This window comes from Kribbella sp. NPDC059898 (assembly GCF_042730855.1).
GTDB lineage: Bacteria > Actinomycetota > Actinomycetes > Propionibacteriales > Kribbellaceae > Kribbella.
In genome coordinates, this window is record NZ_JBHWKR010000013.1 from 56,169 (window position 1) to 112,100 (window position 55,932).

Below are 55,932 nucleotides of genomic sequence, written 5' to 3' on the forward strand. Positions count from 1 at the left end.
GGATCATTTGTTGAACCGTGATGAGGAGTTGCGGCGTCTGCGCGGGAATGATCCGGCGGAAGCGATGGGGGCGGGTATTCGGTTGTCTGCGGAGTCCGCAGACAGCGCGGTCCTGCTGAACCGATGCCGTGACGTCATGGTGGCGGTCCTTCAGCACCCAGCAGCAGACTGGCCCGACCTTCCGACGTGGCGGAGCGAGATGCCTGCCTGGTTCGTTCTTGCCTGCGCACCGGAGAAGACGCCAGAGCAGGAGCAGGCGGACCTGATCTGGTGGCAAAGCCTGTCGTCGGACGAGCAGGCGACGGCGGACGAAGCGTCGCAGTGGTCGCTCTCGGACTGGTTATGGTGGCTCGAACCGGAGAATCGGACCTGGTACTGGCTGGGGGCAGAAGTAGCCGGTCCGCGTCAACTCCTGGTCTATGTCGAGACCGACGGCGACCCATCGCCGACCGGCGCCCTCCGTTGGCTCCTCACGGCCGCCGGTGCGACGCAGGTCGACGAGAGTTGACGATCCGCGTCGTCGGCTTCTGACCCGTTCAAGTCGGCCGTGACGAGCCGAGTGGGCGAGCTGTGCGGGTAGCTCGGACCGCAGTCAGGAAGCTTCTGGCATTCTTGAGTATGGAGAGCGGTGTGCTTCGGCAGGTTCGGGCCTTGTACGGCGAGGGGGCGGTGGCGGTCTATCAGGCGTATTCGCCGGAGATCGCGGAGCCGGCGTTGCGGGCCGGGACATTTGTGGAGCCGTTCGGGATGGGGCGGATGACGTGGATCAAGCCGTCGTACTTGTGGATGGCTTATCGGTCGGGGTGGGGGACGAAGCCGGGGCAGACGCGGGTGTTGCGGGTTTGGATTCGGCGGAGTGGGTTCGAGTGGGCTTTGGGGCGAGGGGTGCTTTCGCATTACCAGGCGGGGTTTCACGAGTCCGAGGCCGCGTGGAAGCAGTCGTTGACTGGGGCGCCGGTGCGGATCCAGTGGGATCCGGAGCAGACGGTGACGCTGACGCCGCAGCCGCGGGTGCGTTCGATCCAGATCGGGTTGTCGGGGGATGCGGTGCGCCGCTACGTGCACGAGTGGATCGTGGGGATCGAGGAGGTCACCGCGGAGATGCAGCACGTGCGGGATCTCGCCCGTACGTCGGCTGCTGCCGCGGAGGCGGTGTTGCCGGTTGAGCGTCCGTACCCGGTCAGCGACGAGTTGGCCGCGCGGATCGCCGCGACGCCCGGTGCACACTCGGGCGGTCGTACGTGATCGTGAGGATCTGGCCACTTCACGAGTAGCTGGTGGGGAGCGCGGCTTGACGTCGTACTGCTACCGGATGCTCGTTGGCTGGGATCACGCGAATGACGGCGTGCAGGAGACGATGCTGCGGGCGTTCCGGGGGTACGGCGGATGGGAGCCGCGATCCGGTCGAGGACGCGGTACTGCAGGGTGACGCCGGCGGCGATCGAGGACATGTTCGCTGCGTTGGCTGTGGAGGCGCCCGACAACCTCAGATGCAGCGTTTGAGTTGGTGCACATCGCTGCCTCGGGTACGGATGTCGGCGTTCCAGGAGTTCCTGACCGGGCTGCGGACCTTACTTGCGGTCGGGCCGCAGTCCGGGTTGGGCACGGTGATCGGCGCGTGGGGATCGGCTCGTTCTTAGAAGGTCTTGGCTGTGGAGCGGGCGTCGGACAGGGCCGCTTCGCGGGACTGGGTGGCGTCGCCGGTGAGGGTGGGGTGGTGGCGGATTTCGGTGATGTCGGTGATGCCGGTCCAGTGGAGCCAGTCGTTGAAGAAGGTGGACTGGTGGTTGATGCCGAAGGCTGGGCCGAGTGCTGGGCCCCAGACGCCGCTGGTGTAGATCACGGCTGCCTTGCGGCCGGTGCCGGCGAGGAGGGGTTCGTAGCCGGTGTGCGGGTCGAGGCCCCAGATGGTGCCGGGCTGGGAGATGACGTCGATGAACTGTTTGAGGATGTACGGGACGCCCGCGTTCCACATCGGGACGCTGAACAGGAGGCGGTCCGCGGCGAGGAAGCGTTGGACGGTTGCCTGTACGGCGTCCCAGGCCGCGGCTTCCTCGGCCTCGAGGGGTTCGCCCGCGATGAACGTCATCTTGGCGCCGGCCGCGGCGGGGCCGAACTCCGGCAGGGTGCCGTCCCACAGGTTCCAGGTGACGACCTCGTCGTCGGGGTGCGTCTCGCGGTACACGTCGACGAACGTGTCGGCGATCCGCAGCGACTCGGACTTGTCGCCGCGGGGTGACGACGCGATGTGCAGCAGGGTGCTCATGGTGGTGCCTTCCGGTCTTATCGGACTATGGTCCGGTTACGGGTTCGACGATACGGACCTCGGTCCGGTTAGTCAACATCGATGCAAATTGGGTTGACCGGGTCCGCATGATGAGGACATGACGACGACTCTCGGACTGTTGCGGATCGGACCTGTGGCCTCGGCGGCTCGGGTTCAGCAGCAGGCCGTTCTGTGCTGGGGGTCGATGCCCGGTCAGTCGTGATCGGGCTGGTGGTCGCGGGGCTCTTGGCCGGGTACGGCGTGGCCGTGCCGGTCGGGCCTGTCGGGACCTATCTGGTGGCGTTGACGGCGCGGAGTTCGTTGCGGATCGGGGCATTCGCCGCACTCGGGGTCGCCTCGGCTGACGGCGTGTACGCCGCGGTCGCCGCGGGAGCCGGTTCGGTGCTCGCACCGTTGCTCGTGCCGATTGTCGGACCGTTGCGTTGGGCATCGGTTCTCGTGCTGATCGGCCTCGCGGTGATGGGGGCGGCCAAGGCGGTACGGCGGTATCGCGAGCAGCGGATCCTCGCCCTGCAACAGGAAACCCCGGTCGGCGCGTGGACGGCGTACCTCGGGATGCTCGGGATGACGATGCTGAACCCGTGGACGGTGGTCTACTTCGCGGCGCTGGTACTCGGGGGATCAGGAGTCGCGGGTGTCGGCGGGCGGATCGTGTTCGTGGTGGCGGCATTCGTGGCGTCGGCGAGTTGGCAACTGCTGCTGGCGGGCGGCGGTGCGCTGCTCGGACGGGTACTGACCGGTGCCCGCGGCCGGCTCGCGACCGCGCTTGCGTCGAGCGCGCTCATCGTCGTACTTGCCGTGCGACTGGTCGCCTAGTCGAGAATGTGCCCGTGATGATTCGGCGTGGGGATGTGGAGATCGCGGTGACCGATCGCGGCGGGGACGGCCCGGTGGTCGTGCTGCTGCACGGGCTGGCCGGAAGTTCGCGGGAGTTCCTGCCGACGGCGGACGCGCTGACCGACAGTTTCCGGGTGTTGCTGATCGATCAGCGCGGGCACGGGCGCAGTACCCGTCGGCCGGCGGACGTTTCCCGGACGGCGTACGTCGATGATGTGGTGGCGGTTGTCGAGGAGGTTGTTCCGGGGCAGCGGGTCCGGCTGGTCGGGCAGTCGATGGGTGCGCATACCGCGATGCTGACGGCGGCGGCGCGGCCGGATCTCGTTGAGCGGCTGGTGATGCTGGAGGGCATTGCGGCCGGGGACGACCGGCCCGAGGAAGCTCGCAAGATCGGTCAGTACTTCGCGTCCTGGCCGGTGCCGTTCGCCGATGAGAGTGCGGCGCGTGCGTTCCTCGGGGACGGTCCGTTGGCGGTTGCCTGGTGCAACGATCTGGAGCGGGCGGCCGACGGGTTGCGGCCGCGGTTCGACGCGGACGTCATGGAGGCGACGATTGCCGCGGTGCAGGAGGACCGCTCGGCGGATTGGGAGCAGCTCGAACCGCCGACGCTGGCGGTGTTCGCTGAGCACGGCATGTTCACGGTGGAACAGCAGGACGAGTTGATCCGTCGCCGGCCGCAGACGGCGCGGGCTTTGATCGCAGGCGGGAGCCACGACGCGCATCTGGACGCGTTCGACGGATGGATCGACGTGCTGGGCGGTTATCTGAGCAGCTAGCCCGCCGGTACGACGCGCTCGACGGCCGCGCCCGGGTTGAGGAACAGCAGGATCGGCGGACCGGTGTTGGGGAGGATCCGCGCGTACGCCTGGAGTTGCGGGGCGTAGTACGCGACGCGGCTCTCCAACGCGGCCGCCGGGATGGCGTCGGTCTTGTAGTCGACGATCGTCAGGCGGCCGTCGTCCTCGCGGTAGATCAGGTCGACGAACCCTTCGAGGACCGTGCCGTCGGGCTGCACCGTGCCGACGTACGACTCGCGCCAGTGCTCGCGGGCCGCGGCGCGCTGTACGACGTCGGACGCCAGCGCCGAGCGGACGAGCGCGGTGACGACGTCGGTGAACTCGAGGACGCCCTCGGCGAGGCACTGGGTCGCAACGGCGGCGTCGAGGCCGGCGCCGGTGGAGAGGTCGACGACCTGCAGTACGGCGTGCACGGCGCGGCCGATCGCGGTCCCGTACCGGCCCTTCGACCACGGTGGGAGCTCGACGTCGCGGGCGCCCTTCGCCGTACCGGGGTCGACGTCGGTCAAGGTGGCGTCCGGGCCGGTGCCTTCGAGGCCGGACGCGCTCTGGGCGGAGCGGAACCGGCTGGCGGCCTGCGCGGCGGCGGCGCGCGACTCCCACTCGGTGCGGGAGATCGGCGGGGTGACGTCGGGGGCCGCGGCGGGCTCGCGGTCGGGAACCGGTGAGCCGGTGAAGAGGGTCGAGTTCGGGGCTTCGACGCCGCCGGCGGTGGCGAGGAGCTCGGCGTTGCTCGTGTGGCGGCGGTTCCCGGAGCGGTGCAGCGAGACGACCAGGTGGTCGCGGGCGCGGGTCGCGGCGACGTACAGCAGGCGGCGGCGTTCGTAGTCGTCCATCTGCTCGTCGACCGGCTGGACCAGGTCGAAGTCCTCGGTCTGGACGGAGGACTTGAGCTTGACGGCGTACCCGCCGGACTGGGGCCACAGCACCTGGACGCCGCGTTGCCGGTTCGGCGAGGCGGTCATGCCGGACAGGATCACGATCGGGAACTCGAGGCCCTTCGCGGCGTGGATCGTCATCACCCGGACCGCGTCGGCGTCGGTCTCCGGCAGGACGGCCTCGGCGACGCGGGAGGTTTCCTCGCCCTGGTGGGCAGCCCAGGCCAGGTACGAGCGGAGGCCGCCGTGCTCGACCTCGGACCAGGCGCGGGCCTGGTCGACGACGAACCGGATCCGCCGCCAGGCGTCGCGGGCACGCGGGCCGATCGCGGCCACCTCGAGCATGCGGCGGTCGGCGACGATCTTCGCGAGAACCTCGCTGGGGGTCAGCCAGCGGGCCGCGTAGTACGTGCGGCGGAGCCACTCCATCGCGTCGCCGACCGGGTGGGTGAGGAGCTGGTCGGGGACCGGGGCGGTGAGGGTGAAGGTGCCGCCGCTGCGTTTCCAGGTGAACAGGTCGTCGTCGCCGCAGCCAAACAGCGGCGAGCGGAGGGTCGTGACGAGCGCGAGCTGGTCGCTCGGGTCGCCGAGCGCGCGGGCGCAGGCGAGCAGGTCGCGGACCTCGGCGGTCTGGTACACGAGCGAGCTGGCCTCGGCGCGGTACGGGATGTCTGCGCGGTCGAGGGCGTCCTCGAGGAACGGGAGCGAGGTACGGGCCGGGACGAGTACGGCGATGTCGCCGGCCTCGGCGGGGCGCCAGGTCCCGGCGCGGTCGTCGTACACGAGCCAGCCGTCGCGGAGCGCCTCCTCGATGACGGCGGCGACGTCGGTGGCCTCGCGCTCGCGGAGGACGGAGGCTTGCGCGCGGGGGAGGTCGTCGTGCTGGACCGCGCCGAGGATCGTGACGGCGGGACCGGCGGCGGGATTCTCGGCGGTGAGGTCCCCGGCGGTGAGGTCCTCGGTGGTGAGGTCCTCGGTGGTGAGGTCCTCGGTGGTGGAGGCCTCGGAGGTTGGGTCGTCGGGGGGTGGGTCGTTGAGTGGTGCGTCGACGGAGGCGTTCCGTCGGCGGAACGGGAGCACCTCGGCGAGATCGGTGAGCTGGTCGGCGGCGTCCGCTGGGTCCGCCGGCGCCGGGCGTGCTGGCGCCGCTGCCGCTGGGTCCGCTGTGTCGCTCGGGTGCGGTTCGGAGCCCAAGTCGTGCGCGTCGGCCGCGTCCGGTTCGTCGAAGAGGGTGGGCTCGTCGAAGATCGAGAGCTGGTCACCCGCGACCCGCGTGGGGTCGGGCGGCGCACTCGCGCCCGGAGCGCCAGGGCGGGACGGGGCGCCCGGAGCGGTGCGGGGGTGGGATGTGGCGCCGGGGGTCCGGGCGTGCGAGGTGGCACCGGGGGTGCCGGGGTCCGAGGTGGCGCTGAGGGCGCCGGGGTGCGATGTGGCGCCGCGGTGGGATGGGCCGCCTGGGGTGCTGCTGTGGGTTGGCCTGCCCTGGGTGGTGCCGGGGTGGGATGGGGTGTCTGTGTCGGGGAGGGGGCCGGAGTGGGGCCGGGGGTCGGCGGTGGTGGGGGTGCCTGGAGGGGTGGCTGGGGTGGTGGGGGTGCCTGGGTTGGTGCGGTGGGGGGTGAGGGATTGGTAGGCGGGTTGGGCGGATTCTTGGGGCTGGATCAGGGTGGTGAAGACGGTGTTGATCCACTGGAGGATGGGTGGGACCGTGCGGAAGTTGGTGGTCAGGGCGACCGTTTCGCCGAGGAGTTCCTGGGCGGTGAGGTAGGTCGCGATGTTGGCGCGGCGGAAGCGGTAGATCGACTGCTTCGGGTCGCCGACGACGAACAGCCGGCCCTCGGGGACCTCGACGTCGTGCCAGTCGGCCGCGGATGCCTCGGCGCCGCCGGCGATGCGGACGGCGAGCTCGATCTGGATCGGGTCCGTGTCCTGGAACTCGTCCAGCAGCAGCCGTTCGAACCGTTCCTGCAGTTCCTCCCGTACGTCGGCATCGCGCCGCAGCAGGTCCCGCGCGAGCACCAGCAGGTCGTGGAACTCGAGCCGCCCGTCCGCGCGTCGCAGCTCGGCCGACTCCAGCACCCGCTCCGCGATCCAGTGTGAAAGATGCCGAAGGCAAGCATCAAGGAGCAGCTCGACCAGCGAACCGGCGACCTCGACCACCTCGGCGCAGTCCGCGCGCACCTTCGCGATGTCCGGCCAGTTCTCCTTGCGCCCGATCCGGCCGATCTTCAGCCCACGCAGCGCCTGCAGAAACGACAGCTGCGTCTCCTGGTCGGACGCCGCCGCCAGCATCAGCCCGAGCTCGCGGATCTGCACCACCTTCGGCAGCAACCGGTCCTCGGGATCCAGGCAGGTCTCCGCCAACCCACCGATCTGCGCGGCTGCGGCAATCAGCCCGGTGAGATCGGGCATCGCCACCAGCTCCGGCGGCTCGACCAGCACCCGGTCCGCGATCAGGTCCCAGTCGTTCCCGAACAGCCGCGCCAGCGACCGCAAGTGCTTCAGCTCGACACCGACCGCCATCGCGAGCAGCAACGGCTCGGCGATCGTGTCGTCGTCGAGCAGCTGCTGCTGCAGCTCCGCCCACCGCTCCTCGAACGCGACCGACGACCCGACCTCGTCCAGTACGTCGATCAACGGCGGCAGCCCCGCCTCGATCGGATGCGCGAGCAGGATCTGCTGCGCGAACGCGTGCAGCGTACCGATCGACGCCGAGTCCAGGTCGTCCAGCGCCGCGTCCGCGAGCGACCCGGCGTCCGTACGCCGCGCCTTCTCGAACTCGACCCGCAGCCGGTCCCGCAGCTCCGCCCCGGCCTTCTCGGTGAACGTCACGGCCGCGATCGTCCGCAGCGGTACGCCGTCCCGCAGCACCAGCGTCCGCACCCGCTCGACCAGCGCGTGCGTCTTCCCGGACCCGGCGCCGGCCTCGACGAACAGCGTCGCGTCCGTGTCGGTGCGGATCCGTTCCCGGGCAGCTCCGTCGAGCAACTGCCCGCTCATCGGCAGCTCCCGCAGTGGGCGGGGAGGCTAGTCATCCGAGGCCTCCAAGGCGGTCGGATCGATCAGGCGGACCAGGCGTTCGAGCGTCGGATCGTGGCGTTTCCGGTCCCACCTGGCCCGCACCTCGCTGTGCCCCAGTCCGTCCGGGTTGCAGTACGGGCACTGCACCCACAGGAAGTCCGGCACCTCGGGCGCCTTCGGCGGGAAGTACCCGGCCGCGATCGAGGACACGATCACGTCGAGCGTGTCGACGTACCGCTCCTCGACCTCCGGCGTCAGCGGGACCGGGATCCGTTTGCCGCCGCGGCGGACGAACCAGTACGACGCCTCGACCGGGGTGGAGGCCTCGCCGAGCCGCGCGCGGGCGGCGTACGCGTACACCGGCAACTGCAGCTTCGTCCCGCCCGCGACCGGGTCGGACTCGATGCCCTCGTACCGCGAGAAGCCGCCCGTCTTCACGTCGGTGACGTAGATCGTCCCGTCCGCGCCGAGGTCGACCTTGTCCGCGGAACCGCGCAGCAGCACCCGACCCGACGGCACCGGGATCTCCACCGGCGGCTCGCCGTCGAACCCGAACCGCAGCTCGCTGGCCACCACCGAAGCGGACCGCGACGCCCGCCACCGGTCGTCGTCGGTCAGCAGCACCATCAGATCCCCGAGGATCCGCAACCGCTCGCGCTGCCACAACCGCGGATGCCCGGTCAGCCCCTCCGCCTCGAACTGTTCGCCGAGATCCGCGCCGATCGCCAGCAACAGCGCGCGTTGCTCCTCGGTCCACGGCTCGCCGTACCCAGGCAGCGAACCGGCCAGCCGCGACACGAAAGCGTCCAGGCTGTTGTGGATCAGGTTCCCGACCTGGATCGGCGAGATGACGAGCAGGTCCTCGGGCGCCTCGAGCGGCTCCACCTGAAGCAACCGCTCGACGAAGTACGCGTGCGGACAGGTCGCGTACGACTCCAGCGAGGTCGGCGACGCGATCCGCTCCTCGACCGCGAACTCCGGCAGCCCCGAGACCCCCGACAGATCCCCGTCGAACCGTGTGAACGCCATCGACCCCCGCCCGCGCAACAACTCCCGCGCCCGCACGAGCACGCCGTCGTGCACCCACAACCGGGCCGCCGCGGCCCGCGTCTGCCACTCCTGCTCGGTCGCCGGCATCGTTGCCGTCGTCAACGAACCGGCGTACGACGCGGACGTCCGCAGCACCTCGCCGTACCTGTCCCACTGGGTCGCGGGCAGCGCGTGGTCACCGGTCAGCTCACGCAACGAGCCGAGCAGCCAACGCGTCGGCAACCGCCGCGACGACCGGCGCAGGTCGCCGCGCGGGAACGACGCCACCACCCGCGCACCCGCCGAGAACGCGACCAGCAGATGCCGCTGCTTCTCGTCCAGCCGGTCCCGGAACGACGCCAGCTCCGGCGCTGCCGCCTCGCGCACGCGATGGGGGAGCAGCGCGTCCTCGTGCACGCGCCCGGGATACAGGTCCTCCGACAGACCGACGACGTACACGATGTCCGCCGACAACCCGATGCTCGCCGACAACGGCGCCACGAGCACGCCGGTCCCGAATGTCCCGACCCGTGGCAACGACTGCTGCAGCTCGAGATCGAGGACATCACGCAGTACGGCGAGGCTCGCCGGGGTGCCGAGCTCGTCCAGCGTCGACAGGCCCTTCAACGACCCCTCGACCGCGGCCGCGGCGTACTGCTCCTCCATCGGCAAGGACGAGTAGTCGCCGAGCAGATCGTGGAAGAGCTGCAGCACGCCCGCCGACAGGTCGAACCACGTGTCGAGCACGGCAAGATCGGCCAGCCGTCGGCGCAACGTGGACGCGAACGCGTGCAGCCGCTCCGCGGTGGTCGCGTTGTACTGTGCTCGCCGCACCGCGGCCGGTCGTGGATCGTCGGCCGCCTCCTCCTGGTCGGCGGTCCGGCGCTCGGACTCGGCGTACCGCGCCAGCCGGATGTCCCAGTCGTCGCCGCGCACCACCCCGGCGGCCCGCGACATCCGCTCCCACTGCGGCACCGGGATCCGATCGCCGGCGAAGTCCCGCGTCGGCGCGTTCGCCAGCGCCCGGAACACGTCCGCGCGGGGCAGGTCCTGGTCGACGAGCGCCAGGACTTCGAGCAGCGTCCGCGCGATCGCCCGCTCGTGCACCGGTCGCGTCCCGGGACCGTTGACCTCGAGGTCCGCGGCGGACAGATGTTCGTGCAGGAGACGCGCGTACGGCGAGGCCGCGGCGTACAGGACCGCGATCCGGTGCGCGGGCGTCTGCTCCAGCGCCGACACGACGTCGCGGACCACGCATCGCACCTCGTCGTCGGCGTCGGACGCGTTCAGGATCTCTGTGGCGACCGGGTAGTTCTTCGAGATCGACGTCGGCAGGTCGATCCCGATCCGTTCGAGCGAGCGCCGGACGGCGCGGTCGGCACGGCGCACGTCCGTCAGTCCGACGATCACGGTCAGGTCGGCCGCGGCGTTGCCGAGCGCGGCGACGAACGCGGCCTCGGACTGCGTCAGCTCCTGCGGAAGGTAGAGGACGAGAGCACCCAGCTCGCTGACCGTTGCCGAGGTGACAGCGGCCGCGGCGGCGCGCAGCAGGTCGGTCGCGTCGTACCAGTCGGCGCCGAGCTCGGTGGTCACCTGACGGTGCAGGCGGATCAGGTCGGGGCCGAGCGCGGACGCCTCCGCGACCTTGTCGAGCGCGGGATCGCTGAGGTCGCGGAGCTCGTTGTGCGCGGCAGCGAGCGCTTGAATGGTCGACGGGTGCTCCGCGACCTCGGCGAAGACGCCGGGCGCCTTCGCCAGCGCCGTACGCCAGGTGGCCGCAACGATCGGACGGGTCGCCGGCCGTCGCGGCGCCAGCGATCCGGCCGCGATCTGCTCGGCAAGCCGCTCGAGGGTCGCGAGATAGAGGCCGCCGATCGAGGTTCGAGCGAGGTGCCGGCGCGCGATCACGCCGGACAGGTTGTTCGGCAGCAGCAGCGTGACCGGCGTCATCGGGTCGTCGGCCTTGAGCCGCGCGACCACTGCCTGCAGGCGTTCCAGAGCCGCGGCGCCGTACGCCGTGCTCTCGATACGCGTGCTGCTCATGGGCCGAACTCCCGGTCTCTCGACTGTCACCGCAGACGGTAGACCCTGCCACGGACAGAAAGATGAAGGGGCGCGAAACGCCAAGGTTTCTGCGGTGCCGGCGGCGGCCCTCGCACAATGGAGGAATGACGGGCGCCGATAATGCTGCGATGACTGCCGCGGTGCATCACGTCGAGATCTGGGTCCCGGACCTGTCCCGGGCCGTTGCGAGCTGGGGCTGGGTCCTCGGCCGATTGGGCTGGAAGGACGGTGACGGCTGGCCGGGCGGGATGACCTGGATCGCGCCGGACGGAAGCTATGTCGTGGTCGAGCAGAGCCCCGCGATGTCGGCGGCCGAGCACGACCGGATGCGGCCGGGGATGAACCACCTGGCACTGAACGCGGCCGGCCGCGCGGAGGTCGACGCGATCGTGTCCGAGGCGACTGCACACGGCTGGACGCTGATGTTCGCGGACCGGCATCCGTACGCCGGTGGCCCGCAGCATTACGCCGCCTTCCTGCACAACGACGACGGTTACGAGCTGGAGGTCGTCGCGCCGGGTTAGCAGATGAGACGAGTGATACCTGGAGTGACCACTGGGGCCACTGGTGTGACACGATTACCCGAGGCAAGAACGTAGTCGCGGGGCCAGGTGTGGAAGGACGATGCTCGTGACGGAGAAGCCTGACGGGGATCCGGCCGTACCGGAGGTCCTGACGGCCTCATCGGAGGTTCTTGAGGGGCGGATCCGGGGGTTGCAGCACGCGCTCGGGCAGTTGCTGGACAATGCACGGCGGTTGACGTACGGCGAGCACCAGCGCGCCGTACGGCTGCATCGGCAGTTGCAGGAGCAGACCGCGACCGCCCGTCGGGAGTCGCGGTCGCTGGTCGACGCGAAGACCGCCGAGGCGTTGTCCGAGGCCGAACCGAAGGCCCGGCTGCTCGCCGATCGGCTCGCACCCGGGCTGGCCGCGGTCCCGCCGAACGACGCGCGCTGGCGGTCCCGGCAACTCGTCGGCGCGGGCGTTCCGGCGTACGTCCGGGTCGGCGAGCTCGACGCCGGTACGCCGGTGGTCGCGCCGCTGCTCCGCACCAACGGCTGGAAGGTGACCGGCGACCGCAACGAGTCCGCGCGCCGGCTGCTGCAGAGCATCGCGCTCCGGCTGGTCGCCGCCGCGGAACCGTTCCGGCTGCGCGTCGACGCGTTCGACCCGAAGCTCACCGGGATGATGGGCCTGCTCGGCCATCTGACCACGAAATACCCGCAATTGGTGCCGAGGGCAACGCATACCGCGGAGCAGCTGCATACAGTACTGTCCGGCCTCGTCGACGTGTCGTCGCTGCGGGCCAGCCGGCAGGCGCAGCTCGGCCACGAGCGGTTCGAGGACCTGTTGAAGGAGACCGGCCAGGTCACCGATCCGTACCGGGTGGTGATCCTGTTCGACTACCCGTTCGGCATCGACACGCTCGCGCAACGCGACCTGCTCCGGCTGGCCGCGACCGCCGGCAAGCGGGGGCTGTGCTTCCTCGTGCACTACGACGCGTCGACGGCGGCCGAGCTCGACGTCGACTCGAAACAGTTGCTCGAGCTCCTCAATCCGGTTGCCATCGTCAACGATCGGGTCGAGGTCGCACAGCTGCCGCCGGCCCGGCTGGACCCGCCGTTCGACGCGTCCGTGGCGGCCGGCATCTGCGACGTGATCGCCGAGCAGGCCGAGATCGCCGTACTGCCGACCATCGACTTCGAGCGCACGCTGCCGGATCGGCTGACCTGGTGGCAACCGGTCAAGGACGAGGTCGGCACGGTGATCGGGTACGACGACCGGACGCCGGCGCTGGTGCGGTTGCGCAGCGGCAACCCGGCGCTGCCGCACGTACTGGTCGGCGGCGCCGTCGGGCAGGGCAAGTCGAACCTGCTGCTCGTGATGATCCACGGTCTCGCCGCGCGCTACTCGCCGGCCGACCTGGAGATGTACCTGCTCGACTTCAAGCACGGTGTCGAGTTCTCCGCGCTCGGCCCGGGACCTGACCGGCCGCACTGGCTGCCGCAGATCCGGGTGCTCGGCGTGCACAGCGACCGCGCGTTCGGTCTCGCCGTACTGCGGCACCTGTCCGACGAGCTCGCCCGGCGCAGCGAGGTGTTCAAGTCGCACGGGAACGTCGCCGACATCGCGGAGCTCCCACCCGATCCGGACCGGCCGCCGCGGATTCTCGTCGTACTGGACGAGTTCCAGGTGCTGCTCGAGGACGACGACGAGCTGGCCGACGAGGCCGCCAAGCTGCTGGAGCGGTTGGTCCGGCTGGGTCGCGCGTACGGCGTGCACGTGGTGCTCGCGACGCAGACGATCGAGGGCGTGAAGCGGCTGTCGACGCGGCGGGACTCGATCTTCGGGCAGGTGCCGTACCGGATCGCGCTGAAGACCACCCCCGCCGACTCGCAGGCGATCCTGCGCAGCGGGAACACCGCGGCCGCCGAGCTGCAGTTCCGCGGCGAGGCGGTGCTGAACGCGAACTTCGGATCGCCCGACGACAACCAGCACGTGCTGGTGAGCTTCGCCGACAAGCCTGTGCTGGATTCGTTGCGCGCGGAGCTGTGGACGCGCGCGGGATCGTCGATGCATGCGCCGCGCGTGTTCCATCTCGCGGAGCCTGCGCGGTTGACCGACACGGCGACGTCGGTGAAGCCCGAGCTGGGGCGGCCGTGGACCGGGTTGCCGATCGCGGTGACCGAGGAGCCGGTCGCGGTCGAAGTACGGCCTGAGCCTGGCGCGGGCGTGCTCGTGCTGGGGGACGGGCCGGTCGACGCGCTGGGCGTGCTGACCGGGTTGGCTGTGTCGACGGCGGCCGGTGCGGTGGAGCCGCCGCGGTTCGTGTTCGTCGACGGGACGAACTCGGCGCCGGCTGTTGCCGAGGGCAAGGATGCGTTGGTGCAGGTGCTGCGGGAGCTCGGCTGCGAGGTCGAGACGGTGGACAAGCACGACGACATCGCGCCACGGCTGTTCGCGCTGCGGGACACGATGCGCAGCGGGCAGGCGGGCGCGACGTACCTGCTCGGGTTCGGGTTCCACGGCGTACCGCGGATGCAGGTGCACGCCGAGGGGTACTTCGAGAGTCCGGCGAACGCGCTGCAGGAGATCGTGCGGGACGGGCCCGCGCAGGGGCTGATCACGTACGGGTGGTGGAACCGGCTGCACGTGTGCACCGAGCAGCTCGGGTACGGGCGGGGCAACGTCGCGACGCACCTGTTCCTCCGGCACCCGCAGGACGGCGTACGCGCGGTCGCGGGACCGCTGGTGCGGTGGGCGTCCGAGCCGCATCGGGCGTTGCTGTGGGACGGGCTGCATCCCGAGGCGCAGGTCGTCGTACCGTTCGCGGCTTTGCGTGCGGACGAGGTGGAGCGTGCGGTGGAGTTGGTACGGCGATGAAGACTGACGAGCAGGTGTGGTCCGAGTACGTACGGGCGGTGCGCACCGTCGCGATGGCGCGGACCGACGCGCAGCAGGCGCAGGACCGGGTCACGGCGCACAAGTCGAAGGCCGAGGCGACGGCCGCGGCCGAGGCCGACGCGATGGCCGAGCGCGGGCGGAAGCTGCAGACGCGGCTGAACGCGCTCGCCGACAAGGCCGCCGAGAGCCTGCAACGCGCCGGGCTGCCGGTCGACGGCAAGCGGGCCAACCACACGCTCCCCGAGATCCGCGCGCTGAACGACATCGAGACCGTCGCCGAACGGATCACCGAACAGCTTGCCGAGTCCGTCGACCAGCTCGAGGAACTGCGCACGTCGGCCCGGCGGCTCCAGGAGCTCCGGCGGCGGCGTACCATCAGCGCGGTCCTGGCGCTGGCCGGGTTCGTGCTGGTGTGGGTGTTCAGCCGCTCGTTCCTGGCCGGGGTCTTGGCCGCCGCGATCGCTGCCCTGACGATGCTGGCCGCGTCCCGTGTGCTCGGCCTGCCGCGGCTGCCCGTCGCGCGCTGGTGGGGCTGGGGCGGCGCCGCGCTGGTGTTCGTCCTGATGGCGGCCGGTCTGCCCTGGTGGCTCGGGATCCTGGTACCGGTCGTGGTGGCCGGTACGGCGATCGTGCTGCCGAAGAAGCGCAACTAGTTTGGGAGTGGGTTGAGGTGTCCGACGTACTGCGGCTCAAGGAACAGCTGCACCAGGTCTCGATGGAGGCCAAGCAGGCAGCCGGGGGACTGGCCGGGTTCAAACTCCGGTTCACCCAGCACAGCCAGCTGGTGGAGAGCCTGATCGCCGGCACCGCCACCGGTATCGACCGCGACATCACCGAGATCCTGGAGGCCGCGAGCAAGGCCGTCGAACAGGCCGCCGAGGCCCTCGAGATCGCGTCCGCTGGCTGCAAGAACTACGCCGACCAGATCTGACTCCCCGGTGCCCTCCGAGCTGCAGCGGGTCGCCCGCGGCCTGGTCGACTGCTTCGACGAGATCCCGCGCGTCGTCGACCAGCTACTGCGTACGGCGGCCCGCTGCCGGGAGAACGCCCAGGTCGCACTGATCGCGTCCCGGGGCCAGGCCACCGTCGCCGCCCAGCAACTCGACGCCGCCGCCCACGCCTGCGAGGCCGCCGCCCACTACCTCTCGATGGCACCCCCCAAGGCCCGCACCTGGGCCGAGGGCCTGATCGGCGCCGCCGGCCCGTCGACGAACCGCCCGTCCTCGGACTCCGCCAACCGCAACAAGGCGACGAGCGGCGTCCGGAAGTATGAGCCCCCACTGGTAGCGGTCGCCCGCAAAGCCTTCGAAAAGTACCGCCCCACACAGACGGACCCTCTCGAGCTCGAAATCACCGTCACCGAAACCGGCGACCTGATCCTCGAAGAACGCGACAAGAAGGAAGAGGCGAAACGCGAGGAACGCCTGACCCGCGACTTCGAGTTCGTCCCGGACCGTGACGAGGAGGACGAGCCTCCCGAGTACGAGGAGCCCGACAAGAAGGAAGAGGCGAAACGCGAGGAACGCCTGACCCGCGACTTCGAGTTCGTCCCGGACCGCGACGACGAGGACGAGCCCCTCGAGTACGAGGAACGCGACGAGAAGGAAGAGGCCAAGCGGGAGGAACGCCTCACCGCCGACCACGAGATCGACGTCGACCTCACCGAAGAGGTGAAGCTCCTTCTCGCCACCATGGCCGAATCCGAGGGCCAAGAATGGCAACACGCCACCCTCACCATCACCACCGACAAAGTCGAAGCCACCTTCGACTACGCCGAAGAGCGTCATCTCGCGCCCATCACCGTCGACATCCAACTCCCCGAGCAGCCGACGATCGACTTCGATCCGGCGATGGACCTCGGTCCCCTGGGCGCAGAATTTGCTCCGGGCGTGTACGACCCCATGCATCGGTTCCTGGACAAGGGACGTGAGATTGCGGAACGCCTGGAAGAACAGGGCTGGCGTATCGACGCCCGGCCCGAGGACCACAGCTCGGGCAAGAAGAATCCTGACGTGGTACTTCGCAGATCCGGTGCCGACGACGGGTCGATCGTGGAATTCAAGACACAGGACCGGAGCAGCTCCAACGCGGTGAAGCGGAACATGCTGGCTGCGAGCGGGCAGGCGTTCGAACTGGCGGAAGCGCTCAGCGCACGCCATGAAGTCGTCATCGATGGTCGCGCGGCCGGTGTTTCCGAAGAGACTGCGTCTCGGTCGTTTCGCCGAGCTCTTGGGCAGCCTGGGTCCACCGTCGCACCGGTGGTTCATGTCATTCTCGGTGACGGTAGTCTCGTCACCTTTACCAAGGAGCAGTGATGTCGACCGACGACCATATCTTTCTTGCGGCCGACGCACCGCTCGGTGAGGTCGCGGGGTGGCTGGCTGAGGCACTTTCGCTCGAACCTGTCGACGAACCGGACCTGAAGGACGGCGCGTATCTGTTCCGTGGTCGTGCGCGGTCGGTTGACGGCGACCTCTACGTAGTGGTTCAGCCGAACGTGTACGGCGAGGCGGACCCGGAACCTGAGGATGTCTCAGCCATCGACAGGTATCAGGGCGTGGCCGACGTGCGGTACGCGGGGGCGAAAAACGAGGAGCTCCAGGCGAGAGAGGCGCGCACACTGTTCGACGAACTGGCCGGCCGAGGACACAGTGTCGCGATGATCCTCAGCCACAACTTGGCGCTGGCAGTCGCGGCGTACCTGCCGGGGGCTGGCACCCACGCCTTCCCGCCTGACACAAGCCTCGACGTCGACGACGTCGACACCTGGCTCCCCTGGGTCGTCAGCTGAGCCTGTGCCCGGTCACAACTGTCCGACGACGACGAGATGTCGAACAGCGGCACCATGTTCCTGACCGCTCGCGGCGCCGGATGAGGTGCAGGCGATGGATCGGCATGCGATCGGGGTCTAGGTCCGTGGAGGCTCTGACGACGATCTGCGTCGCGAGGTGGGACGCCTGTTTCGACACGCGGCCCTGGGTTCAGGGGCTTCCTCACGGGGTGTGAGATTTTTCTCCGAAGTTGCGTCATGAACGGTTGGGCGGGCCGTCACTACCTGTGAACCCATCCCCACAGGGAAGTGGAAGTGATTGACGTGAAGGGTTGTCTTGCGAGGTCGCTGATGGGATCCGGCTCGACTCGGTGCCGGGTGTATTGACATGGACGACAGTGGTTGTTCGCGGTCGGTTGCGGTGCGGGTGGAGCGGCGGCGGGTGCGGGTCTGGTTCGGGGAGCACGTGGTGGCGGACTACCGGGCCGAGGCCGAGTTGGCGGAGCGGTACGCCGAGGCGATGTCGCGGAGGTTCGCCGGGTTGCGGGTGACCAGCGAGCCGTTGCCCGAGCACGATCCGGGGCCGGAGCGGCGGTTGCCGGGGGAGCGGCTCTGGGAGGTGGCGCCGAAATGAGTTCGCGTCGGTTCCGGCTGATCCGCCATCAGGACGTCTCCGGCGTGAGCGGCACCGGGCCGGTCGCCGAGGGTGTGCAGTTCACCGACGGGGCGGTCGCGCTCCGCTGGTACGGCGACTATCCGACCACGACCGTGTGGGACGGGATCGACTCCGTCGTCGCGATCCACGGTCACGGCGGGGCCACCGTGGTCGAGTGGCTGGATCCCGAACCGGGGCCCGACCCCGACCTGAGGCTGCCGCCCCGCGAGACCCTGCCACCCCGTCCCTGGCCGGACCTGCACTCGGCCGTCGAGCCGCAGGACCCCGACCCGTTGCACTCCGAGCGTGACTATCGGGCGGCGCCGGGCGCAGCACCGCCCTGGTCGTCGCGCCGCGTCTTCCGCTGAGGTATCCGATCCACCGGTGCCGGGTTTCACCCCCCTCCCCGGCACCGGTCATCGCAGGTACGGCGTACGCCCGGGCGAGCCGGTGTACGCCGTACCTGTCAGCGCTAGTCCATCCGGTCCAGCAGGTCGAGGTTGTAGAACGTGCCCGGACCGTCGCACAGTTCCATCATTCTTTCCGACATCTCGGTGGTGTCGGGGCGTTGCGAGTTCGCCATCGCCTCCTCGTAGGAATTGAACTCGACGATTGCGAAGTACCGGCCCTGGTCGTCGCGGTCGGCGCAGGTCAGGCCGCCCACGGGCGTCGGCCCCTCGTTCTCGGCCGCGCGCTTGGCGCGGTACTCGTTCATCAGCGCCGCGACCTCGTCCGGTTTCGAGGTCCGGTACTCGATGATCTGAACGAAACCAGCCATCTCTCCCCCTGGTTGTGAATCGACACTCACCCCTGGGTGTCTCCTGCTCCGACAGTGCGCCCGGATCGCCTGCCTGGCAAGGTCGGACGGCTTACGGTGACCTGACGAGCGCGGTGGATCACAGGCCGTTGTTTCTGCCCTCGGCAGAGGAGCCTGGGAATTGTCGGCGGGGCCTGATTTGCTGGCCCGCATGGAGATTCTGATCCTTGGTGGTACGGCGTTCCTCGGTCGGGAGATCGCGACGCAGGCGCTCGCCCGCGGGCACGCGGTGACGTGTGTGGCGCGTGGCGAGAGCGGCGCGGTCGCGGCCGGCGCGACGCTGGTGGCCACCGATCGAAGCCGTCCGGACGCGTACGGCGCGGTCCCGGCGCGCGAGTGGGACGCGGTGTTCGAGGTGTCGTGGCAGCCGGGGTTCGTGAAGGGCGCGCTGACCGCGTTCGGCGCGCGGGCGAAGCATTGGACGTACATCTCGTCGGGGAACGTGTACGAGAAGTTCGACACCCCCGGCGCCGACGAGTCCGCGGTACTACGGGAGCCGGTCGAGGGCGATGTCGCGGAGCGGGAGCAGTACGGCGAGGCGAAGGTGGCGTGTGAGCAGGCCTCGCTGGAGGCGGTCGGGGACCGGCTGGTGATCGCCCGCGCCGGGCTGATCGGCGGGCCGGGGGACATCAGCGACCGGGCCGGTGCGTGGGTGGCGCGGGCGGCGCTGGCGCCAGAGGAGCCGCTGCTCGTGCCCGACACGCCCGATCTGGCGACGGCGGTCATCGACGTACGGGATCTGGCCGGCTGGCTGCTCGACAACGCGGAGCGCGGGCGGACCGGGACCTTTGACACGTACGGTCCGGTCGTGCCGTTCGGGGAGTGGATCGCGACGGCGCGCGAGGTCGGCGGTCACGCCGGGCCGGTGGTGCTCGCGCCGCGGGAGTGGCTGGAGGAGCAGAAGGTCGAGCAGTACATGGGGCCTGAGTCGCTCACGATGTGGATCACCGAGCCCGGGTACGAGGGCTGGTCGGAGCGCAGTGGTGCGGCCGCGGCGGCGGCTGGGCTGACGCACCGGTCGCGGACGGAGTTCATGGCGGACTCGCTCGCCTGGGAGCGCGAGCTCGGCCTGGAGCGGGAACGCCGCGCCGGCCTGAGTCTCGCCAAGGAGACGGAGTTGATCGCGGCACTGAAGGCATAGAGAGTGGGCGCATGCGCCTGACGCTGATCTCGGACACTCACCTGCCGGTGCGGGCGAAGAAGCTGCCGGCGCCGGTGTGGGAGGCGGTCGAGCATGCCGACGTGGTCATCCATGCCGGGGATTGGGTGAGCGTCGGACTGCTGGACGAGTTGGAGTCCCGTGCTGCCCGACTGATCGGGTGCTGGGGCAACAACGACGGCCCGGAACTGCGGGCGCGGCTGCCCGAGGTCGCGCGCGTGACGCTCGACGGACTGTCGGTGGCTGTCGTCCACGAGACCGGTCCGGCCAAGGGGCGCGAGGAGCGCTGCGAGGCGGCGTACCCGGGGGTGGATCTGCTCGTGTTCGGGCACAGCCACATCCCGTGGGACACCACGAGCGTGGGCGGGCTGCGGCTCCTGAACCCGGGCTCGCCGACGGATCGCCGGCGGCAGCCGTACTGCACGTACCAGACCGCGACGATCACCGCCGGTCGCGTCGAAGAGGTTGCCTTACACAACCTTTAGGAGCAGACGGCCGGGCGCGTGTGGCCGACGCCGTACCACCGAGTTACGGCGCACCCACACGTGCCCGGCCGACGTTGGCCGGGTCAGGCGTTCGCTGCTTCCTTGACCCTGGTTTTGAGGCGATCGCGGACCTCTTCCGGCGTGTACGCACGGCGCTTCCGCTCGCCCCGCGCGACCACAACGCCCGTGGCAGCCACGCCGACGAGCCCCGCAAGCCCTACCACCTTCCATACCTTCATGCCGACTAACCTAGCGACGTGAACAGCCGGATTTCCTTGGATGACGCTACGGAACTGACACGAACAGGTGACATTTGGCTGTTCCGCGGTGCGAGCGCGGCGGATCGTGCGATCCAGCTGACCACGAACAGCCCCGTGAACCACGTTGGAATGGCAATCGTCGTCGAGGACCTGCCGCCGCTGATGTGGCATGCGGAGCTGGGCCGTTCGCTGCCGGACGTGTGGACCGGCACGCACCACCGCGGCGTGCAGCTGCACGACCTTCGGGACGCGGTGATGGTGTGGGGCAACAAGTACGGTCAGCGCGCCTGGCTGCGACAGCTCGACCACCCGGTGACGCGGGACCTGGAGGACGCCGTACTGAAGACGGTCGCGCGCCTCGACGGTACGCCGTTCCCGTCGACGGCGCGGCTTGCGTCGCGCTGGGTCCGCGGGCGGATGCCGGCGCTGCGCAAGGGCTCGCAGGAGCTCGAGTCGGCGTACTGCGCCGAGGTAGTCGCGCTGACCTACGAGGCGATGGGGCTGCTGCGCGGCCGGCGCCCGAACTGGTACGACCCGGGCCGCTTCTGGAGCGGCGACGAACTGCAGCTCGCGCACGGCGCGAAACTCGGCGCGGAGATCGCCGTGGACCTGCTGGAATCCTGACACGGCGAAAACTGTCGGCGGCCTGTGATTGGCTTGTTCCAGTCGGTCATCGACCGGAGGAGGACCCGGATGTACGCCGTCATCGACACCGAGACGACCGGCCTGTTGCCGAGCCATCGGCACCGGGTGATCGAGATCGCGGTCGTGCTGCTGGACGCGCGCGGACAGGTCGAGCGTGAGTGGGTGACGTTGCTGAATCCGCAGCGCGACCTCGGTCCGCAGCACATCCACGGGATCCTCACCGCCGACGTGCTGGCGGCGCCGGAGTTCGCAGGCATCGCGGCGCAGCTGGGCGAGCTGCTGGCCGGGCGGATGGTTGTCGGGCACAACGTCGAGTTCGACCTCGGGTTCCTGCGGGCGGAGTTCGCGCGGCTCGGTGTCGCGGTGCCGCTGATCACCGAGCGGTCGATGTGCACGATGGCGCTGGCGGGCTACCTGCACCCGGGCGCGAAGCGGACGCTGGGCGCGTGCTGTGCGGCCGCGGGGATCTCGATCGAGGGCTGGCATTCGGCGCTGGCGGACACCCGCGCCACGGCCGAGCTGTTCGCGCAGTATCTGGGCGCGTTCGCCGCACCGCCACCGTGGCAGTGGGCCTATGAGGAGGTGCGCCGGTTGCCGTGGCCCGACCTTCCCGGGGCGACTGCCGCGCCGGTGGTGCGGCCTGTGCACGCGGGTGGCCGGCACGGGTGGATGAGTCGACTCGTCGACCAGTTGCCCCGCGTGCCGGAGCCGCCGCAGGCCGACTCGTACCTGGTGCTGTTGGACACGATCCTCGCCAACCGCGAGATCACCGCGGCGGACGCCGACCAGCTGGTGCAGGTTGCCAACGAGCTCGGCATGACCCGTCCGCAGGTGGACCACCTCCATCGGTACTACGTGTCCGCGCTGGCCGACGCGTCCTGGGCGACCGGTGTCACGCCGGATCAGCGCAACGACCTCGACCAGGTCGCGGTGATGCTCGGGCAGCGGGTGTCCGACGTCGACGACGCACTGGTCCGCGCGAGCGGCGGGCGGTACGTCGTGCCGGATCGTCCTGGGGCGCGCGGGTTTCCGCGGGGGAGCACGATGGTGTTCACCGGGGACATGGTCGAGCCGCGGGAGGTGTGGTGGGACCGGGCGGTCGCGGCCGGGTTCGCGCCGCAGGAGGCGGTCCGGCCGGACACGACGTTCGTGGTCGCGGCCGACGTCGACAGCCTGTCGGTGAAGGCGCGGGCGGCGCGGGAGTTCGGCGTACCGATCATCTCGGCCGAGGACTTCCGCCGGTTGTTGCCGGCGGACGAACCAGTCAGGCAGCCAGGTGTTCCCGGGTGAGCAGGGCGTGCAGCCTCAGGCCGGCCTCGGTCAGCGGGTCGGGGGTGCCGTCGTTGCGGTTGATCACGCAGAGGGCGTCGGTGATGGTGGCGCCGAGCGCGCGGAGCTCGTTGGTGGAGAGGACGATCTGACCGCCGGTGGTGACGACGTCCTCCACGATCGTGACCCGGCGGCCCTTCGTCTCGGCGCCTTCGGCCAGTCGGCAGGTGCCGTAGGACTTGGCCTCCTTGCGGACGAACGCGCACGGCAGGCCGGTGTGCCGGCCGAGCGCGGTGACGACCGGGATCCCGCCCATCTCGAGACCGGCGAGTACTTCGGTGCCGGCCGGGACGAGTGGGACCATCGCGGCCGCGATCTCGTCCAGCAGTACCGGATCGGCCTCGAACCGGTACTTGTCGAAGTACTCCGTGGTCGTCTGCCCGGACCGGAGGACGAACTCGCCGGTCAGATGTGCGGTTGCGTGTACCCGGCGCCCCAGCTCAGCAAGTTCCACACCGCGCACCCTATCCGGCGGTCACTCCTGGTCGGGCGCAGGCTCGATCTCGAAGTGCAGTTGCTTGCCGGAGCGGATGCGCTCGATCGCGGACCGGCAGGCGTCCTGGCTGATCTCGACGCCGATCTTGCCGAGCTTTCGCCGCAGGATCCTGGCCGCGTCGTTCGCCGACCGATTGCTGGACTCGTTGATCGCCTCGATCGCGGTAGCGGTGAGTCGTTCGCGGATGTCCGGGTGGGTTGCGGCGATGTCATGCGTGATGCGGAACTCGGTCATTCGCGACTCGCTTTCTTGCGCGCTCGATGCGGGCCGGCAGGTGTCTCCAGGATAGTTACCCGAGAACCCGCTGGACGAAGCTCTCCAGTCGTGTCGCGAGTCGCTCCGCACGCACCTCGGGGGTCGCCGTCTCACCCTGCGGTACGTCGAGCTCCTTCAGCCCGCGGATGTACAGCGAGCACGCGAGGTCGGCGCACAGGTACAGCCCGACCGTGTTGCCCTCGCGCCCGGCCGTCCCCGCGCGCCGGGCCGCGAACAGCGCCACGTCGCTGACGTGGTGAGCGGTGGTGCAGAGGTCGCACAGCCCCGCGAACCGGCGTGCCGCGCCGGACGACTGCGTGCTGACCGCGATCCCGGTGACGCCGCCGTCGCGGCGGACGACCAGGTAGCCGCGGTTCGGCGCCTTGCCGTCGCGCCAGCCGAGGAAGTCCATTGACTCCCAGGGCAGCTCGGTGAATCGCGGCGGCAACGCGATCGCCTTCACCTGGCTCTTGGTCGAGTTGACGAACGAGCGCCTGATCTCGTCGGCGCTGAGCGGTTCCACGGTGGGTCCTCCGATCCTTCGAGGACCCATGAGACCTGCTCGCCGGGCCGCCGCGCAACCCGTTAACCAAGTTGCCATCGGCAACGGTCAGGAGTCGGCGTAGCGCGTGCTGCGGCTCGCGTCGTGGTTGCGGAGGTCGACGCCGAAGTCGACCGAGGCCTTCAGCCGGAGCAGCAGCGAGGCCAGCTCGGGTGCGTCGTCGGCGTCGTCTGAGGTCAGCGTCAGGTCGGTGCCGGCCGCGGCCGGTGCCAGCCGGAACGTCAGCGTGCGGCCGAAGTACCGCAGTGCGTAGAGCTGGTCGCGGACGGTGTGCTCGATCCGGCTCTCGTCCCTGCGGCCGTCGGCGAGCACGAACGAGATCACGCCGTCGGACTCCGGTGCCTGCTCGGCCCAGAACCGCTCGCGGCCCAGAACCGTGCTGATCGCCCGGTAGACGTCGCTCGCCGCCGACGCGCAGTACACCTTCTGCTCTGCCAACCCCGCCACCCCTGATGCGAACCCCGTGCTGATCCGGACCAGTCCATTGTCCGGGCTGATCGGGTTCATCAGACGGACACGCCGGGTGAGGGGTGGACATCTGTCCGCGAAGGGTGAAATCTGGACTGTGTAAAGTTCAACTAGTTAATTCTGGAGGAATCCTCGATGTCCAGCGAGTATGCCGCACTGAGCGGTGACTACACTCTCGACGCCTCCCACACCCGGATCGGCTTCAGCGCCCGGCATGCGATGGTGACCAAGGTCCGCGGTGCGTTCGACGAGTTCGAGGGCTCGTTCCACATCGACGGCGAGAACCCGGAGAACTCCTCCGGCAAGGTGACGATCCAGGCGAAGAGCATCAACACCCGCAACAACCAGCGCGACGACCACCTGCGCAGCAACGACTTCCTGGCGATGGACGAGCACCCGGAGATCACGTTCGCGTCCACCGCGGTCAAGAAGACCGGCGATGCCGAGTTCGTGGTGACCGGCGACCTGACGATCCGCGGCGTGACCAAGCCGGTCGACGTCACGTTCGAATACACCGGTACGGCGACCGATCCGTTCGGCAACCAGCGGCTCGGGCTCGAGGGGTCCGTCGTGGTCAACCGCAAGGACTTCGGCGTGAGCTGGAACGCCGCGCTCGAGGGCGGCGGCGTGCTGGTCAGCGAGAAGGTCACGCTCGAGCTCGAGGTCTCGGCGATCAAGTCCGCCTGACCGCACCCCGGGGGACCTCGGACCCGGCATGCCGTGTCTCGGGTCCCCGGACGGGGTCGCGTGGCCCTACGGGATGTCCTCGGTCCCCTGGCGGGGTGGCGCTGCGGGTGTCGTCGCTTCCCGGCGGGGTCGCGTGGCACTGCGGGGTGTCCTCGGTCCCCTAGCGGGGTGGCGCTACGGGTGTCCTCGTTCCCCGGCGGGGTCGCGTGGCGCTGCGGGTGTCCTCGGTCTCCTAGCGGGGTGGCGGTACGGGTGTCCTCGCTCCCCGGCGGGGTTGCGTGGCGCTGCGGGTGTCCTCGGTCCCTGGCGGGGTCGCGTGGCGCGGCGGGGTGTGCTCGGTGTTCTGGTGGGGTCAGGCGTGGCGGGTGGTTTGCTGGAGGAGTGCTTCGACCGCCTGGCGGAGGTCGGTGTCGTGGTGCGGACCGGACCAGACCACGATCCGGCCGCGGTCGCCGAGCTTGGCGCTGACCAGGTCGCGGGCCGGCGCGGGGTCGCCCTGGTTGACGAGGACGACGAGCCGCCGGCCGTCGCGCTGCAGCCGGTCCAGCAGCGGCGGCAGCGTGGAGCCGCGGAACACGCCGGGATCGCTCTTCACCTTGGTCTCGATCATCACGCCGCGACCGCGGACCACCAGCAGGAAGTCGGCCCGGTCGCGGGTGAACTCGCGATCGTGGTAGATCCGCGCCTTCGGCCAGAGCCGCTGCAGCGCGGCGTCGACGTCGGCGTCGTACTCCGCCGCGAGCCGGCTGACGCGCGAGCTGGTACCGCGCGGCCGGAACGTCTCGTGCCCGCGACCGCCGAGCCAGGACGGCAGTAGGCTGCGAATGTGTGTGTCGATCATCGGTGGACCCCTCGACCTAGCCGGCACTCACAGGCGAGTGTGCCCAGGCTCGTCCGGAGGAATCCGCTGTGCGCGCGATCGTGATCGCACCGCCACACAGTTGAGGTGATCAGCAGGCGGTGGGGGTGGTGGTGCCGCCGTCGACGATCCACTTCGAGTCCTCCGTGACGACGCGCATCTGGTCGAGCCAGCGGGTCGGCGTGGTGTTCGGCAGGACGCCGCGGCCGCGGACGTTCACGGTGCGGGCCGAGGTGGTGTCGTAGCAGGCGCTGACCAGCACGCCGTTCGTCGCGAGCGTGCGCTTGGCCCAGACCACCTTCGTGAGCCCGGTGTTGTGCAGCTTGTTGGTCCGGAAGTACTTCGCCTGCGCGCTGATCGCCTCGTACATCTTCGGCGTCATCACCGACTCGAGCTGGGTGGTTTTGCTGCCGCCGCTGCGCATCATCACGTCGAGCGCGACGCGGTACGCGTAGTAGGCGTTCAGTACCGGGTCGTCGGAGCCGAGGCCGTCGGTCGCGGCCCGGGCCGCCTTGTGGGCGGCCGGCGCCGCCGCGGCGATGCCGCTGTCGGTGCCGCACCCCTGGAGCAGCAAAACCGGAAGCAGTGTGGCGGCCACGGCCAGGTTCCGCTTGCGCATGAATCCTCCTGTTGGACGAAAACCCCCGTCCTCGTGCCGCCGGTGCGAACCCATGCGGCACTGACCGTGTAACGCGGCGGCACGTATCGTGGTCACTGTGACCTGGATCACACAGCACCCCCTACCCGGGTACTGGTCCGGGTTCGGCTCTCTGGCTGGAGGTGCCGGCGGCGCCGGATTTCTAGGCTCGATCTCAGTTGCCGAGACCGAGGAGAGACCATGACGGAGACGCTGAACCGGCCGATCGCGGCCGTGCGGGACCGGAGATTCGGTCAGTGGCTGGTGTACGACGTCAGATTGCTGCCGACAGGTCTGATGGCGATGGCGGACGCGATCGTCGGCGAGCCGGAGAGGGCGGCGCGCCGGTGGCAGGTTGCTCCGAAGACCACCGCCCGGACGTTCGGCGACGGTCTGCTCAGCGCAGTACTCGGACTGGCGAGCCTGTTCGTGCTGTTCCTGACCGTGCTCGCCGTGGTGCGCGGTCCGTTCTGGGGCTTCGTGGAGCACGGCCCGGTCGAGCCGGGTACGTGGGGCGGCCCGAGCCGCGCCGGTGCGTGGGCCACGCATGGTGTGCTCGCAGTGCCGTGCATCGTCGCGTTCTTGTTCGTACTGCATGGCATCGCGGCGCTGCAGGTGCTCCTGGTCCAGGGGACGCGCAAGTGGGTGCTTCCGGCAACCATCGTGCTGGCCGGCGGGACCCTCGCGTTCTTCTGCGCGTGGCTGCAGCAGGTGTGAGTAGGGTCCAACCGTGCAGATGCGGAGATGGGTTGCGGACCTGGGCGTTGTCGCTCTGCTCTTCCTGACTGTCCTGGACCTCGCACAGCACTACGAGGTAGCCATCGGAGCCGCAGTGGCGCTTGCCATTGCGCGTGCGCTGGCCTTGAGTCTGTCGTGGCTCTGGCCGCGAGTTGCGGTCGTGGTCTCGCTTGTGACCACGGGCGTCACGGCAGCGCTCACAACACCGGTCAGCGCGAGTGAGCCATGGCCATGGGGTACGACAGCTGCTTTCGGGCACTCGTTCGTCCTCGCGATCGTCGGTGCGCGTGGGCTCGGCCGTCGTGAACAGCTGGGCTGGTGGGTCGCTACGCAGGCTCTGGGGCTCGGTGCGATCGCCCTGGCTCCGGACCGTGGAGGCTGGCGCGGGCTGATCACGATGGCCGTCCTGTCCGCGGTAGCGGTAGTGGTGGGCGACCTGGTCCGCTCTCGCCGCGAGACGAACCGCCTCCTCGTGGAGCAGGAGACGATCAGCAAGAGCGAGCGCGCGGAGCGGGAGCGGCTGCAGGAGCGCACCCGGATCGCCCGCGAGCTGCACGACGTTGTGGCGCACCATCTGTCGGTAGTGGTCGTCCGCGCAGACAGTGCCCCGCACCGGCTGGCCGACGTACCGGATGAGGTGCGTGCTGAGTTCGCGGGCATTGCCGATGAGGCACGGGCTTCGCTGACCGAGATGCGTCGCGTACTGCGGTTGCTACGCGAGCCCGTGGACCAGCCGCAGGAGCTGGGACCGCAGCCTGGTCTCCAAGAAGTGCCTGAGCTCGTGGAGAGCACCCGACGCGCTGGGGCTGACGTACGGCTGGTGGGTGAGGTGCCGAGCGGGTTCGACCCGGCTGTCGAGCTCACGGCGTACCGCGTTGTACAGGAGGGGATCAGCAACGCAGTACGGCACGCACTGCACGCGGTGGTGGAGGTTGCGGTACGTCGTACCGCGGGGGAGCTGGAGGTCACCGTGCAGAACGCGAGGCCGCCGCGTCCCGTCGTACCGGCTCCTGGGAGTGGACAGGGGCTGGCGGGGATGCGGGAGCGGGTCGCGCTTGTCGACGGGACGGTGAGCACCGGTCCGACCCCGGAAGGCGGTTATCTGGTGCAGGCAGTCATTCCGGTCGGACAGGAGGTGGCGGGTGGCGATCACGGTCATGGTGGTTGACGACCAGGAGATGGTCCGGGCCGGCTTCGGTGCGTTGCTGGACGCGCAGCCGGACCTGCAGGTGGTCGGGCAGGCGGGCGACGGTGCGCAGGCGGTCGAGTTGGCGGCTGAGTTGAAGCCTGACGTGATTCTTATGGACGTACGAATGCCTGTGCTCGACGGTCTCGCTGCTACGAAGCGCATCCTTGCCGGGAGTACGCCTGGTGAGCCGCCGCGGGTCGTGATGCTCACGACGTTCGACCTGGACGACTACGTGTACGCCGCACTCCGTGCTGGTGCCAGCGGGTTCCTGCTGAAGCATTCGACGCCGGACGAGCTGGCAGCGGCAGTACGGGTCGTTGCGGCCGGGGACGCTCTGCTGGCGCCATCTGTCACGCGCAGGCTCGTGGAGGACTTCGCTCGCACGCAACCCGTCGTACAGGTGACACCGGCCCGGCTGACGCCGCGGGAGACCGACGTACTGCGGTTGGTCGCGAGAGGGCTGTCCAATCGGCAGATCGCTGAGGAGCTCGTGCTGGCCGAACAGACCGTCAAGGGCCACGTCAGCAACGTCCTGACCAAGCTGGACCTCAGAGACCGCGCACAGGCCGTCGTCTACGCCTATGAATCCGGCGTAGTGGTCCCTGGTCCGCGACACTAGGCAGATGGACGTTCTGGAACGTGTACGCAGCCTGTGCCTTGCACTGCCCGAGGTGACCGAGCGGCCGAGCCACGGTGAGCCGACGTGGTTCGTCCGGGACAAGAAGACGTTCGTGATGTACGCCGACCACCACCACGACGACCGCCTCGGCGTCTGGATGGCGGCACCACCCGGTGTCCAGGAGTCGCTGGTCGCGGACGACCCCGAGCACTTCTACCGGCCGCCGTACGTCGGCCACCGCGGCTGGCTCGGCGTGTTCCTGGATGTGGACGTCGACTGGGACCACTTCGAGGACCTGGTCGAGAACGCGTACCGCCAGATCGCCCCGAAGACGCTGATCGCCCGCCTCGACGAGGCCTAGTCGTTCAGCGACACCGACGTCTGCGGGAACCAGGCCGGCGCCGGGATCCAGGCGCCGGCGTGGTCCGGGTCGTCCCAGTCCCACTGCGCGATCTGCGCCTTGCTGCGGCGGCCGAAGATGGCTCGGAACAGCTCGTACGCGCTGGTGCGGACGGTCGCCTCGGGCGCGTCGGAGCCGACCGAGTACGTGCCGTCCGGCGTGATGACGGTCAGCGGTCCGGGTTCGTCGAGCATCCAGTCCAGCGCGGCCAGCCACAGCTCGGCCGGCGGGCGCCCGCTGCCGATCGCGCCGTGCAGGTCGGCCTCGTGGACGGCGGCGTCGACGTACGGGTTGCACACCAGCGGATGCGATGTCGTACCGCCGACGATGACCGCCTCGAGAGCCGATCCGGCGGTCTCCCATTCGGCCAGTACCTCGGCGATCGGCAGGTTCTGCCGCCTGGCGACCTGGGCCGCGGTCCACGGCGGATGTGGGGCACCGACGACGTTGCCGGCCGCGAAGTCGGCAGCAACGCCGGCCAGGTGCGCGATCAGGTCCTGCACGCTCCACTGCGGACAGGCAGGCACCTGCCGGTCCAGGTCCTCCGCACTGAGGTCCTGCACCGCCGCGGCCATCCGTTCACGTCCTGCGTGGTACAGCTCGGCGCTTCGCTTCGGGTCCGTCACGGAACCATTGTCACCCCGTACAGCCCTCGCCGGTCTTGTGGTTGCATGTGGGCATGCACCCACGCGCAGGCCAGCCAGCACAGCCCGAGGACCTCGTCGACGTCGACGCCATGCTGGCGGCGTACGGCGACATCACCCCGGACGTCGAGAACCCGGCCCAGAAGGTCGTCTTCGGTACGTCGGGGCACCGGGGCTCGAGTCTTGACGGGGCGTTCAACGAGGCGCACATCCTGGCGATCACGCAGGCCGTCTGCGAGTACCGGGCCGGCCAGGGTACGACGGGGCCGCTGCTGGTCGGCCGGGACAGCCACGGGCTCTCGGAGCCGGCGTGGCGGACGGTGCTCGAGGTGCTGGCCGGCAACGACGTACAGACGCTCGTGGACAGCGCGGACCGGCTGACGCCGACGCCGGCCGTGTCGCACGCGATCCTGCGGCTGAACCGCGGCGCCGGTGCGGACGCCGACGGCATCGTCATCACGCCGTCGCACAACCCGCCGCGGGACGGCGGCATCAAGTACAACCCGCCGCACGGCGGCCCGGCCGACTCCGACGCCACCAGCTGGATCGCGAACCGCGCCAACGCGCTGATCGCCGCCGGCAACCGGGAGGTACGCCGGACGCCGTTCGAGCAGGCGCGGCAGCACGCCGGGGACTACGACTTCCTCGGGCACTACGTCGACGACCTGCCGTCGGTAGTGAACCTGGCCGCGATCCGGGACGCCGGCGTGAAGATCGGGGCCGACCCGCTCGGCGGCGCGAGCGTCGACTACTGGGCCGCGATCGCCGAGCGGCACGGGCTCGACCTGACCGTGGTGAACCCGCGGACCGACCCGGCCTGGTCGTTCATGACGCTCGACCACGACGGCAAGATCCGGATGGACTGCTCGTCGCCGTACGCGATGGCGTCGCTGGTCGCGCAGCGGGACAAGTACGACCTGGCGACCGGGAACGACGCGGACTCCGACCGGCACGGCATCGTCACGCCGGACGCGGGGCTGATGAACCCGAACCACTACCTGGCCGTGGCGATCTCGTACCTGTTCAGCAACCGCCAGTGGGGCGCGGACGTTGCTGTCGGTAAGACGCTCGTGTCGTCGTCGCTGATCGACCGTGTAGTCGCGGACCTCGGGCGGCGGCTGTGGGAGGTGCCTGTCGGCTTCAAGTGGTTCGTACCGGGGCTGGTTGACGGTTCTGTCGGGTTCGGTGGTGAAGAATCGGCAGGTGCTAGCTTCTTGCGCTTCGATGGCACCGTGTGGACCACAGACAAGGACGGGATCCTGCTGGCGTTGCTGGCGAGTGAGATCACCGGGGTGACGGGGGAGACGCCGTCACAGGCTCACGCGAAGCTGGTGGATCGTTTCGGTGCGTCGGCGTACTCACGGGTCGATGCACCGGCTACCCGGGAGCAGAAGGCCAAGCTGGCGGCTCTGACGCCAGAAGCGGTCACGGCGACCGAGTTGGCGGGAGAGCCGATCGTTGACCGGCTCACGCACGCCCCTGGCAACGGGGCGGCCATTGGCGGGCTGAAGGTCACCACGGAGTCGGCCTGGTTCGCTGCGCGGCCGTCCGGCACCGAGGACCTCTACAAGATCTACGGCGAGTCCTTCAAGGGCGCCGACCACCTGGAGCAGGTCTTCGAGCAGGCCCGCGAGGTGGTGTCCGCGGCACTCGCCTAACGGACGAACGCGTCCAGCAACCGTTCCAGCTCCGCAGCGGGGTCCGTGGTGATCCCGCTGTGGATCGGACCGGGGTGTACGACGGTACTGCGAGGCGCCGCGAGCCACCGGAACCGCTCACCGATCGAGGTGGCCGCCGCCGGTCCACCTACCGGATCTCCGGCACAGATAGCCCGAACCTGCTCCAAGGACGCGCAGACGACGTCAACGTCGACAGCCGGGTCCAGGGCCATCAGACGCTCCGGCCGAACGTCCCATCCGGCCCCCAGGTAGTCCAGCGCCCGGCAGTAGAGCACCGCGCCGACGTTGATGAACTCACCCCGCTGGATACGCGGCGCCGCCCGCAGAATCACATAGTCGAAAGGCTTCACCGCACACCCCCCGGCACCCAGGCGGCCCTGTTCCCCAACCGCGCCAGCAGGTGTCCGACGTACCGCTCCCGGTCCCCGTCTTCCAGCCACTCATCCGGCACGAGCCCCACGACTTCGGTCAACAGTTCAGGGCTGATCGCCGCGGCCAGCTCGGCATCCACCTTCGCCACACCTGGTACAGCCACCGAGAAGACGTGGTCCGATGCGTCGTACGGCTGGGAGGCGAACTTCTCCGCGGACATCCACGAGTGATGGAAGTACAGCGCCGCGCCGTGGTCGATCAGCCACAGGTTCTTGTGCCAGACCAGCATGTTCGTGTTCCGCCACGAGCGGTCCACGTTCGCGACGTACGCGTCCAGCCAGAGGATCCGCGCCATCGCGTCGTCACCCGGGTTGCCGGCCGATCCGTCGTACCCGAAGGAGCCCGGCAGGAAGTCGACGGCCAGGTTCAGGCCCGCGCTGCGGATCAGCAGCTCCTGGATCTCGAAGTCCGGCTCCGACTTGCCGATCGCCGGGTCGAGCTCGATCAGCTTCAGCTCCGGCACCCGCAGGCCGAGCCGCCGGAACAGCTCGCCGACGATCACCTCGGCCACCAGCGCCTTCGGGCCCTGGCCGGCGCCGTGGAACTTGATCACGTACGTGCCCAGATCGTTGCCCTCGACAACACCCGGCAACGACCCACCCTCGCGCAACGGCAACACGTAGCGCGTCGCGCTGACAATCGGCAGACTCACGCGGGGCAGCTTAGCCGGGTGGCCGCCCGGGTCCTACGGCGCCGAGGTGATCAGACGGGTGGACTCGCTCTGGGCGGTGATCGAGCCGTCCTTGAAGGCACTGTCGAGGGTGCCTTCGGTACGGCGGGTGAGCATCACAGTGACCTGGCAGGTGGTCGTGGGCTTGCGGCCCGGGGTCGGCGTACCGGTGATGGGGCGGAGGGACCCGGGCGGGATGCTGACCTCGGTCCGGCCGGGCTCCAGTGGGAGGCTGCCGGACTGGACGCAGTCGCCGGCCCAGGAGAGGAGCGACGACTGGTCGGACGGGCCGGAGTCGAAGCGGACCGGGATGGCGGCGCGGCGGGAGTACGTCGTACCGGTCTGGGGCGCGGTGAGCTTGACCCGCTCGGGCAGCTTGACCGTGGACTTCGGGGCGGAGTCGTCGCCGCTGCCGCGGGTGAGAGTGAAGGTGACCTCGGTACCCGCGGTGACCACACCGTCGAGCTGACCGTCGTAGTCGGTGACTCCGGCGGACTTGTGGTGCTTCAGCTGCACGTCCTTGCCACCGCCGGAGGAGGTGACCGACTCGCCGTCGCCCAGCTCGATGAAGGTGAGGGTACCCACGCGGTACGACGCACTCACGTCGGCGACGTCGGTCGTCTCCGGGAGCGTGACGACGTACGTGGCGGTGATGCCACTCGTCCGCACGTCTTTCGACTGCACGGTGGAACAACCTGCCAGTACCAGCACCATCGCACCCACCAGAATCCGCTTCACAGCCGACGAAGCTAACAGCGCCGGGGTCTAGCCGCGTGGGTAGAACTACGCAGATCGGGAAAGATTGGTGGTGTCGGACCGGGAAGCGCCTCACGGCGCGTGGCCGCTCGTAGCGGCTTAATTTGGGACCCGGGGCTTGCACCGGCCCGACACCTCGAACAGTGTAGCGGGTGCTCAAACGCCTTGTCCTGTTGAGATTTCGCCATAACATCCGCCGGGCGAGCGTGCAACTACCAGAGGTGTCCGGCGCGTTCGGCGCGGGCGGCGGTTTCCAGCTGGTCAGCGGTCTCGACCAGTTTGGCGGCGGACAGGACCCGGTCGTGGGTGTCGTCGGCGAGGTGGGCGCGGCCGGTGGCGATGATCCGGGCGAAGGCGGCGGCCCGGTCCAGGGTGGTGGCGAAGTCGCCGGTGGCGACGCCGCGGAGGACGGCGTCGACCATGTCGCGGACCTCGCGCGGACCGGGGGGTTCGGCGACGCCGGCGACGACGGCGTGTACTTCGGCGTACGAACGGCCGGTGGTGAACTCGCGGGAGACTTCCTCGGCGTTCGCGTGCACCCAGGAGCGCAGCACGTACAGCCGCCAGAGCGCGCCGGGCAGGGAGTCGGCGGGGGAGTCGGACCAGAGCTCGGCGAGTTCGTCCAGGCCGTACTCGTCGGCGAGTTTGACCACCCGGGCGTGCACCTCGGCGTCCTCGGACTTGCGCACCCCGCGGACCAGCAGCTCGGCGGTCCGGTGCGCGGCCTCGGTCACGGTGGCCGGGTCGCCGGCGCCGGGCAGCGACTCGAACAGCTTGTTGCCGGGCATGATCGGCCGACGCGGATTGGGAGCGCTCACGGCCTCCATGGTGCCTGACCCCACCGACAGCCGCATGCCGACGCGCGAAATATCGGGTTGCGGCCATTTGGTCTACTAATGCCGTGATTCCTCTCGACACGACACCCGCGGCCCTCGCTCTCCGGACCGCGTTCGACCAGCAGATCCGCACCCGGACGGGCCGCGACACCGTCGAGCACCTCGGCGCGGTGATCCGCAGCGTCGGCATCGAGGGCAACGGGTTCGTCCAGTACCTCGGCGGCGTCGACGGCGCGGAGCTGGACCAGCTGATCGCGGACCAGGTCGCGTACTTCAAGGAGCGCGGCACCAAGTTCGAGTGGAAGTACTACACCCACGACCTGCCGGAGGACCTCCCGCAGCGGCTGACGAAGGCCGGGTTCGTCCCGGACGACGAGGAGTGCCTGCTGATCGGTGACATCGCCGAGCTGGCGTCCGAGGTGGTGCTCCCGGAGGGGATCCGGCTGCGGGAGATCACCGAGTACGCCGACCTCGAGCGGATGCAGGCGATGGAGGAAGAGGTCTGGGGCTACTCGCACGACTGGCTGCCGGCGGCGTTGAGCGCGGACATCGCGAACGCCGACGAGCCGGGCACGGTGCTGGTGGCGGAGACCGACGAGGACGACCCGAAGCTGGTCTGCGGGTCCTGGATCCGGTTCCACCGCGGCACCGACTTCGCCTCGCTGTGGGGCGGTTCGACGCTGGCGGAGTGGCGCGGCAAGGGCATCTACCGCGCCCACGTCGCGTACCGCCGGAACCTCGCGGCCGCGCAGGGGTACAAGTACCTGCAGGTCGACGCGTCGCCGGACAGCCGCGGCATCCTGGCCCGCCTCGGGCTGCGGCCGGTGTCCGTGACGGTCCCGTACAACTGGAAGCCCTGAGTACCCTCGTCCCATGGCGAGTGGAGCGGGGAAGAGCAGTCAGCTGGCCAAGAACCTGGTGAAGTACGGCGTGCGCTACGGACCGCTGGTGGTCGAGGCGGTCCGGCACGGGCGCGAGCCCGCGCAGCAGGCGGTACAGGCCGCCTGGGCGAAGCGGTCCGCGCGCCGGAAGGCCTTCGAGCACGCGCTCACGGTCCGCGACGGGACGCTGCTGAAGGTGATCAAGGACGGTCAGGCGATCTTCTTCGTGTTTTCCGGCGACGCGATCGTGACGACGTACCCCGCCGTACCGCAGGCCACCTATCCGGAGCTGCTCCGGCACGCGGACCTCGACAAGCGCGAGACTCCGGTCGTCCTCCCGCCACGCCGTCCGTACCTGCCGAGGATCCGGCGCAAACGTTGACGCGGGCGTAACATTCCGGACCCGGCCGGGCAACACCTCCAGCGCACAGTGGAAAGCACGTTTCCACGAGGGAGGGCGTCCGCATGCTCTGGAAGATCAGGACCGAACTCGCCGACCGGCCCGGTGCCCTGGCCGAACTCGCTGCACGGTGTGGTGCGGACGACATCAACATCCTCCACCTGGAGGTCTTCACGTCCGAGACCGGCGCGGTCGACGAGCTGGTCGTCTCCACCGGTGTCGGCTGGACCGCCGACGACCTCACGGCCCTGGTCGCGGAGGCCGGTTGCGTCCGTACGACGGTCCGCCCGTGCCAGGCCGACGTACTCCATGACGCCCCGACCCGGTACCTGCGGGCCGTACTGCGGCTGATCGACGACCCGGTGTCGGTCGACGACGAGCTCGGCGCGCTGCAGGGGTTCGACGAGTACACGCCGGCGGAGTGGGCGCGGGCCGACGTACTGGTGGAGATCGCCGGCCGCCTGGCCGAGCGGTACGAGACTCCGGAAGGCCCGCGGCCCGGTAGCGGCGTACCGACCACGAGGACCGCCACCGTCGAGGACGCCGACGCGGTCGTCGCGATGCACGACCGGTGCTCGTACGAGAGCCGCACCCGCCGGTACCACGTGCCGATGCCGAAGCTGACCGCGCGGACGGCGCGGCACCTGTCCGCGCCGGCCGGTGGGGTGTCGATCGTGGCGTGTGTCGGCGACGCGGTGGTCGGAATGGCGACGGCGGCGCCGTGGGAGGAGCTGGGCAGTACGACGATGGAGGTCGCCGTACTCGTCGAGGACGGCTGGCAGGGGCAAGGCCTCGGGCTGCGGCTGCTGCGTGAGGTGGTCGAAGGCGCCCGGACCCGCGGCGCGGACCGGATCGTGTGCATGGTGCAGCCGGAGAACCACGCGATGCTGCGGACCTTGGAGCGGTTGCGGATGCGTTCGCGGGTGGTCCGCGACGGCGACAGTCTGATGGTGAGTGTCGCGCTGTCCGACCGGAGCCTGTCGCATGAGGTGGATCGGGCCGCGGTGCAATATCGTCATAGCCGTGCCACCCCTTCCCACCGGCCGGAACCCCCACGGTCTGCTGGTCAACCTGCCCGCGAGCACACGCTCGCCGCTCTTTCAGCTCTTCACGCGGTTCCTGATCGCGCTGGGGCTGCTGACCGTGATGGTGCTGATCGTGGTGGTCGACCGTGACGGCTACCGCGACAGCTACGACGGCAAAGTCGGGTTGATCGACAGCATCTACTACGCAACCGTCACGCTCACCACGACCGGGTACGGCGACATCACACCGGTGACGCCCACTGCCCGGCTGGTGAACGCCTTCATCGTGACTCCGCTGCGGATCGCGTTCCTGGTGGTTCTGGTCGGTACGACACTGGAAGTGCTGGCCAACGAGGGTCGCCGGATCATGCGCGACACGCGCTGGAGGAAACGGATGAAGGACCACACCATCGTCGTCGGCTACGGCACCAAGGGCCGCTCGGCGGTGCACACGCTGCTCAGCAACGGTGTCAAGCGGGACAGCATCGTGGTGATCGACCCACGGGCGCAGGCGATCGGGGACGCGGGCAACGACCAGATGGCCGCCTTCCACGGCGACGCGACGAACCGGACGGTACTGCGTCGCGCCGAGGTGATGACGGCCCGCGAAGTGATCGTGACGACCGACCGGGACGACTCGGCCGTGCTGGTCACGCTGGCGGTCCGGCAACTGAACCCGAACGCGCACATCGTCGTCGCGGTTCGGGAGGAGGACAACGTCCCGCTGCTGAGGCAGAGCGGTGCGGATGCCGTGGTCACCTCGTCGGAGGCCGTCGGCCGGCTGCTCGGCCTGACCTCGGTCAGCCCGAACCTCGGCGAGGTGATGGAGGACCTGCTGACGTACGGCGAGGGCCTCGAGGTCGCCGAGCGCCCGGTGCTCGGCCGCGAGGTCGGCAAGCCTCCGTCGGCGCTGCCCGACCGGGTCGTGTCGGTGGTCCGGGACGGCAAGGTGCACCGGTACTACGACTCGAACGTCTCGGTGCTTGCCGCAGGCGACAAACTCATCGTCGTCCGCCCCGCGAAGGAAACCCCGTGGGCAGAACGTCCCGGTGCGGACGAGGACGAAGACTGAGCCTCCGCTGAGAAGCGTGGTCACCTATTGACAGTGGGTGATGGCGAGGAATAAGCCTGGCCTTGTTGCACCGACGGCGGTCCACAAGGGGGGCCCTGCGCCGTCGCCGGCCCAGCCTCGGGCCCCCTGCTGCGGGGTGGAGGCGCGCCGATGCGCGGATCGAGTTATCGGTCGAGAAATCGCTGGGGAATAGGGGCCGCGGTCATCACACTCGCGATCGCGATGATGCCGGCTCTGGGGTGGCAGGCAACAGCCGCGGCGCCGCCCACTGGCGCGGGCGCGGTGAAGCCGAACGCGACCAACATGCTGGACTGCAACGGGTTCAGCCCGAAGTACAGGTCGGTCAAGAACGGACTGGGCGGGTTGTGTGCCGACCCCGTGACTGTCGATCAGAACGGAGTGCCCTGGCGCTTCGAGGACAACGAGCACTACATCGGCCACGACGAGCCGTCGGTGAAGTTCATCTCCAGCCGGCCGGGTAGCGCGAACGACATCAGCTATCTGATGCGGCTGTCCAGGGACCCGCACGCGACGCCGACCGTGAACAGCCCGGCCGTGAGCAAGTACGCCGAGCTCAGCCCGGCGCCGTGGTTCGGGCTGCCGCTGTGCGACCCGAAGTCGTACCCACAGAACGCGTGTACGGCGGACAGCGACACCAACCGCTCCGCGATCAACGACCCGAACGGGGCCGGCTCCGCGTTCATGGAGCTGCAGTTCTACCCGCCGGGGTTCGCGCCGTTCATCGACGCGCCGAGCTGTGACGCGAACAAGTGGTGCGCGGCGTTGACGATCGACAGCCTGTCCTGCACGTTCGGGTTCGCGACCTGCAACAACAACTGCATCGAGCCGGTGAACTTCTCGTTCCTGCAGACCGACGGCGTACCCGCCGGGCCGCCGAGTCCACAGCTCACCGACGTGTCCACGCTGACGGGGAACAACCGCACCCTGAAGATGGGGCAGGGCGACGTACTGCGGGTGGTGATGCGCGACACCGCGCACGGTCTACTCGCGAGGATCGACGATCTGAGTACCGGGCGCAGCGGGTCGGTCGTGGCCAGCGCCGCGAACGGGTTCATGAACACCAACATCGCCGACTGCAGCGGCACGCCGTTCGACTTCCACCCGGAGTACAGCAGCGCGCAGCAGCAGAACCAGGTCCCGTGGGCGGCCCTGGAAGGTGGCGTACTGATGCAGGACGAGCTCGGGCACTTCGAGGCGTGCTCCAGCGTGTCGAGTGCGTTGCCGGTCAGCTCGACGTTCGCGGACGGGCAGAGCTTCTCGGATCCGAACGTCTACCAGGTCTGCAACGGTGGTGCCGAGGGCAACGGTTCCGGTGAGGGTCCGTGCAACCCGGCGACCGGGCTGTGCCAGAACGCGACCACCGAGGGCGGGATCGCCTGTCCCACCAACGATTCGGCCAGTGGCGTCAACTGCGAGTTCTCCGGGGCGAACTGCATGATCGCGGGTCCGCGGACCACGGTCGTGAACGGCAAGGCGGTGGTCGAACGATGGCCGATCGCCGGCTGCCAGGAGAACGTGTTCCAGAACGGCGACCTGGACTTCGACGGTTCGTCGTACCTGGCCGACTGGCCGGACGGTACCGCGGGGCATCCGACCTCGTTCGAGTATCTCGGGCCGTTCACCGGCGGCGGGCACCCGTATCCGTCCGTGCAGTTCGAGACGAACGTGGGCGCGTCGGAGATCCTCTGCAACACGCAGACCGGGGCCGGCTGTACGGCGCCACCGGCCGGCGCGGCGTTCTACCCGTTCTGGACGCTGGGGCGGTCGTCGCTCGGGTCGGGTGTGTGCGTGTGGAACTTCGGCAACGTGATCGCGGGCCGGACCACGCTGACGTTCGGGAAGACGGCGCAGTACGGCGTACCGGACCTGGCCCGGTTCGGCGGTACGTCGACGAGTGCGGTGCTGCCGAACCCGCAGCTCAGTACGCGTTGTTGAGATAACAGTTCGATCGCACGGTCCGCGGCGGAGCCTCGCCGCGGACCGTGCGGTGTTGACGGGGGTCCGACGGCGACCTAGGCTCTGGCCTGTAAACGATTACAAGAACGATTACAGGAGGCCGGCGTGAGTCGTCCGACGATCGCGGGGGTGGCCCGGGCGGCCGGGGTCTCGGTGGCGTCGGTGTCGCGCGTGCTGAACGGGCTGCCGGCCACCGAGGAGATGACCGAGCGGGTACGGCGCGCCGTCGCCGAGCTCGGGTACGTGCCGGACGCGCGGGCGCGGTCGCTGAAGGTCGGGCGGACGTTCCAGCTGACGCTGGCGGTCGCGGACGTCGGCAACCCGGTGTACGTGACGATGATGCGCGCGGTCGAGGAGGTCGTGTCCGCGGCCGGGTACCGGCTCGTGGTGACGACGACCGGACCGGAGGTGGTCGACGAGGTCGCGCTGGTGCAGGGGATGGCGCGTGGGTACGCCGACGGCCTGCTGATCAGCCCGATCCGCGTCGACGAGGACCTGGTGAAGGCGATCCGCGCGTGCGAGGTCCCGGTGGTCGTCGCCGGTAGCGTCCCGTCCAAGGCCGGCGTCGACACCGTACGGGCGAACTCCCCGAAGGGCATGCTGCTCGCCGTCGACCACCTCACGTACTGCGGCCGGCGGCGCATCGCCTTCCTGAACGGTCCCGCCGACACCGTGCCGGGCGCCGCCCGCGCGAAGGGCTTCGCGGAGGCACTCAAAGCACACAATCTCAAGCCCGTAGCCGTGGTCGAAGCGAATGACTTCACCTTCGCCGCCGGCCGCACCGCAGGCCTGGAACTGTTGAAAAGCAGGGGGAGTGCGAAGACGCGCGCCTCCTCCTCCCACCCGGGGGGTGGGTTTGATGCGGTCGTGTGTGCGAACGATCTGCTGGCGGTCGGGCTCATGCACGAGCTGGCGGCGGGCGGGCTCGACGTACCGGGCGATGTGGCGGTGGTCGGGATGGACGACAGCGAGTTGGCCGAGCAGAGTTTTCCGCCGTTGACGAGTGTGAATCTGGGGTCCGCGGAGCGGGGGCGGCGGGCGGCCGAGTTGCTGTTGGCAAGGATCGACGACAACGACCGGACGCCGCGGCGGATCGTCGTACAGCCGTCGTTGAGTATCAGGAGGTCCACGCCGTGACGGTGCTGATGCCACGCCTCCGGCGCGGCGGGTCATGGGGCTGTTGCTCCCGGTCTTCCCTCGTCGCTCTGGTCGCTTCGCTCCCGCCGCTCCTCAGTCCAGACCGGGAGGCCCCATGACCGCGACCATGACCGCGCCGGCGCCGGTGAAGAAGAAGGCTGGGAAGCCCAAGCAGAACAGGGAAGCGATCCTGCTGTTCCTGCCCGCGCTGCTGCCGGTGCTGATCCTCAGCGTCTACCCGCTGATCCGCGGCATCGCGCTCGGCTTCACCAACGCGCGCGCCGGCCTGCACGTCGAGACGAACTTCGTCGGGTTCGACAACTTCGCCAAACTCCTGCACAACAACCTGTTCTGGGACTCGTTCCGGATCGGCGTGATCTGGACGCTGTCGGTCACGATCCTGCAGTTCGTCGCCGCCCTTGGTCTCGCGCTGCTGCTGAACACCGACCTCAAGTTCCGCGGCGTCGCCCGTACCCTGGCGCTGATCCCGTGGGCAATGCCGCCGGTGGTCGTCGCGATCATGTGGCGGCTGCTGCTGCACCCGACGAACGGCCCGGTCAACGAGATCCTGCAGAAGCTGCACTTCACCGACCACCCGATCAACTTCCTCGGCGACTTCAGTACGGCGCTGCCGGCGGTGATCGTGGTCGGGATCTGGGTCGGCATGCCGATGACCACGGTGACGCTGCTCGCCGGCCTGCAGGGCATCGACCGGACCCTGTACGAGGCGGCCGCGGTCGACGGTGCCGGTGCGTGGCGCCAGTTCTGGAACATCACGCTGCCGCAGCTCCGGACCGTGATCGTCGCGATCACCAGCCTGGACATGATCTGGAACTTCAACTCGTTCGGCCTGGTCTACGTGCTGACCGCGGGCGGCCCGGGCGGCAAGACGATGCTGCCGATGCTGTTCGCGTACAACGAGGCGTTCCGCTACGGCAACTTCGGAATGGCGGCCGCGATGGGTGACGTGATGGTGGTCATCATCATCCTGTTCCTGTTCTTCTACCTGCGGAACCGCCTGCGGAGCGAAGCATGAGGACCCGGCCGGCCACCCGCGCGCTCCAGTACGTCGCCGTCCTGGCGTACCTGATCTTCCTCGGCTTCCCGCTGCTGTGGCTGATCTCCAGCTCGCTCAAGTCGCCGCAGGAGTTCGCCGGCATCACGCCGTCGATCCTGCCGAAGCACCCCAGCTTCTCGAACTACAGCGACGCGCTGAGCGAGCAGGGCCTGGTCCGCGGCCTCGGCAACAGCCTGCAGATCTCGATCTACAGCACGATCCTGGTGCTGATCGTCGCGCTCCCGGTCTCGTACGCGCTGGCCCGTTTCCGCAGCCGGCTGCGGCCGCTGACGAACGGCTGGATCCTGGTCAACCAGGTGTTCCCGGTGATCCTAATTGTGATCCCGCTGTTCATGATCCTGCGGCCGCTGCACCTGACGAACACGATCCCCGGCGTGGTGGTCGTGTACATGGTCTGGTCGCTCCCGTTCGCGCTGTGGATGCTGCAGGGGTACGTCGCCGCCGTACCGCGTGAGTTGGAAGAGGCCGCGTCCGTGGACGGCGCATCGCGACTGCGCACGATCGTGTCGATCGTCATGCCGCTGCTGCGGCCCGGGCTGATCGCAACCGCGATGTTCACCTTCATCTCGGCGTGGAACGAGTTCTTCTTCGCCCTGGTCCTGTTGCAGGACCCGCAGCTCAAGACGCTTCCGCTGGTACTCGCCCGCTTCGTCGGTGCCGAGGGCCAGGTGCAGTTCGGCCCGCTCGCCGCCGCCTCGGTACTGGCGACCGTGCCAAGTCTGGTGTTCTTCGCCTTCCTCCAGCGCCGGTTGACGTCCGGCCTGCTGAGCGGCGCAGTCAAAGGTTAGGAGAGGTATTGACGTCCTCCCCACCCCTGGGGTGGGGATTCCAACAACTACGTGGAGGTAGCGAGTTGAGGTTCACGCTTCGGCGAGACCCGACCGGGCGTCTCTCGGCGTGCGCTGACGGCCCGTCCGGCCGCGATGTTGATGGCCGCGTTCACGTCCGCGTTGGCCCGGTGCCCGCAGGCTGTGCATCGGAACACCGCTTGGCTCTCGCGGTTCTCCGCTGCACAATGCCCACAGACGCTGCAGGTCTGCGACGTATACGCAGGACTGACCCTTTCGACTCGCCCGAGCGCTTTGTGCTCAAGGCGACGTACCAGGCCACCCCAACCGCTGGAGAGAATGCCTCGGTTCAGTACGCGTTTGGCACGGCGCCGGTTCGGCAGGTACGAACCTGGTCGTTCGGGATCGGGTTTGGGTTTGGGCCGACGAGTCATCTGGGTGATACGCAGGTCCTCAACCCGGATCACGTCGAACCGACGGGCAAGGTCGGTGCTGGTCTTCTCGACCCAGTCTTTGCGGCGGTCGCTGGCGCGGGCATGCATTTTGGCGATCTTGGTCGTCACCCGCTGACGGCGCTTGGAGCCGCGCCGACTGCGGTCAAGGCGGCGTTGCAGCTGCTTCAGCCGTACCTGCTCGGCCTCCGACAGCCCGGGGCAGGCCAGACGTTCCCCTGTACTCAACGCCGCCGACACGGTCACGCCGCGGTCCACACCGACTACCTCGCCGGTGCCAGGTGCCGGGATCGGCGACGGGATCGCGGCGAACGCGAGGTGCCAGCGACCGGCCCTGTCCTGAGTGATGCGGTACGACTTTGCCTTGGGTACCGCACGGGACAGTCGGAATCGCACCCAGCCCACCTTCGGCACGTTCACCGCGGCCCACTTCCGGCTCAGTTTCACGATCCGGGACGCCTGGGAGCCAACGATCCGGAACCCTTCGTGCAGCCCTACTTTGCGCCAGGTCGGTCGCCGGTAGGTCCTGGCGTAGTAGTGCCGAACAGCTTGGTTGAAGTCCCGGAGAGCCTGCTGCTGCACGGTCTGCGACCCGGCGCGCAGCCACCCGAAGACGGCGCGTACTTCTGTCAGTTGGCGTGCCTGCTCGACATAGCCCGGCGTCGGGCCCTTGTCGCGGGTCCACATGGACCACTGCTCCAGCGCCAGGTTCCACACATACCGTGCATGCTCGCAGTGCTGCAGCAAGCTCACTCGTTGCTCGGCAGTCGGGTACAGCCGGAACCGGGACATGGAATCCATCCAATCAGTCGGGACCGACAGTCCCTGATGGCCGAAGGGAGGGAGTCGCGGTTCGTCCCCGTCCGGAAGATGGGGGTATCTCCGCGACTGACTCGATGAAGAAGGTAATGACGGCACTATTCGCGGCGGGCGCACTGGTGGCGCTCGCGGCGTGTGGGGGCAACAGCAACGACAACAGCAGTTCGAGCAGCTCCAACGAGAAGGTGACGCTGAAGTTCCAGAGCCTCGCCTTCCAGAAGACCACGGTGACGGCGACGAAGAAGATCGTCGCCGACTGGAACGCGGCCAACCCGAACATCCAGGTCGAGTACGTCCAGGGCAGCTGGGACTCGGTCCACGATCAGCTGGTGACGCAGTTCCAGGGCGGTACGGCGCCGGACATCATCCACGACGAGTCCGCCGACATCACCGGTTTCATCAACCAGGGCTACCTCGCGGACCTCTCGCCGTACCTGAGCCAGGAGACCAAGGACGCCGTCTCCCAGGGCGTCTGGGACACCACCTCCAAGGACGGCAAGATCTACGGCGCGCCGACGCTGCTGCAGTCGTACGTCGTGTTCGGCAACACCGCGATGCTCAAGGCCGCCGGGATCACCGCGACCGGTGACTCGCTGAGCTGGGACGACCTGGCCGCGGACGCGAAGAAGCTGACCGCGGGCGGCAAGTACGGCCTCGGCTGGGGCCTGAAGAGCCCGACCGCGACGATGCTGAACCTCGGCCTGAACTTCGACGCGAAGTACTTCGACGGCAGCGGTACCGACGCGAAGGCGACCGTCGGCGAGGCGGAGCTCGAGGTCCCGAAGCGGATCCACGCGATGGCGTACGACGACAAGTCGATCGACCCGACCTCGCTGACCCAGGGCGGTACCGACGTACTGCCCGGGTTCTACGCCGGCAAGTACGGGATGATTGTCGCCGGCAACTACGTCGCGCAGCAGATCCTCGCCGAGGCGCCGAAGGCCTTCCAGTGGGAGGTGCTGCCGCCGCTGAAGGGCACCAGCACCAAGCAGGCCGCGAACCCGCAGACCCTGTCGGTGCCGGCCGAGGGCAAGCACGTCGAGCAGGCGGCGAAGTTCATCGACTACTTCATGAAGGCAGACAACCTGGCCGCGGTCGGCCAGGGCGACCAGCTGATCCCGAGCACGCAGGCGGCCCGGGACGCGATCCAGAAGGCGACCGGCGGGAAGAACGGCTGGCAGCAGACGCTTGCCTCCGGCACCGAACTCACCAAGGCGCCGTTCCAGAGCGTCGACAACTACCCGAAGTGGAAGGACCAGATCGCGACGCCGGCGTTCCAGGAGTTCCTGGCGAACAAGACCGATCTGCAGGCACTGGGCAAGAAGCTGAGCGACGGATGGGGTCAGGTCAACAACTGATGCCTCTTCTTGAAGAGAAAGCAGTAGGGGTCCTCGCCGGGGCCGCGGTCGGTGACGCGATCGGTGGCGCCGTCGAGGGCTGGACGCCGGAGGCGATCCGGGAACGGCACGGCGGCTGGGTGACCGGCATCGTCGGCCCGTGGTACGACGACTGGCGCACCGCGCGCCCGATCGCGCCGTACCACAAGGGCGACGGGCACATCACCGACGACACCTTGATGACGCATGCGCTGGTCGAGGTGTACGACGAACGCCGTACCCACCTGGACGCCTACGCGGTCGCGGAGTCGCTGGTGCCGAAGATGCTGAACGGGACCCGCTGGGTGCCGGAGCTCGAGGCGGACGCGTTGCTGCTGCAGCGGGTGTTCCTGGCCGAGAAGTGGCTGGTCGCCCGGCTGCACTACGGGCACGTCGACCCGCGCGAGGCCGGTGTCGGCAACATCGTGAACTGCGGCGCGGCGATGTACATGGCGCCGGTCGGGATCGCCAACGCGGGCGATCCCGAGGGCGCGTACGCCGAGGCGCTGGACGTCGCGGGTGCGCACCAGTCGAGCTACGGGCGGGAGGCGGCCGGCGTGTTCGCGGCCGCCGTCGCCGCCGCGATGGCGCCGGGGGCGACCCCGGCGTCCGCCGTCGGGACCGCGCTCGGGCTGGCCAAGGACGGCACTCGGAGGGCCGTCGAGGCGGTCGCCGAAGCGGCCCAGGGCATCACCGACTGGGAGCAGGCGATCCCGGTCCTGCGGACGGCGATCGAGCCGTTCGACACCGTCGGTCCGAACTACCGCGAGCTGTCGATGGACGCCCGGCGGCCGAGCCGGACGAAGGCGATCGAGGAACTGCCGGTGGCGCTCGGGTTCGTCCTCGTCTCCGAGGGAGACGTACGGCGGGCGGTCCTGGGCGGCACGAACTACGGACGGGACGCGGACTCGATCGCGTCGATGGCCGGTGCGATCACCGGGGCGCTGCAAGGTCTGGGCGGCGTGCCGCAGGACTGGGTGACGGAGATCGCCGCCGCGAGCAAGACCGAACTGCTGGAGCCCGGCCGGGTGATGGCGGCCGTCGCGCAGGACATTCGGACGGCCGATGCGGACCGGTGGGCCCGGCGGAACGCCGCGCTGGACGGCCTGACGCGATAACGACGTACTGACGATGTACTGGAGAAGTTGACGCGATGAGATTGACGTGGGTGCAGCCGGAGGACCTCCTGCCGCACCAGCTGGTCCAGGCACGGTCCGAGGGGATCGACGTCACGGACGTGCAGGCGCGCTGGATCGCCGCCGGCGGTACGACGGACGCACCGGTCTCCGGCGCCTCCGACGAGCCGGCGACGCCCGTACTGCGGGCGCTCGCCCGGGAACTGCTGGAGGTGCTCGACGCCAGAACAGGGGACTGGCGTGCGCCCACCGTTCCGGAGTTGCCGTTGCTCGGGGAGTCGAGCGACCTGGAGGCCCGCACGCTGAACGCGTGGCTCGGCCGGTGCGCCGGGAACCTGCTCGGCAAACCGGTCGAGAAGATCCCGCGCGCCGGCATCCGGGAGATCCTGGAGAGCTCGGGCCAGTGGCCGCTCACGCAGTACATCACCGCCGTCGGCGTACCGGATGAGATCCAGCAGCGGTGGCCGTGGAACCGGCGGTCGAAGCCGACCAGCCTCCGCGAGGTCATCGACGGGATGCCCGAGGACGACGACATCAACTTCGCGATCCTCGCGCTGCTGATGATGGAGCGCTTCGGGCCGGGCCTGAGCACCGAGGACGTGGCGCAGAGCTGGCTCGGCGACCTGCCGGCCGGCCGGGTGTTCACCGCCGAACGTGTTGCCTACCGCAACCTTCTCGAAGGCGTCGAGCCGGGTCGCGCGGCGGTGGTCGGCAACCCGTTCCGGGAGTGGATCGGCGCACAGATCCGGACCGACGCGTACGGCTGGGCGCACCCCGGCGACCGTACGGCGGCGGCGCGGCTGGCGCTCGTCGACGCCCGGCTCAGCCACACCGGTGCCGGGGTGGACGGCGCGCTGTGGGTGGCCGCGATGTCCGCGGCGGCCCTGGTGGTGGACGACCCGGTCGAGGCCGTGACTGCCGGCCTGGAGGCGGTGGACGCCTCGGGCGCGATCGCCCGCGCGGTCCGCTTCGGGCTGACGCTCGCCGACGCCGGTCTGGACGAGGCCCTCGACGCGTTGCATGCGGAGTACGGCGACCTGCACTGGGTACACGCGGTGAACAACACCGCACTCACCGCCTACGCCCTGACGGCTCCGGACTTCGGGACCGCGATCGGCCGCGCCGTGATGGGCGGCTGGGACACCGACTCGGCCGGTGCCACCGTGGGCGCGGTTTTTGGCGCCACGCGCGGGGTTCCGGCAGAGTGGACGGAACCACTGGACAACCGGGTGGCCACCAGCCTTCCCGGAATGAACCAGATCGCGATCGACGAGCTGGCGCGGCGGACTGTGGAGGTGGCCCGGGGTGGAGCCTGAAGTTGTAGTGGTAGGTAGTGCGAACGTCGACCTGGTCCTGCCGGTCCAGCGCATCCCGCGGCCGGGGGAGACGGTGCTCGCGGGGCTGATGACCCGCGGCCCGGGCGGCAAGGGTGCGAACCAGGCGGTCGCGGCCGCGCGCGCAGGCGCCCGTACAGCGATGGTGGTCGCGCTCGGCGACGACGAGGGCGGCGCGCTGCTCCGGGACGCGCTCGACGGCGTGGACCTTTCGCTGGCGACCACGAGCAAGGCCCCGACCGGTACGGCGATCATCACCGTCGAGGAGAGCGGCGAGAACTCGATCGTCGTCGCGCCCGGTGCGAACGGCGAGCTGACGCTGTCCGGTGCCGCGCTGGCCGCGATCGGTCAGGCGAAGGTCGTGCTCGCGCAGCTGGAGATCCCGTTCGGCACGGTCCAGGCGGCGGCCGCGGCGGCGCCGTACTTCATCCTGAACGCCGCGCCGGCCGCGGAGCTGTCCGACGAGCTGCTCGCCGAGGTCGACCTGCTGGTCGTGAACGAGACCGAGGCCGAGGCGATCGCCGGGCCGGACCGGTCCGCGCTGCTCCGCAAGGTCCCGGCCGCCGTGGTCACGCTGGGTGGTGCGGGCGCGGTGATCCTGACCCGGGGCGCCCCCGAGATCGCGGTGCACGGAGTACCAGTGGAGGTGGTCGACACCACCGCCGCGGGCGACACGTTCTGCGGGGTGCTGGCCGCGGCACTGGCTGCCGTGTCAGCTAACGACTCGGTCACGAGAAGCGACCTGACGAACGCGGTCCGACGCGCTAACGTTGCTGCTTCATTAAGTGTTCAGGCCGCGGGGGCTATTCCCTCGGTGCCTCACGGGGATGCAATCGACGCGCGTTATGCGGAGGTATACCTGTGAACCCGCTCGAACCGCGGCCGATCGATCTACCGACCCTGGTGGACCCGACGGCCGACGTGTCCTTCCTGGACGACGCCAAGATCATCGGCGCCCCGGAGGACCCGGCCGACCTGCCGCGGTGGCGCGCCACGCTCGCCGAGTGGAAGGCCGGCGCCCTCGAACGGACCCGGTACGACGGTTCGCACTACGCGGAGCCCGGTCGCGAGTGGACCCAGACGGCGTACTCGGTGGCGCTCGTCTGGCTCTGGGACGACCTGCTGTACGACGTCCGGACCGGGAAGTTCACGCCGTCGACGTTCGTCGAGCACGGGGTCGCGGAGTTCGGCGGGTACGACGCGATCGTGCTCTGGCACGCGTACCCGGTGATCGGGATCGACGACCGGAACCAGTTCGACTTCTACCGCGACGTTCCCGGCCTGCGGCAACTGGTCGACGACCTGCACGAGCTCGGCCTGCGCGTGTTCTTCGACTACAACCCGTGGGACGTCGGCACCCGCCGGGCGGCGCGCCCGGACGCGGACGAGTTCGCTTCACTGGTCAGCGACTACAACGTTGACGGCGTGTTCCTGGACACTCTGAAGGAGGGCGACCCGGCGTTCGCGCGGGCGATCCGGAAGGCGAACCCGGCGATCGCGCTGGAGGGCGAGTCACGGTTGCCGCTGGCAAGGATCGGCGACCACGCGCTGTCCTGGGCGCAGTGGTTCGCCGACACGCACGCGCCCGGCGTACTGCGCGCGCACCTGTTCGAGCGCCGGCACATGATGCACCACACCCGCCGCTGGAACCGCGACCACAGCGACGAGTTGCAGTCCGCGTGGGTGAACGGCGTCGGCATGCTGGTCTGGGAGTCGGTGTTCTCGGCCTGGGTCGGCTGGAACGCCCGGGACCGCGCGACGCTGCGCCGGATGGTCGCCGCGCAGCGCGCGTTCGCGCCGGTGCTGATCGACGGCGACTGGATCCAGCTCACCCCGGAGATCCCGGACAAGGCCCGCGCGCACGGCGTCTACGGGTCCCGGTTCGACCTCGCCGACATCACGTTCTGGACGTTGGTCAACCGCGACGAGGAGGACTTCGAGGGCGTCGTGCTGCGCTCCGAGGACCAGGTCGGGGACTGGTACGACGTGACCTCGGGCGTCCCGATCACCGCGGACGACGACGGCGTCCACCTCGTCGTACCGGGTCGTGGCGTGGCCGGGATCGTCCGGGTCGGTGCGACCGCGGGCGCGTCCTGCCGGGCGACCGCGCGGAAGCTGGGGACGTTGCCGCGGGCGCATGTCGCGGAGTCCGCGTTCCCGATGCGGCCGGCCTCGCTGGTCGACGTACCTTCGGTGTCCGGTGACGCGTCGATCGGTGCTGTGGTGGAGGTGCCCGCCGGCCCTCGGACGTTGACGGTGAAGCATCGGCGGCGCGAGACGGGGCTGTACGACACCGCGCCGTACGTCGAGGAGTGGAAGCCGCTGCCGCCCCGCCTGCACGATCTGCAGACCGTGACGCGCGAGGTCTCGCTGCCGGGCATCTCGGTGGCGGTTGCCGAGGTGACGAATGCTCAGTATCTGACCTTCCTGCAGGCGACCGGATACCAGCCGCTGGTGGCGAATCGGTTCCTGAAGCACTGGGCCGACGGTGCTCCGGTGCCGGGGACCGAGGACGAGCCGGTGACGTACGTCGAGCTGGCGGACGCGCGGGCCTACGCCGCCTGGCGTGGCGGTCGGCTGCCTACCGAGGACGAGTGGCAGGTCGCTGCGGCTCTCGAAGGTTTCGTACGGCGGGAGCCGTTGGTGTGGAACCTGACCGAGAGCGAGTACCGCGACGGCCGCAGCCGGTTCTGCATCCTCAAGGGCGGTTCGCACTACCGCGCCGAAGGCTCCGACTGGTACGCCGACGGCGGGCCGCAGGAGCCGGAGGTCAGCTTCAAGCTGGTGCTCACCGGCGGCGGGCTGGACCGGTCGGCGACCATCGGTTTCCGGTGCGCGGGATGAGACCTGCTGCCCTCGACGGTGTGAAGGTGCTGGAGGCCGCGACCCTGTTCGCGGGACCGCTGGCGGCGACCTTCCTCGGCGACTTCGGCGCCGACGTCACGAAGATCGAGCACCCGTCCCGGCCTGATGCCGCCCGTACGCACGGTGCGTCGAAGGACGGGGTCGGGCTGTGGTTCAAGACGCTCGGCCGGAACAAGCGGCTCGCGACGCTGGACCTCTCTCGCGGCCGGGACGTGTTCCTGTCGCTGGTTGCCCAGAACGACGTGCTGGTCGAGAACTTCCGGCCGGGGACGTTGGAGCGTTGGGGGCTCGGACCTGACGTACTGCTGGAGGCGAATCCGCGGCTGGTGATCGCGCGGGTGACCGCCTTCGGGCAGGTCGGGCCGTGGTCGCGGCGGCCCGGGTTCGGGTCGCTGGCCGAGGCGATGAGCGGGTTCGCGGCGGTCACCGGTGAGCCGGACGGGCCGCCGACGCTGCCGCCGTTCGGGCTCGCGGACGGGATCACCGCGCTCGCCACGGCGTACGCGGTCCTGGTCGCGTTGCGGGAGCGGGATCGCTCCGGGTCCGGGCAGGTGATCGACATGGCGATCATCGAGCCGATCCTGATGATGCTCGGCGGCGGCATCACGGCGTATCAGCAGACCGGGTACGTGCAGCCGCGGCTCGGGAACCGGTCGTCGAACAACGCGCCGCGGAACGTGTACAAGACCGCTGACGGGCGGTGGGTGGCGGTGTCGACGAGTTCGCAGAGCATCGCCGAGCGGGTCGTCACGCTGGTCGGGCGCGCGGACCTGGTCGCGCAGCCGTGGTTCGCGACCGGGCGGGAGCGCGCGCAGCACGCCGACGAGCTGGACGAGGCGGTCGGGTCGTGGATCGCGTCGCGTCCGTTGGATCTCGTGATGGAGGAGTTCGAGAAGGCCGAGGCCGCGGTCGGGCCGGTGCACGACATCCGCGGCATCGTGGGCGATCCGCAGTACGCCGCCCTCGGCACGATCGTCAGCGTGGACGACGACGAGCTCGGCGGTCCGGTGGAGATGCAGAACGTGCTGTTCCGGCTGTCCGAGTCGCCGGGGGAGATCAAGTGGGCCGGACGCCCGCACGGCGCGAACACCGACGAGGTGCTCGCCGAGATCGGCGTCACGCCCGACCAACTGGCGGCCTTGCGCGCGGCCGGCGTGGTGTGACGTGCTGACCGCACTGTACGTTCCGGCGAACCGGCCGGACCGGTTCGCGAAGGCCGTTGCCGCGGGCCCCGATCTGGTGGTGTTCGACCTGGAGGACGCGGTACCGGTCGCCGACAAGGCGGACGCCCGCGGCTGGGCCGTGGCCTGGGTGGCGGCGAACGCCTCGCGGCCGGTGGAGGTCCGGGTGAACGCCTTGCACTCGCCGTGGATCGCGGACGACCTGGCCGCGATCTCCGCCGTACCGTCGGTGCGGTTGCGGGTGCCGAAGGTGGAGAGCGCCGCGGACGTGCACGCCGTTCTGGAAAAGGTGCCGTCGGCAAGGATCACCGCGCTGATCGAGTCGCCGCTGGGCGTCGAGCGAGCGTTCGAGATCGCCACCGCGAGCCCGCGGGTGGTCGCGGTCGCACTGGGCGAGGCCGACCTCTCCAGCGCCCTGGGAGTCGACGGTCCCGCCGGGCTCGCCTGGTCCCGCGCCCGCCTCGTCTCCGCCTCCCGAGCGGCTGGCCTAGGCGCCCCCATGATGTCGGTGTACCCGAACGTCAACGACTTGGACGGTCTGCATCGCACGTCGTTGGAAGGCCGAGCGCTCGGATTCGTCGGCCGTACGGCCATCCACCCTAGGCAGCTCGGGCCGATCGTGGAAGCGTTCACCCCCACCCCCGCGCAGGTAGCTGCCGCGCAGGAGCTGCTGGAAGCGGTCGAGAAGGCCGACGTGGCGAACGGCGGCGTACTGGTGCTGCCGGACGGCCGCATGGTCGACCCGGCGATGATCGGGCGCGCCCGCGAGGTCACCACCCTGATGCGGGAGATCGTGGCCAAGCAGAGCTAAGGTCTTAGGCATGCTGCCGCGCAGTGTTGATGCCGTGGTGATCGGTTCGGGGCCGAACGGGCTGGTGAGCGCGATCGCGCTCGCCGACGCGGGCTGGGACGTGCTGGTGCTGGAGGCCGCCGACACGTTCGGCGGTGCCGTGCGGTCGACCGAGGACGGCGGCTGGATCAGCGATCGTTTCAGTTCGAACTACCCGCTCGGGGTCGCGTCGCCGGTGATCCGCGCGCTCGAGCTGGAGAAGTTCGGACTGAAGTGGTCCCACGCGCCGCTCCCGCTCGTACATCTGCTCGACGAGGACGGCGCCGCCGCGGCGATCCACCCGGATCCGGAGGACACCGCGAAGTCGCTCGGCGCGGAACATCCCGGCGACGGTGACGCGTGGCTGCGGCTGTACCAGCAGTACGTGTCGGTCCGCGAGCCGCTGCTGAACGCGCTGCTCACCACCTGGCCGCCGGTCGGTCCGGGGCTGAAGCTGGCCCGGAAGCTCGGGTCCGCGGGGGAACTGCTGCGGTTCGCGCGGTTCATGGCGATGCCGATGCACCGGATGGGCCAGGAGTTGTTCGACGGGAGGCACGGTCCTGCGATCATCGCCGGGAACGCCCTGCACGCGGACGCACCGTTGTCGGGCAGCGTCAGCGGCACGATGGGCTGGCTGCTCGCGATGCTGGCGCAGGACGTCGGGTACCCGGTCGCGACCGGCGGCTCGTCCGCGTTCTCGGGCGCGCTCGTACGACGGGCCGAACGGGCCGGGGCGCTCCTGGTCCCGGGCATGCCGGTCACCGGCGTTGACGTCGCCGGTGGTCGCGTTACCGGCGTACGGACGGCATCCGGCGAGGTGGTGACGGTCGGGCGGGCGGTGATCGCGGACACCTCGGCGCCGGTGCTGTACGGCGAGTTGTTGCCGGAGGCCCTCGTTCCGGGCGGGCTGCGGCGGGACCTGGACGAGCGGTTCGAGTGGGACTACCCGACCGTCAAGCTGAACTTCCGGCTCAGCGGGCCGATCCCGTGGACGGCGGCCGAGGCACGCTCGGCGGGCGTCGTCCATCTCGGTGGTACGGCGGACGACCTGGTGCACCTGTCCGCGGACCTGGACACCGGGCGGGTGCCGTCGCAGCCGTTCCTGCTGATCGGGCAGACCACGAAGGCGGATCCGTCGCGGTCGCCGGCGGGGACCGAGGCGGTGTGGGCGTACGCGCACCTGCCGCGCGGGATCGCGGACGACGCGTCGGCGGAGAAGCTGGCCGGGCGGATGGAGCGCGCGATCGAGCGGTTCGCGCCGGGGTTCGGCGACCTGGTCGTCGGGCGGGACCTGCAGCGGCCGTCCGGTTTGGAGTCCGGGAACACCGCGCTCGGGTTCGGCGCGCTCGGCGGCGGGACGATGCAGTTGCACCAGCAGTTGGTGTTCCGGCCGACGATCGGGCTGGGCAGTGCGCGGACCTTCGTCGACGGGCTGTACCTCGGCAGCTCCGCGATCCACCCCGGCGGCGGCGTCCACGGTGCCTGCGGCCACCTGGCCGCCCGGACCGCCCTCCGCGACGCTTCCCTTCTCGGCCCGCTCACCCGCAAACTCCCCACCGCTGCCCTTCGGCACCTGCAGCGGTGAAGCTCGACGAGGCGGCCTGCAGGGCACGGGTGGCGGCCGCCCGGGTCGGCCGGCTGGCGACCGTCGGCGCGGACCTGCGGCCGCATCTCGTCCCGGTGACGTACGCCGTCCACGGTGACTCGTTGTTCGTCGCGGTCGACCAGAAGCCGAAGACGACGACCGCGCTGAAGCGGCTGCGGAACATCGCCGCGCACCCGGAGGTCGCGCTGCTGGTGGACGAGTACGACGAGGACTGGACGCACCTGTGGTGGGTCCGCGTGGACGGCTCGGCTCGGGTGATGCCGGAGGACCCGGCGGCGGTGGAGCTGCTGGTGGCGAAGTACCCGCAGTACGAGTCCGACCCGCCGCGAGGCCCGGTGATCGCGATCACGGCCGCCGGGTGGTCCGGGTGGTCGTTCAAGTGAGGACAGAGCGACAGGAGATGTCGGCCCGGAGCGGCGATGCGCACGCTCAGCCGATCGGCGGAGTGGTGCTGATCGACGTACATGTCCTGTCGCTGTGCACGCTAGGCTCGGCGGGGTGAACGTGGAGGGGGTATTGCGGGAGCTCGCGCCGCAGGTGCTGGGGTTCCTGGCGCGGCGGCACGGGCAGTTCGACCTGTGTGAGGACGCCGTACAGGAGGCGTTGCTGGCGGCGGCGACGCAGTGGCCGGTGGACGGCGTACCGGGGAACCCGCGGGGCTGGTTGATCACGGTCGCGACCCGGCGGCTGACGGACGTGTTCCGGAGCGAGAGCGCGCGGCGGCGGCGTGAGGACAACCTGGCCGCGATGGCCGGGCCGGAGGAGCTGGTTGCCCCGGGCGCCGATGTGGACGAGGCGCCGGACTCCGACGACACGTTGACGCTGCTGTTCCTGTGCTGCCATCCCGCGGTCACGCCCGCCTCCCAGGTGGCGTTGACGTTGCGCGCGGTCGGCGGTCTGACGACCGCGGAGATCGCCCGGGCGTTCATGGTTCCGGAGGCAACGATGGCGCCGCGGATCAGCCGCGCGAAGAAGAGCATCAAGGCGGCGGGCAGCCGGTTCGAGATGCCGCCGGCCGCGGAGCAGGCCGAGCGGCTGCGCGTAGTGCTGCAAGTGCTGTACCTGATCTTCAACGAGGGGTACACGGCCAGCTCGGGGGAGGAGCTGCAGCGCGTCGAGCTGACTGCGGAGGCGATCCGGCTGGCGCGGATGCTGCGTACGGCGCTGCCCGGCGACGGCGAGGTGGCGGGCCTGCTCGCGCTGATGCTGCTCACCGACTCCCGCCGCGCCGCGCGGACCACGACCGACGGCGGCCTGATCCCGATCGACGAGCAGGACCGCTCGCGCTGGGACCGCGCGCAGATCACCGAAGGCGCCGACCTGATCCTGCACACGCTCCAGCAGGGCACCGTCGGGCCGTACCAGCTGCAGGCCGCGATCGCCGCCGTCCATGCAGAGGCGCCGAGCGCGGACGCGACCGACTGGCAGCAGATCCACGCGCTGTACCTCGTACTGGAGAAGTTCGCGCCGAACCCGATGGTCACGCTCAACCGCGCGATCGCCCTCGCCCAGGTGGACGGCCCGCAGGCGGGACTCGACCTGCTCGCGACCATCGCGGACGACAAGAACATCACCGAGACGCACCGCCTGGACGCCGCCCGCGCCCACCTCTAC

Annotated in this window: 58 protein-coding genes (2 of these 58 running past the window's edge); 41 read left to right on the forward strand and 17 right to left on the reverse strand. The window is 69.8% G+C overall.

What is annotated here, in order from left to right:
- The 3 genes from ACFV9C_RS32920 to ACFV9C_RS32930 all read left to right on the forward strand — a co-directional run.
- Window positions 1–14, forward strand: partial view of a DUF6531 domain-containing protein gene (locus ACFV9C_RS32920; RefSeq protein WP_380199607.1) — the 3' portion only. It extends 4,105 nt beyond the left edge of the window; 14 of the gene's 4,119 nt are visible here — the last part of the coding sequence; its start codon lies off the left edge, out of view; it ends in the stop codon at window positions 12–14.
- Complete coding sequence (locus ACFV9C_RS32925) at window positions 11–508, forward strand: hypothetical protein (RefSeq protein WP_380199609.1); 498 nt, start codon at window positions 11–13, stop codon at window positions 506–508. Before ACFV9C_RS32920 ends, ACFV9C_RS32925 begins: the two co-directional genes overlap by 4 nt.
- A gap of 122 nt (window positions 509–630) precedes the next feature.
- A complete protein-coding gene (locus ACFV9C_RS32930; RefSeq protein ID WP_380199611.1) occupies window positions 631–1,245 on the forward strand; it encodes a DUF4291 domain-containing protein in 615 nt (204 codons plus the stop codon).
- Window positions 1,246–1,636: 391 nt separating this feature from the next.
- Here the strand turns inward: ACFV9C_RS32930 and ACFV9C_RS32935 are convergent, their stop codons facing one another.
- Window positions 1,637–2,266, reverse strand: coding sequence for an FMN-dependent NADH-azoreductase (locus tag ACFV9C_RS32935; protein WP_380199613.1), 630 nt, complete (start codon window positions 2,264–2,266; stop codon window positions 1,637–1,639).
- A 192-nt stretch (window positions 2,267–2,458) separates the two neighbouring features.
- Between ACFV9C_RS32935 and ACFV9C_RS32940 the strand changes: the two genes are divergently transcribed.
- Both ACFV9C_RS32940 and ACFV9C_RS32945 read left to right on the forward strand, forming a co-directional pair.
- On the forward strand, window positions 2,459–3,103 hold the full coding sequence (locus ACFV9C_RS32940; protein WP_380199615.1) for a LysE family transporter: 645 nt from the start codon (window positions 2,459–2,461) through the stop codon (window positions 3,101–3,103).
- A 17-nt stretch (window positions 3,104–3,120) separates the two neighbouring features.
- A complete protein-coding gene (locus ACFV9C_RS32945; RefSeq protein WP_380200056.1) occupies window positions 3,121–3,900 on the forward strand; it encodes an alpha/beta fold hydrolase in 780 nt (259 codons plus the stop codon).
- Here the strand turns inward: ACFV9C_RS32945 and ACFV9C_RS32950 are convergent.
- Both ACFV9C_RS32950 and ACFV9C_RS32955 read right to left on the reverse strand, forming a co-directional pair.
- Window positions 3,897–7,796, reverse strand: coding sequence for a UvrD-helicase domain-containing protein (locus ACFV9C_RS32950; RefSeq protein ID WP_380199617.1), 3,900 nt, complete (start codon window positions 7,794–7,796; stop codon window positions 3,897–3,899). The two genes, ACFV9C_RS32945 and ACFV9C_RS32950, sit on opposite strands and share 4 nt — an antisense overlap.
- 27 nt (window positions 7,797–7,823) lie before the next feature.
- Window positions 7,824–10,889, reverse strand: coding sequence for a PD-(D/E)XK nuclease family protein (locus tag ACFV9C_RS32955; RefSeq protein ID WP_380199619.1), 3,066 nt, complete (start codon window positions 10,887–10,889; stop codon window positions 7,824–7,826).
- A gap of 149 nt (window positions 10,890–11,038) precedes the next feature.
- Between ACFV9C_RS32955 and ACFV9C_RS32960 the strand changes: the two genes are divergently transcribed.
- The 8 genes from ACFV9C_RS32960 (at window position 11,039) to ACFV9C_RS32995 (ending at window position 18,108) form a co-directional block, all read left to right on the forward strand.
- The gene (locus tag ACFV9C_RS32960; protein WP_380199621.1) at window positions 11,039–11,434 is read left to right on the forward strand and encodes a VOC family protein; all 396 of its coding nucleotides are present in this window, start codon (window positions 11,039–11,041) and stop codon (window positions 11,432–11,434) included.
- A 106-nt stretch (window positions 11,435–11,540) separates the two neighbouring features.
- Complete coding sequence (locus ACFV9C_RS32965) at window positions 11,541–14,294, forward strand: FtsK/SpoIIIE domain-containing protein (protein WP_380199623.1); 2,754 nt, start codon at window positions 11,541–11,543, stop codon at window positions 14,292–14,294.
- The gene (locus ACFV9C_RS32970) at window positions 14,291–14,968 is read left to right on the forward strand and encodes a hypothetical protein (protein ID WP_380199625.1); all 678 of its coding nucleotides are present in this window, start codon (window positions 14,291–14,293) and stop codon (window positions 14,966–14,968) included. The genes ACFV9C_RS32965 and ACFV9C_RS32970 overlap by 4 nt, the downstream gene beginning before the upstream one ends.
- Window positions 14,969–14,985: 17 nt before the next feature.
- The gene (locus ACFV9C_RS32975; RefSeq protein ID WP_130388988.1) at window positions 14,986–15,246 is read left to right on the forward strand and encodes a hypothetical protein; all 261 of its coding nucleotides are present in this window, start codon (window positions 14,986–14,988) and stop codon (window positions 15,244–15,246) included.
- A 7-nt stretch (window positions 15,247–15,253) separates the two neighbouring features.
- Window positions 15,254–16,630, forward strand: coding sequence for a hypothetical protein (locus tag ACFV9C_RS32980; protein ID WP_380199627.1), 1,377 nt, complete (start codon window positions 15,254–15,256; stop codon window positions 16,628–16,630).
- Window positions 16,630–17,106 carry a hypothetical protein gene (locus tag ACFV9C_RS32985; protein WP_380199629.1) on the forward strand — a complete coding sequence of 159 codons (477 nt, stop codon included), beginning with the start codon at window positions 16,630–16,632 and terminating at the stop codon, window positions 17,104–17,106. The genes ACFV9C_RS32980 and ACFV9C_RS32985 overlap by 1 nt, the downstream gene beginning before the upstream one ends.
- Before the next feature lie 367 nt (window positions 17,107–17,473).
- On the forward strand, window positions 17,474–17,719 hold the full coding sequence (locus tag ACFV9C_RS32990) for a hypothetical protein (protein WP_380199631.1): 246 nt from the start codon (window positions 17,474–17,476) through the stop codon (window positions 17,717–17,719).
- Window positions 17,716–18,108: a hypothetical protein gene (locus tag ACFV9C_RS32995; RefSeq protein ID WP_380199633.1), complete on the forward strand. Its 393-nt coding sequence runs from the start codon at window positions 17,716–17,718 to the stop codon at window positions 18,106–18,108. The genes ACFV9C_RS32990 and ACFV9C_RS32995 overlap by 4 nt, the downstream gene beginning before the upstream one ends.
- A 104-nt stretch (window positions 18,109–18,212) precedes the next feature.
- Here the strand turns inward: ACFV9C_RS32995 and ACFV9C_RS33000 are convergent, their stop codons facing one another.
- Entirely contained in the window at window positions 18,213–18,518 is a 306-nt protein-coding gene (locus tag ACFV9C_RS33000; RefSeq protein ID WP_380199635.1) for a hypothetical protein, read from the reverse strand.
- A gap of 190 nt (window positions 18,519–18,708) precedes the next feature.
- On the opposite strand from ACFV9C_RS33000, the gene ACFV9C_RS33005 reads away from it, so the two are divergent.
- Window positions 18,709–19,698, forward strand: coding sequence for an oxidoreductase (locus tag ACFV9C_RS33005; protein ID WP_380199637.1), 990 nt, complete (start codon window positions 18,709–18,711; stop codon window positions 19,696–19,698).
- An 11-nt stretch (window positions 19,699–19,709) separates the two neighbouring features.
- The gene (locus tag ACFV9C_RS33010) at window positions 19,710–20,201 is read left to right on the forward strand and encodes a metallophosphoesterase family protein (protein ID WP_380199639.1); all 492 of its coding nucleotides are present in this window, start codon (window positions 19,710–19,712) and stop codon (window positions 20,199–20,201) included.
- An 83-nt stretch (window positions 20,202–20,284) separates the two neighbouring features.
- On the opposite strand, the gene ACFV9C_RS33015 is transcribed toward ACFV9C_RS33010, so the two are convergent.
- Window positions 20,285–20,440 carry a hypothetical protein gene (locus ACFV9C_RS33015; RefSeq protein ID WP_166677970.1) on the reverse strand — a complete coding sequence of 52 codons (156 nt, stop codon included), beginning with the start codon at window positions 20,438–20,440 and terminating at the stop codon, window positions 20,285–20,287.
- 135 nt (window positions 20,441–20,575) lie between these two features.
- Here ACFV9C_RS33015 and ACFV9C_RS33020 point away from each other — a divergent pair, with 135 nt between their 5' ends.
- Window positions 20,576–21,085 carry a hypothetical protein gene (locus ACFV9C_RS33020; RefSeq protein ID WP_380199642.1) on the forward strand — a complete coding sequence of 170 codons (510 nt, stop codon included), beginning with the start codon at window positions 20,576–20,578 and terminating at the stop codon, window positions 21,083–21,085.
- A 69-nt stretch (window positions 21,086–21,154) separates the two neighbouring features.
- On the forward strand, window positions 21,155–22,396 hold the full coding sequence (locus tag ACFV9C_RS33025) for an exonuclease domain-containing protein (RefSeq protein WP_380199644.1): 1,242 nt from the start codon (window positions 21,155–21,157) through the stop codon (window positions 22,394–22,396).
- On the opposite strand, the gene ACFV9C_RS33030 is transcribed toward ACFV9C_RS33025, so the two are convergent.
- The 4 genes from ACFV9C_RS33030 to ACFV9C_RS33045 form a co-directional block, all read right to left on the reverse strand.
- On the reverse strand, window positions 22,371–22,889 hold the full coding sequence (locus ACFV9C_RS33030) for an orotate phosphoribosyltransferase (RefSeq protein ID WP_380199646.1): 519 nt from the start codon (window positions 22,887–22,889) through the stop codon (window positions 22,371–22,373). The genes ACFV9C_RS33025 and ACFV9C_RS33030 overlap by 26 nt on opposite strands.
- Before the next feature lie 21 nt (window positions 22,890–22,910).
- Complete coding sequence (locus ACFV9C_RS33035) at window positions 22,911–23,165, reverse strand: hypothetical protein (RefSeq protein ID WP_380199648.1); 255 nt, start codon at window positions 23,163–23,165, stop codon at window positions 22,911–22,913.
- Window positions 23,166–23,220: 55 nt separating this feature from the next.
- Complete coding sequence (locus ACFV9C_RS33040) at window positions 23,221–23,709, reverse strand: FBP domain-containing protein (RefSeq protein ID WP_380199650.1); 489 nt, start codon at window positions 23,707–23,709, stop codon at window positions 23,221–23,223.
- Window positions 23,710–23,796: 87 nt separating this feature from the next.
- Window positions 23,797–24,186, reverse strand: a complete 390-nt coding sequence (locus ACFV9C_RS33045) for a hypothetical protein (RefSeq protein WP_380199652.1) — start codon at window positions 24,184–24,186, stop codon at window positions 23,797–23,799.
- A 165-nt stretch (window positions 24,187–24,351) separates the two neighbouring features.
- On the opposite strand from ACFV9C_RS33045, the gene ACFV9C_RS33050 reads away from it, so the two are divergent.
- Window positions 24,352–24,903: a YceI family protein gene (locus ACFV9C_RS33050; protein WP_380199654.1), complete on the forward strand. Its 552-nt coding sequence runs from the start codon at window positions 24,352–24,354 to the stop codon at window positions 24,901–24,903.
- A 352-nt stretch (window positions 24,904–25,255) separates the two neighbouring features.
- On the opposite strand, the gene ACFV9C_RS33055 is transcribed toward ACFV9C_RS33050, so the two are convergent.
- Window positions 25,256–25,744 carry a hypothetical protein gene (locus ACFV9C_RS33055; protein WP_380199656.1) on the reverse strand — a complete coding sequence of 163 codons (489 nt, stop codon included), beginning with the start codon at window positions 25,742–25,744 and terminating at the stop codon, window positions 25,256–25,258.
- Window positions 25,745–25,853: 109 nt separating this feature from the next.
- Complete coding sequence (locus ACFV9C_RS33060) at window positions 25,854–26,381, reverse strand: hypothetical protein (protein ID WP_380199658.1); 528 nt, start codon at window positions 26,379–26,381, stop codon at window positions 25,854–25,856.
- 219 nt (window positions 26,382–26,600) lie between these two features.
- Here ACFV9C_RS33060 and ACFV9C_RS33065 point away from each other — a divergent pair, with 219 nt between their 5' ends.
- The 4 genes from ACFV9C_RS33065 to ACFV9C_RS33080 are packed head-to-tail and all read left to right on the forward strand — an operon-like array spanning window position 26,601 to window position 29,306.
- Window positions 26,601–27,116 carry a hypothetical protein gene (locus ACFV9C_RS33065; protein WP_380199660.1) on the forward strand — a complete coding sequence of 172 codons (516 nt, stop codon included), beginning with the start codon at window positions 26,601–26,603 and terminating at the stop codon, window positions 27,114–27,116.
- Between the two features lie 19 nt (window positions 27,117–27,135).
- The gene (locus ACFV9C_RS33070; RefSeq protein WP_380200058.1) at window positions 27,136–28,305 is read left to right on the forward strand and encodes a sensor histidine kinase; all 1,170 of its coding nucleotides are present in this window, start codon (window positions 27,136–27,138) and stop codon (window positions 28,303–28,305) included.
- Complete coding sequence (locus ACFV9C_RS33075; protein ID WP_380199662.1) at window positions 28,280–28,945, forward strand: response regulator; 666 nt, start codon at window positions 28,280–28,282, stop codon at window positions 28,943–28,945. The genes ACFV9C_RS33070 and ACFV9C_RS33075 overlap by 26 nt, the downstream gene beginning before the upstream one ends.
- A gap of 4 nt (window positions 28,946–28,949) precedes the next feature.
- Window positions 28,950–29,306, forward strand: a complete 357-nt coding sequence (locus ACFV9C_RS33080) for an MmcQ/YjbR family DNA-binding protein (RefSeq protein WP_380199664.1) — start codon at window positions 28,950–28,952, stop codon at window positions 29,304–29,306.
- Here the strand turns inward: ACFV9C_RS33080 and ACFV9C_RS33085 are convergent.
- Window positions 29,303–29,971, reverse strand: coding sequence for a maleylpyruvate isomerase family mycothiol-dependent enzyme (locus ACFV9C_RS33085; RefSeq protein WP_380199666.1), 669 nt, complete (start codon window positions 29,969–29,971; stop codon window positions 29,303–29,305). The two genes, ACFV9C_RS33080 and ACFV9C_RS33085, sit on opposite strands and share 4 nt — an antisense overlap.
- A gap of 53 nt (window positions 29,972–30,024) precedes the next feature.
- Here ACFV9C_RS33085 and pgm point away from each other — a divergent pair, with 53 nt between their 5' ends.
- Window positions 30,025–31,647, forward strand: coding sequence for a phosphoglucomutase (alpha-D-glucose-1,6-bisphosphate-dependent) (pgm, locus tag ACFV9C_RS33090; RefSeq protein ID WP_380199668.1), 1,623 nt, complete (start codon window positions 30,025–30,027; stop codon window positions 31,645–31,647).
- On the opposite strand, the gene ACFV9C_RS33095 is transcribed toward pgm, so the two are convergent.
- The 4 genes from ACFV9C_RS33095 to ACFV9C_RS33110 form a co-directional block, all read right to left on the reverse strand.
- Window positions 31,644–32,018 carry a DUF3037 domain-containing protein gene (locus ACFV9C_RS33095; protein WP_380199670.1) on the reverse strand — a complete coding sequence of 125 codons (375 nt, stop codon included), beginning with the start codon at window positions 32,016–32,018 and terminating at the stop codon, window positions 31,644–31,646. The genes pgm and ACFV9C_RS33095 overlap by 4 nt on opposite strands.
- Window positions 32,015–32,752 (reverse strand): HipA family kinase, encoded by a 738-nt coding sequence (locus tag ACFV9C_RS33100; protein ID WP_380199672.1) that lies wholly within the window; start codon window positions 32,750–32,752, stop codon window positions 32,015–32,017. Before ACFV9C_RS33100 ends, ACFV9C_RS33095 begins: the two co-directional genes overlap by 4 nt.
- A gap of 33 nt (window positions 32,753–32,785) precedes the next feature.
- Window positions 32,786–33,508 carry a hypothetical protein gene (locus ACFV9C_RS33105; protein WP_380199674.1) on the reverse strand — a complete coding sequence of 241 codons (723 nt, stop codon included), beginning with the start codon at window positions 33,506–33,508 and terminating at the stop codon, window positions 32,786–32,788.
- Window positions 33,509–33,738: 230 nt separating this feature from the next.
- Entirely contained in the window at window positions 33,739–34,344 is a 606-nt protein-coding gene (locus ACFV9C_RS33110) for a hypothetical protein (protein ID WP_380199676.1), read from the reverse strand.
- A gap of 83 nt (window positions 34,345–34,427) precedes the next feature.
- Between ACFV9C_RS33110 and ACFV9C_RS33115 the strand changes: the two genes are divergently transcribed.
- From ACFV9C_RS33115 to ACFV9C_RS33150, 8 genes are all read left to right on the forward strand, one after another.
- Entirely contained in the window at window positions 34,428–35,222 is a 795-nt protein-coding gene (locus ACFV9C_RS33115) for a GNAT family N-acetyltransferase (RefSeq protein WP_380199678.1), read from the forward strand.
- A 13-nt stretch (window positions 35,223–35,235) separates the two neighbouring features.
- Window positions 35,236–35,625 (forward strand): hypothetical protein, encoded by a 390-nt coding sequence (locus ACFV9C_RS33120; protein ID WP_380199680.1) that lies wholly within the window; start codon window positions 35,236–35,238, stop codon window positions 35,623–35,625.
- A gap of 83 nt (window positions 35,626–35,708) precedes the next feature.
- Complete coding sequence (locus tag ACFV9C_RS33125) at window positions 35,709–36,818, forward strand: GNAT family N-acetyltransferase (protein WP_380199682.1); 1,110 nt, start codon at window positions 35,709–35,711, stop codon at window positions 36,816–36,818.
- Window positions 36,790–37,740, forward strand: a complete 951-nt coding sequence (locus tag ACFV9C_RS33130) for a potassium channel family protein (RefSeq protein WP_380199684.1) — start codon at window positions 36,790–36,792, stop codon at window positions 37,738–37,740. Before ACFV9C_RS33125 ends, ACFV9C_RS33130 begins: the two co-directional genes overlap by 29 nt.
- A gap of 222 nt (window positions 37,741–37,962) precedes the next feature.
- Entirely contained in the window at window positions 37,963–39,696 is a 1,734-nt protein-coding gene (locus ACFV9C_RS33135) for a hypothetical protein (protein ID WP_380199686.1), read from the forward strand.
- 126 nt (window positions 39,697–39,822) lie between these two features.
- Entirely contained in the window at window positions 39,823–40,854 is a 1,032-nt protein-coding gene (locus tag ACFV9C_RS33140) for a LacI family DNA-binding transcriptional regulator (RefSeq protein ID WP_380199687.1), read from the forward strand.
- A gap of 115 nt (window positions 40,855–40,969) precedes the next feature.
- Window positions 40,970–41,890 carry a carbohydrate ABC transporter permease gene (locus ACFV9C_RS33145; RefSeq protein WP_380199689.1) on the forward strand — a complete coding sequence of 307 codons (921 nt, stop codon included), beginning with the start codon at window positions 40,970–40,972 and terminating at the stop codon, window positions 41,888–41,890.
- Window positions 41,887–42,720 carry a carbohydrate ABC transporter permease gene (locus tag ACFV9C_RS33150; RefSeq protein WP_380199691.1) on the forward strand — a complete coding sequence of 278 codons (834 nt, stop codon included), beginning with the start codon at window positions 41,887–41,889 and terminating at the stop codon, window positions 42,718–42,720. Before ACFV9C_RS33145 ends, ACFV9C_RS33150 begins: the two co-directional genes overlap by 4 nt.
- A 47-nt stretch (window positions 42,721–42,767) precedes the next feature.
- Here ACFV9C_RS33150 and ACFV9C_RS33155 read toward each other — a convergent pair whose 3' ends face one another.
- On the reverse strand, window positions 42,768–43,964 hold the full coding sequence (locus ACFV9C_RS33155; protein ID WP_380199693.1) for an RNA-guided endonuclease InsQ/TnpB family protein: 1,197 nt from the start codon (window positions 43,962–43,964) through the stop codon (window positions 42,768–42,770).
- Between the two features lie 116 nt (window positions 43,965–44,080).
- Here ACFV9C_RS33155 and ACFV9C_RS33160 point away from each other — a divergent pair, with 116 nt between their 5' ends.
- The 10 genes from ACFV9C_RS33160 to ACFV9C_RS33205 form a co-directional block, all read left to right on the forward strand.
- On the forward strand, window positions 44,081–45,349 hold the full coding sequence (locus ACFV9C_RS33160; protein WP_380199695.1) for an ABC transporter substrate-binding protein: 1,269 nt from the start codon (window positions 44,081–44,083) through the stop codon (window positions 45,347–45,349).
- A complete protein-coding gene (locus ACFV9C_RS33165; protein ID WP_380199697.1) occupies window positions 45,349–46,485 on the forward strand; it encodes an ADP-ribosylglycohydrolase family protein in 1,137 nt (378 codons plus the stop codon). The genes ACFV9C_RS33160 and ACFV9C_RS33165 overlap by 1 nt, the downstream gene beginning before the upstream one ends.
- 35 nt (window positions 46,486–46,520) lie before the next feature.
- On the forward strand, window positions 46,521–47,819 hold the full coding sequence (locus tag ACFV9C_RS33170) for an ADP-ribosylglycohydrolase family protein (RefSeq protein ID WP_380199699.1): 1,299 nt from the start codon (window positions 46,521–46,523) through the stop codon (window positions 47,817–47,819).
- Complete coding sequence (locus ACFV9C_RS33175; protein WP_380199701.1) at window positions 47,809–48,702, forward strand: ribokinase; 894 nt, start codon at window positions 47,809–47,811, stop codon at window positions 48,700–48,702. The genes ACFV9C_RS33170 and ACFV9C_RS33175 overlap by 11 nt, the downstream gene beginning before the upstream one ends.
- A complete protein-coding gene (locus tag ACFV9C_RS33180; RefSeq protein ID WP_380199703.1) occupies window positions 48,699–50,681 on the forward strand; it encodes an SUMF1/EgtB/PvdO family nonheme iron enzyme in 1,983 nt (660 codons plus the stop codon). The genes ACFV9C_RS33175 and ACFV9C_RS33180 overlap by 4 nt, the downstream gene beginning before the upstream one ends.
- Window positions 50,678–51,865 carry a CaiB/BaiF CoA transferase family protein gene (locus ACFV9C_RS33185; protein ID WP_380199705.1) on the forward strand — a complete coding sequence of 396 codons (1,188 nt, stop codon included), beginning with the start codon at window positions 50,678–50,680 and terminating at the stop codon, window positions 51,863–51,865. The genes ACFV9C_RS33180 and ACFV9C_RS33185 overlap by 4 nt, the downstream gene beginning before the upstream one ends.
- Window position 51,866: 1 nt before the next feature.
- Entirely contained in the window at window positions 51,867–52,694 is an 828-nt protein-coding gene (locus ACFV9C_RS33190) for an HpcH/HpaI aldolase/citrate lyase family protein (protein ID WP_380199707.1), read from the forward strand.
- 10 nt (window positions 52,695–52,704) lie between these two features.
- On the forward strand, window positions 52,705–54,297 hold the full coding sequence (locus tag ACFV9C_RS33195) for a phytoene desaturase family protein (RefSeq protein WP_380199709.1): 1,593 nt from the start codon (window positions 52,705–52,707) through the stop codon (window positions 54,295–54,297).
- Window positions 54,294–54,701: a TIGR03668 family PPOX class F420-dependent oxidoreductase gene (locus ACFV9C_RS33200; RefSeq protein ID WP_380199711.1), complete on the forward strand. Its 408-nt coding sequence runs from the start codon at window positions 54,294–54,296 to the stop codon at window positions 54,699–54,701. Before ACFV9C_RS33195 ends, ACFV9C_RS33200 begins: the two co-directional genes overlap by 4 nt.
- Before the next feature lie 115 nt (window positions 54,702–54,816).
- On the forward strand, window positions 54,817–55,932 hold the 5' portion of the coding sequence (locus ACFV9C_RS33205) for an RNA polymerase sigma factor (protein WP_380199713.1). Its footprint extends 117 nt past the window's final position; the window shows 1,116 of its 1,233 coding nt (coding positions 1–1,116); its start codon is at window positions 54,817–54,819; its stop codon lies off the right edge, out of view.

Coding starts and splice junctions, on each gene's coding strand:
- ACFV9C_RS32935 (WP_380199613.1), bottom strand. CDS start 2,266: ATGAGCACCCTGCTGCACATCGCGTCGTCACCCCGCGGCGACAAGTCC.
- ACFV9C_RS32945 (WP_380200056.1), top strand. CDS start 3,121: ATGATTCGGCGTGGGGATGTGGAGATCGCGGTGACCGATCGCGGCGGG.
- ACFV9C_RS32950 (WP_380199617.1), bottom strand. CDS start 7,796: ATGAGCGGGCAGTTGCTCGACGGAGCTGCCCGGGAACGGATCCGCACC.
- ACFV9C_RS32955 (WP_380199619.1), bottom strand. CDS start 10,889: ATGAGCAGCACGCGTATCGAGAGCACGGCGTACGGCGCCGCGGCTCTG.
- ACFV9C_RS32960 (WP_380199621.1), top strand. CDS start 11,039: ATGACTGCCGCGGTGCATCACGTCGAGATCTGGGTCCCGGACCTGTCC.
- ACFV9C_RS32970 (WP_380199625.1), top strand. CDS start 14,291: ATGAAGACTGACGAGCAGGTGTGGTCCGAGTACGTACGGGCGGTGCGC.
- ACFV9C_RS32985 (WP_380199629.1), top strand. CDS start 16,630: ATGTCGACCGACGACCATATCTTTCTTGCGGCCGACGCACCGCTCGGT.
- ACFV9C_RS32990 (WP_380199631.1), top strand. CDS start 17,474: ATGGACGACAGTGGTTGTTCGCGGTCGGTTGCGGTGCGGGTGGAGCGG.
- ACFV9C_RS32995 (WP_380199633.1), top strand. CDS start 17,716: ATGAGTTCGCGTCGGTTCCGGCTGATCCGCCATCAGGACGTCTCCGGC.
- ACFV9C_RS33000 (WP_380199635.1), bottom strand. CDS start 18,518: ATGGCTGGTTTCGTTCAGATCATCGAGTACCGGACCTCGAAACCGGAC.
- ACFV9C_RS33005 (WP_380199637.1), top strand. CDS start 18,709: ATGGAGATTCTGATCCTTGGTGGTACGGCGTTCCTCGGTCGGGAGATC.
- ACFV9C_RS33010 (WP_380199639.1), top strand. CDS start 19,710: ATGCGCCTGACGCTGATCTCGGACACTCACCTGCCGGTGCGGGCGAAG.
- ACFV9C_RS33015 (WP_166677970.1), bottom strand. CDS start 20,440: ATGAAGGTATGGAAGGTGGTAGGGCTTGCGGGGCTCGTCGGCGTGGCT.
- ACFV9C_RS33025 (WP_380199644.1), top strand. CDS start 21,155: ATGTACGCCGTCATCGACACCGAGACGACCGGCCTGTTGCCGAGCCAT.
- ACFV9C_RS33035 (WP_380199648.1), bottom strand. CDS start 23,165: ATGACCGAGTTCCGCATCACGCATGACATCGCCGCAACCCACCCGGAC.
- ACFV9C_RS33050 (WP_380199654.1), top strand. CDS start 24,352: ATGTCCAGCGAGTATGCCGCACTGAGCGGTGACTACACTCTCGACGCC.
- ACFV9C_RS33055 (WP_380199656.1), bottom strand. CDS start 25,744: ATGATCGACACACACATTCGCAGCCTACTGCCGTCCTGGCTCGGCGGT.
- ACFV9C_RS33060 (WP_380199658.1), bottom strand. CDS start 26,381: ATGCGCAAGCGGAACCTGGCCGTGGCCGCCACACTGCTTCCGGTTTTG.
- ACFV9C_RS33065 (WP_380199660.1), top strand. CDS start 26,601: ATGACGGAGACGCTGAACCGGCCGATCGCGGCCGTGCGGGACCGGAGA.
- ACFV9C_RS33070 (WP_380200058.1), top strand. CDS start 27,136: ATGCGGAGATGGGTTGCGGACCTGGGCGTTGTCGCTCTGCTCTTCCTG.
- ACFV9C_RS33080 (WP_380199664.1), top strand. CDS start 28,950: ATGGACGTTCTGGAACGTGTACGCAGCCTGTGCCTTGCACTGCCCGAG.
- pgm (WP_380199668.1), top strand. CDS start 30,025: ATGCACCCACGCGCAGGCCAGCCAGCACAGCCCGAGGACCTCGTCGAC.
- ACFV9C_RS33120 (WP_380199680.1), top strand. CDS start 35,236: ATGGCGAGTGGAGCGGGGAAGAGCAGTCAGCTGGCCAAGAACCTGGTG.
- ACFV9C_RS33125 (WP_380199682.1), top strand. CDS start 35,709: ATGCTCTGGAAGATCAGGACCGAACTCGCCGACCGGCCCGGTGCCCTG.
- ACFV9C_RS33130 (WP_380199684.1), top strand. CDS start 36,790: ATGGTGCTGATCGTGGTGGTCGACCGTGACGGCTACCGCGACAGCTAC.
- ACFV9C_RS33135 (WP_380199686.1), top strand. CDS start 37,963: ATGATGCCGGCTCTGGGGTGGCAGGCAACAGCCGCGGCGCCGCCCACT.
- ACFV9C_RS33145 (WP_380199689.1), top strand. CDS start 40,970: ATGACCGCGACCATGACCGCGCCGGCGCCGGTGAAGAAGAAGGCTGGG.
- ACFV9C_RS33150 (WP_380199691.1), top strand. CDS start 41,887: ATGAGGACCCGGCCGGCCACCCGCGCGCTCCAGTACGTCGCCGTCCTG.
- ACFV9C_RS33155 (WP_380199693.1), bottom strand. CDS start 43,964: ATGTCCCGGTTCCGGCTGTACCCGACTGCCGAGCAACGAGTGAGCTTG.
- ACFV9C_RS33160 (WP_380199695.1), top strand. CDS start 44,081: ATGACGGCACTATTCGCGGCGGGCGCACTGGTGGCGCTCGCGGCGTGT.
- ACFV9C_RS33165 (WP_380199697.1), top strand. CDS start 45,349: ATGCCTCTTCTTGAAGAGAAAGCAGTAGGGGTCCTCGCCGGGGCCGCG.
- ACFV9C_RS33170 (WP_380199699.1), top strand. CDS start 46,521: ATGAGATTGACGTGGGTGCAGCCGGAGGACCTCCTGCCGCACCAGCTG.
- ACFV9C_RS33185 (WP_380199705.1), top strand. CDS start 50,678: ATGAGACCTGCTGCCCTCGACGGTGTGAAGGTGCTGGAGGCCGCGACC.
- ACFV9C_RS33195 (WP_380199709.1), top strand. CDS start 52,705: ATGCTGCCGCGCAGTGTTGATGCCGTGGTGATCGGTTCGGGGCCGAAC.